The sequence below is a fragment of the Mycolicibacter sp. MU0102 genome, from assembly GCF_963378105.1.
Lineage (GTDB): Bacteria > Actinomycetota > Actinomycetes > Mycobacteriales > Mycobacteriaceae > Mycobacterium > Mycobacterium holstebronense.
Genome location: NZ_OY726398.1, coordinates 2,979,352 through 3,035,210 on the forward strand (window position 1 = coordinate 2,979,352; position 55,859 = coordinate 3,035,210).

Genomic DNA, 55,859 nt, shown 5'->3' on the forward strand with positions numbered 1-55,859 from the left:
CAGCAGTCGGCCTGGACCAGATCGCCGCCGACCACGCCGGCACCCACGCGCTCCGCCTCCACCCACATCCCATCGGCCAGGGCCGCGGCGTCGGCGGCTGACGTGTGGGCCGGGGCGCCGAAGCCGACGACGAACGCGGTGGGGCGTGCGCCCATCGCCTCGATATCGGCGGCGTTCTGGGCGATCGCCTTGCGCCCCACCTGCTGCGGGGTTGACCAATCCAGCCGGAAATGGCGACCTTCCACCAGCATGTCGGTGGACACCAGGGCCCGGCCGTCGGCGCAGCTCACCACCGCCGCATCGTCCCCGGGACCCAACTCGGTGGTGTCGGGCTGACGTCGCCCGGCGACCAGCCGGTCGATCATGGGAAACTCTCCAAGCTGACCCAGCGTGGGCTCGTTACCGCGCACAGCCTGGAGTGTAGGTGTGATCAGAACGGTAGGCGGGGCTTGACCACGGACAACGACGCGGACGGACCGCCGCGACTCGCGCTGATCATCGCGCTGGTGGTCGCCGTCGTCGCGGTAGGCGCGGCGCTGACGGTCGCCGCGCGGCACCATCCCGGCAAGCGGCCCGCCGCGCCGGTCCCGATAGCGACGGTGCCTGCTCCGCACGCCGACAGCGAAGACTGCCGCGCCCTCCTCGATGCCCTACCGGCTCAGTTGGGCGATTATCGGCGCGCCGAGCTCCTGGCACCGGCACCACAGGGCGCGGCGGCCTGGACCGCCGAGGACGGCGAGGCAGTGGTGTTGCGCTGTGGGCTGGACCGGCCGGCCGACTTCGTGGTGGGCTCCCCCCTCCAGGTGGTCAACCACGTGCAGTGGTTCGAAGTCCGCGAAGGCGACCGGGCCACCTGGTATGTGGTCGACCGGAAGGTCTATCTGGCGCTGACGCTGCCGCCGGGCTCGGGTCCCACGCCGATCCAGGAGGTGTCGGATCTGATCGCCGACACCGTTGCCGCCGTCCCGATCCGGCCGGGCCCGCCGCGCTGACCACTCGCCAGCGCTGACCACTCACGCCGAGCGTGTAATCAGGCTGAATATTTGGCTGCTTTTTCGCGCGGAGTGCACGCTCGGCGCCACCGGGCAGGGCAGCTCAGCGGAGCCCCACGCCGCGAGCCAGGGCGGTGTCGACCATCGTCGCCAGCAGCGTCGGGTAGTCCACGCCGCTGGCCGCCCACATCCGCGGGTACATCGAGATCGTGGTGAATCCGGGCATGGTGTTGATCTCGTTGATCACCGGGCCGTTGTCGGTCAGGAAGAAGTCCACCCGGGCCAACCCCTGGCAGTCCAGCGCGGCGAAGGCGCGAATCGCCAACTGCTGCACGGCTTCGGCGACGTCGTCGTCGATCTTGGCGGGCACGTCGAGTTCGGCTGCGTCGTCGAGGTATTTGGTGGCGAAGTCGTAGAACGAATCGTCGCGGTCGGCCACGCCGGCCACCCGGATCTCCCCCACGGTGCTGGCGCCCAGCGAGCCGTCGGGGAATTCGAGCACCCCGCATTCGATTTCACGGCCGACGATCGCGGCCTCGACGATGACCTTCGGGTCGTGCCGGCGTGCCTCGGCGATCGCCGCGGGAAGCTCGTCGTACGAGGTCACCCGGCTGACCCCGATCGAGGACCCGCCGCGCGCGGGTTTGACGAACAGCGGCAGCCCCAGCCGCTCCCGATCGTCGATCGACAACGTCTCCTGGGCGGGCCGCAGTACCGCGTAGGGGCCGATCGGCAGGCCGTCGGCGGCCAGCAGCTTCTTGGTGAACTCCTTGTCCATGCCCGCCGCGCTGGCCAGCACGCCGGCACCGACATAGGGCACCCCGGCCAGCTCGAGCAGTCCCTGTACGGTGCCGTCCTCGCCATAGGGGCCGTGCAGCACCGGAAACACCACGTCGACCGATTCCAGCACCTCCGCGGGCCCGGCGGCGGAGAACGCGACCAGCTGACCGGCTCGCTGCGGGTCGGCCGCCAGCGCCAGTTCGGCGCCGGAGTCGTTGCTGACCGCCGGCAGTTGGCGGTCAGTGATCGCCAACGTGTCGGGGTTGCCGTCGGTGAGCACCCACGCCCCCTCCGGGGTGATGCCTACTGCGACGACCTCGAAGCGCTGCGGATCCAGGTTGCGCAGGATGCTGCCCGCCGAGACGCAGGAGATGGCGTGCTCGCTACTGCGGCCACCGAAGACGACGGCCACGCGGGTGCGTTCGTGGGAATTCACACGCCAGAGGCTACCGGGCGGTTAGCGAAGCTGGACCGCCCCATAAACCGGGGGCGGCTTACTCCGGTTTGGTGCGACGTCCCAGCAGCAACGCCACCGCCTCATTGACCGAGGACCCCTTGTGGCAGACCCGGTGCACGGCATCGGTCAGCGGCATCTCCACGTCGTAGCTCAACGCCAGCGCCAGCACCGACTGACATGACGTCACGCCTTCGACGACATGACCGTCGGAGGTGCTCAACAACCCCGCTGACCCGGGCACCGGGGGCATCTCCTCGCCCCGGCCGAGCCGTTCGCCGAACGAGCGGTTGCGCGAGTGCGGGGATGTGCAGGTGGCCACCAGATCGCCCACCCCGGCCAGGCCGGCCAGGGTGGCGCCCTTGGCACCCAGCGCGACGCCCAGTCGAATGATCTCGGCCAGGCCCCGGGTGATGATCGCCGCCGCTGTGTTCTCACCCAGCCCCACGCCGGCCGCCATGCCACAGGCCAGGGCGATGACGTTCTTGCAGGCACCGCCGATCTCGGTGCCGACGACGTCGGAGTTGGTGTAGGGCCGGAAATAGCCCGTGTTGAGCATCCGCTGCAGCGCCACCGCACGACCGGAGTCGGTGCAGGCGACCACGGTGGCCGCGGGCTGTTCGGCGGCGATCTCCGCCGCCAGGTTGGGGCCGGACACCACCGCGACTTGACCGGGATCGAACCCCGTCACCGCCGCGACCACCTGACTCATCCGCATCAGCGTGCCCAGCTCGATGCCCTTGGCGACGCTGACCAGCGTGGCGCTGTCGGTCAGGTGCGGCGTCCACGCTTGGAGATTCGCCCGCATCGTCTGCGCCGGCACGGCCAGCACCACGGTGGTCAAGCCGTCCAGCGCCTCGGCTGGATCACTGGTGGCGCGCACCGCGTCGGGAACCTCGAAGCCCGGCAGGTAGTCGGGGTTGCGTCGGGTCTCGTTGATCTGCGCGGCGATGTCGGGCCGGCGTGCCCAGAGTCTGACGTCACTGCCGGCGTCGGCGAGCACCTTGGCCAGAGCCGTGCCCCACGCGCCCGCGCCCATCACCGCGACCGTGCCCTCGGTGCCGCCCATCGCACACCACCTCCCTATAGGCGCATCACCTTAGCGGTGATCGCGAGCGCGGCGGAGCCGGGCGAAGCGGGTCACCGCCATCAACCCTGCGGTGATCGCGAGCGCGGCGGAGCCGGGCGAAGCGGGTCACCGCCATCGACCCTGCGGTGATCGCGAGCGCGGCGGAGCCGGGCGAAGCGGGTCACCGCCATCGACCCGGCCCGCGGAACGCCCGGCCCGGCGCTGGCAGGATGTGATGTGTGAACTCCGCACCGGCTGAGGTATCCGGCATCGGCCTGATCATTGCCGTCAAGCGGCTCAGCGTCGCCAAGACCAGACTGGCACCGGCGTTTCCCGCACCGCTGCGCGAAGCCGTGGTGCTGGCCATGCTGGTGGACACCATCAGCGCGGCGTCGGCCGCCCGCGGCCTGGAACACATCACGGTGGTCACCCCCGATGAGGCCGCCGCTGCGGCCGCCGCCGAACTGGGGGCCGAGGTGTTGGAGGACCCGACACCGGACGGTCACGCCGACCCGCTGAACAACGCGCTCGCCGCAGCCGAAGCCTCGGTGACCGAATCCATACCGAACATCGTTGTGTTGCAAGGTGATTTGCCGGCGTTGCAATCCTACGAACTCGATGAGGCGATCGCCGCGGCACGGACGCACCAGCGCAGCTTCGTCGCTGACCGGCATGGAATGGGGACCGCGGCGCTCTTCGCGTTCGGCACCGCCCTGGATCCCCGATTCGGCCGGGATTCCTCGAACCGGCACCGGCAATCAGGAGCGCTGGAACTGACCGGCGCCTGGCCCGGCCTGCGCTGTGACATCGACACACCGGACGATCTGGCGGTGGCGCGACGGCTCGGCGTCGGCACCGCAACGGCCCGCGCGCTTGCTCATGCCAAGTCCGGTGGCAGTAGCACGCGGGATGAGCAATGATTTCGGAGTGGACGAAATCGAGGGCAGCGAACTCACTGAGACGCGTACCGACACGACTGACTGGCGTCCGCACGACGCCGCTCCGACCGCCCCTCCCGCTGCCACCGAGACTCTTCCGGCCGGCGACGACGACGAACTGCCCGCGGACCGCTACCTCAACCGCGAACTGAGCTGGCTGGACTTCAACGCGCGGGTGCTGGCGCTGGCCGCCGACACCTCCTTGCCGCTGTTGGAGCGAGCCAAGTTTCTGGCGATCTTCGCCTCCAATCTCGACGAGTTCTACATGGTCCGAGTCGCCGGCCTCAAACGCCGCGACGAGATGGGCCTGTCGGTGCGCTCGGCCGACGGCCTGACCCCACGTGAGCAACTGCGCCGCATCGGCGAACGGACCCAGCAGATCGCCACCAGCCATGCGCGGGTGTTCCTCGACTCCGTCCGCCCGGCGCTTGCCGCCGAAGGCATCCACGTCGTCACGTGGGCCGATCTCCTGCCGGCCGAGCGCGACCAACTGTCGGTGTACTTCCACGAGCAGGTGTTCCCGGTGCTGACACCGCTGGCGGTCGACCCAGCGCACCCGTTCCCCTTTGTCAGCGGCCTCAGCTTGAACCTGGCCGTGACGGTCAAGCGTCCCGAGGACGGCGGCAGCCATTTCGCGCGGGTCAAGGTCCCCGACAACGTCGACCGTTTCGTCGAACTCGACGCCGACGCCAGCGGCGGCGACGGACGCGGCGAGGTCCGCTTCCTGCCGATGGAGGAACTGATCGCGGCGTTCTTGCCGGTGCTGTTCCCCGGCATGGAGATCGTCGAGCATCACGCGTTCCGCATCACCCGCAACGCCGATTTCGAGGTCGAAGAGGACCGCGACGAAGACCTGTTGCAGGCCTTGGAGCGGGAGCTGGCGCGGCGCCGCTTCGGGTCGCCGGTGCGCCTCGAGGTCGCCGACGACATGACCGAGCACATGCTGGAGCTGCTGTTGCGGGAGCTCGACGTGGACCCCGGTGACGTCATCGAGTTGCCCGGCCTACTGGACCTATCCTCGCTGTGGCAGGTCTACGGCCAGGACCGGCCCGACCTCAAGGACCGCACCTTCGTCCCGGCCACCCACCCGGCGTTCGCCGAACGGGAAACCCCTAAAAGCATTTTCGCCACCCTGCGTGAAGGCGATGTGCTGGTACATCACCCCTACGACTCATTCGCCACCAGCGTGCAGCGGTTCATCGAACAGGCGGCCGCCGACCCGGGCGTGCTGGCGATCAAGCAGACGCTCTACCGCACCTCCGGTGATTCGCCGATCGTCACCGCGCTGATCGACGCCGCCGAGGCCGGCAAGCAGGTGGTCGCACTCGTCGAGATCAAGGCCCGCTTCGACGAGCAGGCCAACATCAAGTGGGCCCGCAAGCTGGAGCAGGCCGGCGTGCACGTGGTGTACGGATTGATCGGACTGAAAACCCACTGCAAGGTCTGCCTCGTCGTGCGCCGCGAGGGCTCCACGATCCGGCGGTACTGCCATATCGGCACCGGCAACTACAACTCCAAGACCGCGCGCCTCTACGAAGATGTGGGACTGCTCACCGCCGACCCGGATATCGGCGCCGACCTGACCGACCTGTTCAATTCGTTGACCGGCTATTCGCGGAAAGTTGCCTACCGCAACCTGTTGGTGGCCCCGCACGGTGTCCGGACCGGGATCATCGAACGCATCGAACGTGAGGTCTTGGCGCACCGCCGCTCCGGTAACGGGCGGATCCGGCTCAAGCTCAACTCACTGGTGGACGAGCAGGTGATCGACGCGCTCTACCGCGCCTCTCGCGCCGGTGTGCAAGTTGAGTTGTTCGTTCGCGGTATCTGCGCACTGCGGCCCGGGGTCGAGGGTTTCTCCGAAAACATCCTCGTCCGATCGATTCTCGGCCGATTCCTGGAGCACTCACGCATCATCCACTTCCGCGCCATCGACGAATACTGGATCGGCAGCGCCGACATGATGCACCGCAATCTGGACCGCCGGGTCGAGGTGATGGTGCAGGTGAAGAACCCGCGGCTGACCACACAACTGGGCGATGTGTTCGACTCCGCAATGGATCCGGCCACCCGCTGCTGGGAGCTCGGGCCCGAGGGCCAGTGGACGGCGGAACCGCAAGCCGGCGCCACCGTGCGCGATCACCAGGCGTCGTTGATGGACCGACACCGCAATCCCTGACCCCGGCCCACCGCCCAAGAAAGCCCGAATTGACCTGCAGGAGTGCAAGGTGCTCAAAACGACAGTGTCGAATGGCTCCGGGACGGTAGACCAGGTCGTCCACGCCGCCGGCGCGGTGCTGTGGCGGACCCGGCGCAATGCCGTTGAGGTGGCGCTCATCCACCGCCCGCGCTACGACGACTGGTCACTGCCAAAGGGCAAGGTCGATCCCGGTGAGACCGAACCGGTGACAGCCGTGCGGGAGATCCTGGAGGAGACCGGACAGCACGCACAGCTGGGCCGCCGGCTGGGGGCGGTCCGCTATCCGGTAACCCAGGGCGTCAAGAAGGTCCGGTACTGGGCTGCACAGGCGCTGGGCGGAGACTTCGTGCCCAACCACGAGGTCGACGATCTGGTCTGGCTACCGGTCGATGCCGCGATGAAGGAACTGCAGTACGACTACGACCGGAAGATACTGCGGCGGTTCGTCAAGCAGCCCGCGGACACCCAAACGGTATTGATCGTGCGGCACGGTACCGCTGGGCGTCGGTCCCGGTTCTCCGGCGATGATCGCCTGCGGCCGCTGGACAAGAAGGGCCGCGCACAAGCCGAGGCGCTCACCGATCAGCTGCTGGCCTTCGGCGCGAGCGCGGTCTACGCGGCCGACCGGGTGCGCTGCGAGCAGACGGTGGAGCCATTGGCCGCCGAACTCGGGGTGGCCGTGCACAAGGAGCCGACGCTGACCGAGGAGTCCTACGCCGAGCAACCGAAGCAGGCCCGTCGCCGGGTGGTGGAGATCGCGGAATTGGGCGGGACACCGGTTATCTGTACCCAAGGCAAGGTGATTCCAGACCTGATCGCCTGGTGGTGTAACCGCGACGGCGTCAGCCCGGACAAGTCGCGCAATCGCAAGGGCAGCACCTGGGTGCTGTCACTGTCGGGTGGCCGGCTGATCGCCGCCGACCACATCGGTAGCCCGCTGGCTACCCAAGCACTGGTATGAACGACCGAGCGCCGCGGGGATAACCCCGCGGCGCTCGGCTATTCGTTGCTACTTGCGACCCTTGCGGGCCGGAGCCTTGGTGGCTTTCTTGGCCGGAGCCTTCTTCGCCACGGCCTTGGTGGCTGCCTTCTTGGCGACAACCTTCTTGGCCGGAGCCTTAGTCGCTGCCTTCTTCGCAACAACCTTCTTAGCCGGAGCCTTGGTCACGGCCTTCTTGGCCGGAGCCTTAGTCGCTGCCTTCTTCGCAACAACCTTCTTAGCCGGAGCCTTGGTCACGGCCTTCTTGGCCGGAGCCTTAGTCGCTGCCTTCTTCGCAACAACCTTCTTAGCCGGAGCCTTGGCCGCAGTCTTCTTGGCGGCGGCCTTGGTGGCCTTCTTGGCCGGAGCCTTCTTGGCCGGCGCGGCAGTGGCGCCAGCGCCGCGCTTGACGGCGAGGCCCTCGGACGGGACCTTCTGCGCGCCAGAAACAATCGCCTTGAACTGCGCACCGGGGCGGAATGCGGGGACGGACGTCGGCTTCACCTTGACCGTTTCACCGGTGCGGGGATTGCGGGCAACGCGCGCAGCGCGACGACGACGCTCGAAAACGCCGAACCCGGTGATGGTGACGCTCTCACCCTTGTGGACGGCGCGCACAATGGCATTGACGAAATGCTCGACGGCCTCGGTCGCCGACCGGCGGTCGGTGTCCAATTCCTTTGTGAGCACCTCGATGAGCTCTGCTTTGTTCATCCAATCCCTCCGAGACCAGTGGCCCTACTTGAGCCGACTAGAGCACACGGTAAACCCTGATACCACTGATATCCAAGAGCCACGCGCAATTTCAGACGAGATTATGGGCGAATTCGGCAATCCGGTTACCGCCCTTGGACGCTGACGCGAGCGTCGAAACCACCGGAATTAAGCTCCGGCGCAGGCCCTCAAGAAGCCGGCAGAGTGCGCGGTTTCCAGCTCGGGCGAGCAGCCTCGAATGAGTCGATCTCCTCGAGTTTCCGCAGCGTAAGGCCTATATCGTCGAGTCCTTCCGACAACCGCCAGGCGGTGTAGTCGTCAATCGTGAACGCCACCACCACCGTTCCGGCGGTGATATTCCGATCTTGAAGATTGACAGTGATTTCCAGCCCCGGGCTCTGCTCGATGACTTTCCACAGCAGTTCCACATCATCTTGAGCCACCTGGGCCGCCAGCAGACCGGCCTTGCCGGCATTGCCGCGGAAGATGTCGGCGAATCGGGAGGAGATCACCACCTTGAACCCGTAGTCGAGCAGGGCCCACACCGCATGTTCCCGCGACGATCCGGTGCCGAAGTCCGGTCCGGCCACCAGGACCGAACCTTGGTCGAAAGGGCTGAGATTCAGCACGAAGGACGGATCGGTACGCCACGTGGCGAACAGGCCGTCCTCAAATCCCGTCCGGGTGATGCGCTTCAAATAGACCGCGGGAATGATTTGGTCGGTGTCGACATTGGACCGCCGCAGCGGGACTCCGATTCCGGTATGAGTGCGGAAAGCTTCCATGACTAGGCTCCTTTTAATACCGTGGCGGTCAGTTCAAGTCGGCGGGGGCCGACAGCGTCCCACGGACGGCAGTGGCGGCGGCGACGACCGGAGACACCAGGTGAGTGCGTCCGCCCTTGCCCTGCCGGCCCTCGAAATTGCGGTTGGACGTCGAAGCGGACCGCTGCCCGGGCTCCAGCTGATCGGGGTTCATCCCCAGGCACATTGAGCAGCCGGGCTGGCGCCACTCCGCACCTGCGGCGGTGAAAACCTCCGCGAGGCCTTCGGCTTCGGCCTGATTGCGCACCCGCATCGAACCCGGCACCACCAGCATCCGTACCCCGTCGGCGACCTGACGCCCGCGGAGCACATCCGCCACCGCACGCAGGTCCTCGATGCGACCGTTGGTGCACGACCCGACGAACACCGTGTCGACCACGATCTCGCGCATCGGCGTGCCCGGCTGAAGGTCCATGTACGCCAACGCCTTCTCCGCGGCCCGCCGCTCGGCCTCGTCGTGGATCGCCTCCGGGTCGGGCACGTCGGCGCCCAGCGGGACGCCTTGGCCGGGGTTGGTGCCCCAGGTCACGAACGGGGTCAGTGCGTCTGCGTCCAAATAGACCTCGGTGTCGAACACCGCACCGGGGTCGGTTCGCAGGCTGCTCCAATAAGCCACGGCGGCATCCCAGTCCGCACCGGTCGGCGCGTGCGGCCGGCCGCGCAGGTACTCGTAGGTGGTCTCATCGGGGGCAACCATGCCGGCTCGGGCACCGGCCTCAATGCTCATGTTGCAGATCGTCATCCGCGCCTCCATCGACAGCGCCTCAATGGCGCTGCCCCGGTATTCGATGACATAACCCTGGCCGCCGCCGGTGCCGATCTGAGCGATCACCGCCAAGATGATGTCCTTGGCCGTCACGCCGTCGGCGAGTTTCCCGTCGACATTGACCGCCATTGTCTTGAACGGCTTCAGCGGAAGTGTCTGGGTGGCCAGCACGTGTTCGACCTCGGAGGTGCCGATACCCATCGCCAGGGCACCGAACGCGCCGTGGGTGGAGGTGTGACTGTCGCCGCAGACCACTGTCGTGCCGGGCTGGGTCAGCCCCAGCTGCGGCCCGATGATGTGCACGATCCCCTGATCGATGTCGCCCATCGGGTGCAATCGGATACCGAACTCGGCGCAGTTGTGCCGCAGCGTCTCGACCTGAGTACGCGACACGGGGTCGGCGATCGGTTTGTCGATGTCGACCGTGGGCACGTTGTGGTCCTCGGTGGCGATGGTCAGATCCGGGCGCCGCACCGGACGACCGGCCAACCGCAGCCCCTCGAAGGCCTGCGGACTGGTGACTTCATGAACCAGGTGCAGGTCGATGTAGATGAGGTCGGGTTCGGTCCCGCCGCCGGATACCACGACGTGGTCTGCCCAGACCTTCTCGGCCAGGGTGCGAGGCTGCTCGGTCTTGAACATCACTGCCATCCCTCAATCCATGTCGTCTCATATTTTGAGACGCTAGTATCTGTATATGGGACAGCATAGCGGCATCGGCGTTCTGGACAAAGCACTGGCGGTACTCCACTCAATCGCCGAATCGCCGTGCGGGCTGGCTGAACTATGCGAGCGGACCGGCCTGCCCCGTGCCACTGCGCACCGGCTGGCCGCAGGCCTGGAGACCCACCGGCTGCTCGGGCGTGACAACGAGGGCCGCTGGCAGATCGGACCCGCGGTCAGCGAACTGGCCGCCCGCGCCGACGATCCACTTCGGGCGGCCAGCGCGGCGGTGCTGCCGCGGCTGCGAGAGATCACCGGCGAGAGCGTGCAGCTGTATCGCCGCGAAGGCTCCGAACGGGTCTGCGTTGCGGCGCTAGAACCTCCTGCGGGGCTGCGAGACACGGTCCCGGTCGGCGCCCGGCTGCCGATGACCGCCGGTTCGGGCGCCAAAGTCTTGCTGGCCTACGCCGATGCAGGCGTGCAAGAGGAAGTGCTGGCGGCGGCCAAGTTCACCAGCCGCACCCTTTCGGAGATGCGCCGCCGAGGCTGGGCGCAAAGCGTCGCCGAGCGCGAGCCCGGCGTGGCCAGCGTGTCAGCGCCAGTACGCGATCACCGCGGCACGGTGGTGGCGGCGATCTCGGTGTCGGGCCCGATCGACCGGATGGGGCGCCGCCCGGGGTCGCGCTGGGCCGCCGACCTGCTCGCGGCGGCCGGCGACCTGACGGCCCGGCTGTAACCCGGGCGCTGGGGTCCTGGTCCGCCTGTCAGACTGCAGAGATGGGAACCAAACAGCGCGCACAGATCGTCATGACAGATGCCGAGGTAGCTGACTTCGTCAACACTCACCGCACCGGAACACTGGCCACCATCGGGCCCGACGGCCAGCCCCACCTGACCGCGATGTGGTACGCGGTGCTTGACGGCGAGATCTGGCTCGAGACCAAGGCCAAGTCCCAGAAGGCGGTCAATCTGCGCCGCGATCCGCGGGTCACCTTCCTTCTGGAAGCCGGCCAGACGTACGACACGCTGCGCGGGGCCGCCTTCGAGGGCGTGGCAGAGATCATCGACGACCCCGAGACCATCTTCCGGGTGGGCGTCAGCGTCTGGGAGCGCTACACCGGCCCCTACACCGACGAGATGAAGCCCGGCGTCGACGCGATGATGAACAACCGGGTGGCTGTGCGCATCGTCACAGGGCGCACCCGCTCCTGGGACCACCGCAAGCTCGGGTTGCCGGCCATGCCGCTGGCCGGCTCCACCGCCCCGAACATCGATTAGGCCTCGGTCGACACAAAAAGGCCCGCACCTTGATGGTGCGGGCCTTTTGCGATGTACCCCCGATGGGATTCGAACCCACGCTACCGCCGTGAGAGGGCGGCGTCCTAGGCCGCTAGACGACGGGGGCTAGAACATTTCCGGGTTGCCAGCATAGCTCAACCCGTACGGCCCGCCTAATCGCTTGCAGCGGACCGCTTTTGCTGGGGTACCAGGACTCGAACCTAGAATGGCTGAACCAGAATCAGCTGTGTTGCCAATTACACCATACCCCATTGGCCGGCCATTACCGCTGGTCAGAGTGCCGGTGGGGCACTGCTGGCCAGCCGTTCTTGGGCCGACGAGCAGACTACCAAACTTCTAGCGCGAAGTTGTCATCGCGCTTCCCCAACGCCGTCTCGGGCGCTCCGCAGCCGGGTCAAGCTGCGGTTTGAGCCCAACAGTTCCAGCGACTCGAACAGCGGCGGGCTGACCAAACCGCCGGAGACCCCGACCCGGATCGGGCCGAACGCCTTGCGCGGTTTGAGCCCCAGATCGTCCAGCAGCGCGGCCTTCAGCGCAGCCTCGATGTTGGCGGTGGTCCACTCCCCCACGCCCTCCAGCGCCGCGATGGCGGCATCCAACACCGGAGCCGCGTCGGGGCCCAGCTCCTTGGCGGCGGCCCGCGGGTCCAGCTCGTAGTGCGCGTCGTTGAAGAACTTCAGCAGCGGCCATGCGTCGCCGAGCACCACGATGCGGGTCTGCACCAGCGCAGCGGCCACCGCGAAGCCGGCGTCGTCCAGGCCGGTGTCATGTCCGTGGGTGTCGAGGAAACTGCGCAACCGTGCGGTGAAGTCGTCCAGCTCGAGCAGCCGGATGTGCTCGGCGTTGAGCGCATCGGCCTTCTTCTGGTCGAACCGGGCCGGGTTGGAGTTGACGTTGACCACGTCGAACGCAGCGACCATCTCGTCGATACTGAACACGTCGCGGTCGTCGGCGATGGACCAGCCCAGCAGCGCCAGATAGTTCAACAGCCCCTCGGGGATGAAGCCTCGGTCGCGATGCGCGAAAAGGTTCGACTGCGGGTCACGCTTGGACAGCTTCTTGGTGCCCTCACCCAAAACGGTTGGCAGGTGGCCGAATTCCGGGATCCGATCGGCCACGCCGATGCGAATCAGCGCCTGATACAGCGCGATCTGGCGCGGCGTGGACGGCAACAGGTCCTCGCCGCGCAGCACGTGAGTGATCTTCATCATGGCGTCGTCGACCGGGTTGACCAACGTATACAGCGGGTCCCCGTTGGCACGTGTCAGCGCGAAATCGGGAACGGTGCCCGCCGGAAAGGATGTCTGCCCGCGCACCAGATCCGCCCAACCCAGCTCGGTATCGGGCATCCGCAGCCGCACGACGGGCTTGCGGCCCTCGGCCAGAAAACCGGCGCGTTGCTCCGCGGTCAGCTCGCGGTCGAAGTTGTCGTAGCCCAGCTTGGGGTTACGCCCGGCGGCAAGGTGACGGGCCTCGACCTCCTCCGGGGTGGAGAACGCTTCGTAAGCCTCTCCCGCCGCCAGCAGCTGCGCCACCACATCACGGTGGATATCGGCGCGCTGCGACTGCCGGTACGGGCCGTAGGGGCCGCCCACCTCGGGACCCTCATCCCAGTCCAGATGCAGCCAGCGCAGCGCGTCCAGCAGCGCCAAGTAGCTTTCCTCGCTGTCGCGTTCGGCGTCAGTGTCCTCCACCCGGAAGACCATGGTTCCGCCGGTGTGGCGGGCGTAAGCCCAGTTGAACAGAGCGGTGCGGATCAACCCGACGTGCGGCGTGCCGGTCGGTGACGGGCAGAACCGGACACGAACACCAGATGTGGTCACGAGTTTCCTTTGCGGATAACCGGATTGGACAGGGTGCCAATGCCTTCAATGGAGACGGACACGGTGTCACCGTGCTCGATGGGGCCGACACCCTCGGGGGTGCCGGTCAGAAGGATGTCGCCGGGCAGCAGCGTCATCACCGCGGAGATCCACTCCACGATGGCGCCGACGTCGTGCATCATCAGCGAAGTCCTGCTGTCCTGCTTCAGCACCCCATTGACCTCGGTGCGAATCGCCAGGTCAGCGGGGTCGACGTCGGTGACGATCCACGGTCCGATCGGGCAGAAGGTGTCATGGCCTTTAGCCCGGGTCCACTGACCGTCGGACTGTTGCTGGTCACGGGCCGACACGTCGTTGCCGATGGTGTAGCCCAGAATGTTGTCCTTGGCCCGTGCGGCCGGAACGTCCTTGCACGGACGCGAGATGACCACAGCCAGCTCGCCTTCGAAGTGCACCGGGGAAGCATTGGCGGGCAGCTGAATCGGCACGTTGGGCCCGATGATGGCGGTATTGGGCTTGAGGAACATCGTCGGGTTGGCCGGTGGGGCGCCGCCCATCTCGGCGATATGGGCCGCATAGTTCTTCCCGATGCAGACCACTTTGCTGGCCAGGATCGGTGCCAGCAGGCGCACGTCGGCCAGCGGCCAGGACCTGCCGGTGAACTCCGGTGTGCCGAACGGGTGCTCGGCGATCTCGCGGGCGGTCATCTCGTGTGGCCGGCCCGGGTCCCCTTCAATACTGACGAAGGCGACACCGTCCGGGCTGGCAATTCGGCCTAGTCGCATTCGAGCAAGCCTAATGGCGATCACAAGCGCGGCGGAGCCGGGCGCAGTGGGTCGCCATCAACCAGCACAGGTCGATCACAAGCGCGGCGGAGCCGGGCGCAGTGGGTCGCCATCAACCAGCACAGGTCGATCACAAGCGCGGCGGAGCCGGGCGCAGTGGGTCGCCATCAACCAACACAGGTCGATCACAAGCGCGGCGGAGCCGGGCGCAGTGGGTCGACATCAATCGGTTCAGGTCGGGTACCTGGTAGGTGGGCCTGTGGAAGCATGGTCGGATGTCCACCGAGCCGATCGGGAAAGCCGCTCGCTGGTCGGTCGTGGTCGTCGCCCTGATGGCCACGCTGTGTTCCTTCGTCTTCATCAACGGCATCGCCTTCGTCATCCCCATGCTGGAGACCAAGAGGGAAACCAACCTGGCAATGGCCGGCCTGCTGGCCTCCATGCCCAGCTTCGGAATGGTGCTGACCCTGTTCGCCTGGGGAGCGCTGTTGGACCGCATCGGCGAGCGGATCGTGTTGAGCGTGGGTTCCGCGTTGACCGCGCTGGCCACGTTCGCAGCGGCATCGATGGAGTCGCTGATCGGGGTCGGCGCTTTCCTCTTTCTCGGAGGTATGGCCGCCGCCAGTGCCAACAGCGCCAGCGGGCGGTTGGTGACCGGCTGGTTCCCTCCTCACCAGCGCGGGCTGGTGATGGGTATCCGCCAGACCGCCCAACCGTTGGGCATCGCGTTGGGGGCCGAGGTGATTCCCGAGCTGGCTGAGCACGGGCTGGCGCGGGCGCTGATGTTCCCGGCAACACTGTGCGCCGTTGCGGCGGTGGCGTGCGCGATCGGTGTCGTCGATCCACCGCGCAGGCCACGGTCGGCGGCTTCGGGCACCGAACTCGCCAGCCCCTACCGCGGTTCAAAGGTGCTGTGGCGCATTCACTTGTCTTCGGCTCTGTTGATGGTTCCGCAGTGCGTGCTCGCCACGTTCATGCTGGTGTGGCTGATCGTGGACACCGACTGGTCGATCGCCGCCGCAGGCGGTCTGGTGACGGTGTCGCAGTTGCTCGGCGCCGCCGGGCGAGTGGCAGCCGGTCGGTGGTCCGACCGTGTGCGCTCGCGGCTGCGGCCGATTCGCAGCCTCGCCGTCGCCGGGGCGCTGGCGATGCTGGCGTTGGGGACCGCCGACCACCTGCACTCCCGTCTCGCCGAAGCGGCGATGGTCATCGCGGCGGTTATTACCGTGCTGGACAACGGATTAGCCTCGACAGCAGTCGCCGAAATCGCCGGTCCGTACTGGAGCGGTCGCGCGCTGGGCATCCAGAACACCACCCAGCGGCTGACGGCCGGCATCGCTCCCCCGCTCTTCGGTGCGCTGATCGGCGCCGCCGGCTACCCCGTGGCCTTCGCGCTGTGCGGACTGTTCCCCCTGGCCGCCCTGCGTCTGGTACCGGTGAGCGCCGAGCCAGAAGGCCGCTCGGTGCTCGAAGCGCTGCGGACCCTACGAGTGCCGCCCGGGCCGCCGCCCGATACGCCAGCGCAACCCTGAGCCAGCAAGCAAGTACCGTCGAAACGATGACGGATACGGATCATGTCCGGCTTCGGACACCAACTGTGGCGGACGGCCAGGCCTTATGGCAGATGGCGGTCGACAGCGCCACTCTCGACGTCAATTCGCCTTACGCCTACCTGCTTTGGTGCCGCGATTTCGCCTCTACCTCGGTAGTTGCCGAGGTCGACGGAGTGCCGGGCGGCTACGTCACCGGCTATCGGCGTCCCGAGCAGCCGCAGACCCTGATGGTCTGGCAGGTGGCAGTCAACGCGGCCCACCGGGGCGCCGGCCTGGCCGGCCGGATGCTCGATCACCTGGCGACCACGCAGGTCACTCAAGGTGTTACGCATCTTGAGACCTCGATCACACCGGACAACGACGCCAGTCGACGGCTCTTTGGCGCCTTCGCCCGCAGATGGGACGCGCCACTGGAGTGTTCCGTCCTGTTCGGAGCGGATTTGTTCGCCGAATCTCATCTGGCAGAAGAACTGTTTCGCATCGGACCGCTTCGGGTACACCCACGTCGCCAGTGAGGGCGTGGCAAGGTTGAGATCACAAAATGGTCTCGGTAAGGTCACGAACGCGCAAACGTGAGCCCCGACAGACCTAGGCCGGGGGCATACGAGCGGGGTGGTGGGTCGAGCCGAGATCACCCGCGGCACGAGTTTGATGTCGACCTGTCGTTCCGTTCCGTTGTATGTGACCGACGGACGGAGGAACTATGACGATTTTCGAAACCCTGGAATCCGAAGTACGAAGTTATTGCCGGTCGTGGCCGGTGACGTTCGACCGGGCCAGCGGCTCCCGGATGTGGGATGTCAATGGCAAGGAATACCTGGACTTCTTTGCCGGCGCAGGGGCGCTCAACTACGGCCACAACCACCCGGATCTGAGGGCGCCGCTGCTGGAATACCTGAGTTCGGATCGCGTGGTGCACAGCCTCGACATGAACACCGTCGCCAAGGGCGAGTTCTTGGAGCGCTTCAACGATGTGATCCTCAAGCCTCGCGAGCTCGACTACAAGGTGCAGTTTCCCGGGCCCACCGGGACCAACGCGGTGGAATCGGCTCTGAAGCTGGTGCGCAAGGTCACCGGCCGCGAGAGCATCATCAGCTTTACCAACGCTTTTCACGGCATGACGCTGGGTTCGCTGAGTGTCACCGGCAACTCGATGAAGCGCGGCGGCGCCGGCATACCGCTGGTGCACGCCACGCCCATGCCCTACGACAACTACCTCGATGGCGTGGTGCCCGACTTCATCTGGTTCGAGCGACTGCTTGATGACAGCGGCAGCGGCCTGAACGAGCCGGCGGGGGTGATCGTCGAGACCGTTCAGGGTGAAGGCGGAATCAATGTGGCCCGCCTGGAATGGCTGCGCGGCCTGTCCGACCTCTGCAAGCGCCACAATCTGCTGCTGATCGTCGATGACGTCCAGATGGGCTGCGGGCGTACCGGGCCGTTCTTCAGCTTCGAGGCGGCCGGCATCGAGCCCGACATCGTCTGCCTGTCCAAGTCGATCAGCGGGTACGGACTCCCGATGGCATTGACGCTGCTCAAGCCGGAGCTCGACGTGTGGGAGCCGGGTGAGCACAACGGCACATTCCGCGGCCAGAACCCCTCGTTCGTGACTGCCGCTGCGGCCCTGAACTTCTGGACCGACAACCGACTGGAGAAGTCGGTACTGCGCAAGGGCGAACTGATCGAACAGGCGCTGACCGAAGTGGTGGACCCGATTCCGGGCGTCACCACCCGGGGCCGCGGCCTGATCCGCGGAGTGGCCTTCGAACGCCCGGAGCTGGCCGGGGCGGTGTGCCGAGAGGCCTTCGAGCGTGGCCTGCTGCTGGAGACCTCTGGCCCCGAAAGCGAGGTCGTAAAACTGATGCCGCCGTTGGTCATTGACGATGACGATCTGGCCGAAGGTCTGATGATCGCCGCCCAGTCGATCGAAGCCGTCGCCGCCCGCGAACTCACCGCAACCACCTCAGGAGTCAGCCGATGATCGTCCGTACCCTCGCCGAGATCAAGGGCACCGACCGCGACGTGCAGTCCAAGACGTGGAACAGCCAGCGACTGTTGCTGGCCCGCGATGGTCAGCGGTTCTCGATGCACGAGACGTGCCTGTACGCCGGTACGGAGACCCCGATGTGGTACGCCAACCACGTTGAGGCGGTCTACTGCGTCGGCGGCGAAGGCGAGCTGATCAACGACGAGACCGGCGAGGTGCACCCGTTGCATGACGGCACGCTGTACCTGCTCGACGGTCACGAGCACCACCGGGTTATCGCCCACACCGACCTGCGCATGGTGTGCGTATTCGACCCGCCGGTCACCGGGCAGGAGGTGCACGACGACACCGGCGCGTACCCCCTGCTCACGGAACAACCACAGGAGACGGCATCGTGACCCCTTCCCTGGCCGAAGCCCTCACCGACCGCTACCCCACGCGCAACAACGTCACGATCGGTATCGAACCCCGGCACGACCCGGTGGTCTGGACTGCAGAGGTCAACGGCGGTCCGTTGAGCTCGGACCGTGTCGCGCAATTCGACGCCGACGGATTTCTGGCCGTCGACACCCTGCTGGACACCGACGTGGTGGCGGACCTGCGTAACGAACTGGATCGCCTGCGGGCCGACGCCGCGCTGGCCGCCGACGAGCGTTCGATCTGCGAGCGCGACAGCGGCCAGATCCGGTCCATCTTCGAAGTACACCGGATCAGCCCGGCGTTCGCCGCGCTGGTCGCCGACCCGCGCCTGGTGGGACCGGCCCGTCAGCTGCTCGGCTCCGACGTCTATGTGCACCAGAGCCGGGTCAACTTCAAACCGGGATTCAATGGGCGAGAGTTCTACTGGCATTCCGATTTTGAGACCTGGCACGCCGAAGACGGCATGCCCACCCCGCGCGCGGTCAGCGTCTCGGTGGCCCTCACCGAGAACCTGGACAGCAACGGATCGCTGATGATCATGCCCGGCTCGCACCGTTGGTTCGTGTCGTGCCCGGGCCAGACCCCGCCGGACCACTACCGCTCGTCGCTCAAGCAGCAGGAGATCGGCACGCCCGACGATGCGAGCCTGACCTGGTTGGCCGATCAGCACGGGATTCGTCAGATCACCGGCCCGGCCGGGTCCGCGGTGTTCTTCGACAGCAACTGCATGCACGGCTCGAGCAGCAACATCACGCCGTATGCGCGCTCGAACGTCTTCATTGTCTACAACAGCGTGGACAACGCCCTGGTGGAGCCGTTCGGCGCCGCCGTTCCGCGACCGACATTCATCGCCAGCCGCGTCTTCGACCCGGTCTAGACCCGGCCGGAAGGGAAAGGGACTGCCGTGGCACGTTTCCTGTCCATCACGCTGACCGGACGTGGGGTGTCTTGCCGGGCTCGACTGCTCGACGATCAGGCGCCCCTGACCTGCGCCGTGGTCTGGGAAGCGTTACCCGTCGCGGGCCAGGCCTTTCACGGCAAGTACGCCCGCAACGAGGTCTACACGCTGTTGCCGCCCTTGGGCACTCCGGGCCGGGAGAACACCACGGTCACGCCGATCCCCGGCGATGTCTGCTTCTTCGACTTCGACGCCGGTGATATCGGCAACCCCGCCTACGGCTATGACGAAAGCGGGCAAGCGAATTCGCCGTTGGGCGCCACCGACCTGGCGATCTTCTACGGCCGAAACAACCTGCTGGTCAACGGCGATGTCGGGTGGGTGCCCGGCAATGTCTTCGCCACGATCGAGGAGGGCCTGACCGAGATGGCCGCTGCTTGCAACGACTTGTGGATGGCCGGCGCGGTCGGCGAACAATTGGCCTTCAAAAGGGCCTAGCACGGGCCTGACCGACCGGTCAGGCCAAGACCCGCTCGGCGAACAGACCGGCCGCCAACACCAGATCGTCGCTGTGCCGGGGCCCGATGATCTGCATGCCGATCGGGAGGCCCTCCGACGTGGCGCCGATCGGGATGCTCAGCGCCGGCTGTTGAGTCATGTTGAACGGGTAGGTGAAAGGCGTCCACTGCGCCCACCACCGCATGTCGGATTCGACCGGTACGTCGTGGCCGGCGGTAAAGGCCGCAATCGGAAGGGTCGGAGTGATCAGCAGGTTGTGCCGTTCGTGGAAGCGCCCCATGGCCACTCCCAGATCCACACTGACTTGGCGGGCGGCCAGATAGTCCACGCCCGACACCGCGGTCCCCCGATCCCACATGTCAGCCAGCCCGGGGTCGACGAGCCCGCGGTCGCTTTCCCGGCCGCGCAGGCTGCCCGCTGCCCCGGTTGCCCACAGCACCTCGAACGCGTCGATGGGATCGGCGAAGCCTGGATCGGCCGCCAAGACGTTCAATCCCGCGTCGGCCAGCGCCTGCACCGCCTCGGCCACCGCGTACTCGATCTGCGGGTCAACGTCGACATAACCCAGAGTCGGCGAATACGCGACATCGAGACCGACCACGTCGCGCCGGACTTCGCCGCGGTAGGTCGTCAAAGTCGCCGGCAACGATGTGGGGTCGCGAAAGTCCGGCAGCGCGATGATGTCCATCAGTACCGCGGCGTCTTCGACGGTCCGGGTTATCGGGCCGGCGTGCGCCAGCGGCCCGAACGGACTGATCGGATACATCGGCACTCGCCCATGAGTGGGTTTGAAGCCGACCACGCCGCAGAAGCTCGCGGGAATCCGGATGCTTCCGCCACCGTCGGTGCCGATAGCCAAGGGCGCCATTCCGGCGGCGACCGCGGCGGCGCTGCCGCCCGAGGAGCCACCCGCGGTGCGGGTGGTGTCGGCGGGGTTGCGGGTGATGCCGGTGCGCGGACTGTCGGTGACGCCTTTCCACGCCAGTTCCGGGGTGGTCGTCTTACCGAGCAGCACCATGCCGTCGTTGCGGATCTTGTCCACCGCCGGGCTGTCGTCGGGCCACGGCCCCACCGCATCGGCAAGCAGCGATCCCCGCAAAGTCGGCCAACCGGCAGTGTGAAAGACGTCCTTGATCGCGATCGGCACCCCGTCGAGCAGGCCCTTGGTGTAGTTGCCGCCCCAGCGGACCTCGGACTTGCGAGCTTGCGACAGCGCAGTCTCTTCGTCGACCAGACAGAAGGCGTTGACCTCGCCGTCGCGTTCACTGATCGCCGCGAGCGCAGCCGCGGTGGCTTCCACCGGGGAAAGCTCGCCGGAGGTATAGGCGGCGACCAGTTGCAGGGCGGTCAGTTCGGTCGGCTCGGTCATCTGCGCCCCCTCAGCCGGTTCCACTGGATGCGTACCGGGTCATCTGCTTGTCGACGACGTTGTGTAGTGGCTGCCCAGCGACATACCGCTTGAAGTTGGCGATGAACTGCTGCTGCAACATATTCCGCCAACCCCGGATGTCACCGCTGTTATGTGGGGTCAGGCTGACGTTCGGTGCGCTCCACAGCGGATGATCGGCCGGGAGCGGCTCTGGGTCGACGACATCGAGAGCCGCGCCGGCAATGACGCCGGCCTGCAGCGCCGCCACCAGAGCGCCGGTGTCCACCAGCTCGCCGCGCCCCACGTTGATCAGTCGCGCCGTCGGCCGCATTGCGTCAAGAAAGCCGACATCGACCATCCCCCGGGTCTGCGATGTCAATGGCGCGGCCAGCACCACATAGTCGGCGTCGGCGACTGCGGCGCGCACGTCGGTGATGATCGAGCCGAAGTCGGGGTCCTCGCGGGCGCGGCGGCCGACGCCGCGTACCGACATGCCCACGGCCCGCAGCAACCGGGCGATGGCCCGCCCGACAGGCCCGGGCCCGACGATCGTGACCGAAGCACCGGCGATCGGCTCGCTGTCGAAGTGCTCCCACCGGTGGAGACGCTGAGCGTCCCCGGAGCGCCGGAAGTCCTTGGCGAAGGCCAGGATCTGTCCCAGCACATACTCGGCAATGGGTGCCTCGAAGATCCCGCGCGAATTGGTGACCACGACATCGCTGTCGATCAGCCCGTCGAACAGCACGGCGTCCACGCCGATCGCTGCGACCTGGACCCAGCGCAACGCCTCGGCGGACGACCACACCGATTCCAGTGCAGGAGAGGAGAAGTCATACAAAAAGAGCACGTCGGCGCCGACAATCCCGTCAGCCAGCCGCGACGACGGAACCATGCGCAGCTCCGCGTCTGCGCTGATCGAATCGAGTTGGGCGGGAACCGACTCACCGTGCTGGACGGTCACCACCGGCCGCGCGTCCACATTGACACCGTAAAAACAGATCGTATGATTGTCAACAATCCAGGGCTGGCCTGGGGGTGGAACGTCGGTATGGGGAAACCCATGGATCTGTCCCAGTTTCCGGAATTGCCGGACTTCGACGGGCCGGTCGATCAGCGCGGTGTCGGCATCATCGCGCCGTTCGATCTGGCTATCGAACGCGAACTGTGGCGTTGGATCCCTGCCGAGGTGACGCTGCACCTGGCCCGCACTCACTACGAACCGGTCCCGGTCAGCCGGGCCATGGCCGAGCTGGTGTCTGACACCCACCACCTGCAGGCGGCGACCCGAGACGTGCTGCACGTCGAACCGGAGGTGGTTGCCTATCTGTGCTCGTCGGGCAGCTTCATCCACGGTGTCGAATATGAGAAGACGCTGGTCTCTGCGATCGAAGCCGCCGGCGCCAAGACGGCGGTCACCACGTCGGGAGCACTGGCCGAAGCGATTATCGCGCTGGATATCTCGCGGATCAGCGTGCTGACCCCCTACGACGAGGAACTAACCGACCTGCTGCGCGTGTTCTTGAATCAACTCGGGGTGTCCGTGCTGCACTCGGATCACCTGGGACTGGGCGGGGGGATCTGGAAAGTCAACTACCGCACCGTGGCCGAACGGATCCTGGCCGCGGATCGCCCGGATTCGCAGGCCATCTTCGTCAGCTGCACCAACCTGCGTACCTACGACATCGTCGCGCCGCTGGAGCAGATGCTGGGCAAACCGATCCTCACGGCCAACCAACTCACGATGTGGGCGTGCCTGGGCCGGATGGAGCTGCCGATGATGGGCCCAGGCCGGTGGCTCCGTGACGTCTTCACCGGAGCCCCGCAATGACCGCCGCGCAACCCACCGTCGGGTTCATCTATCCCGACCACGCCGCCGAGTCCGACTACCCGCGCGCCGCTTCTCTGCTGGACATGCAGCTGCCCGTGGTGCACATCTACGGCACCGACCTACATGCCGTAGCAGAGCTGATGGATCTCGGCAGCCCAGACAAACTCGCCCGCGGGGCCGCGTTGCTGGCGCCGCAGCGGCCCGCCGCGGTGGTCTGGGCGTGCACATCGGGCAGCTTCGTGTTCGGGCCCACGGGCGCGGCCGAGCAGGTCGAACAGCTGGCGGCGGAAGCGGGTGTGCCCGCCTCGAGCACGTCGTTCGCGTTCGTGCATGCGCTGGCCGCGCTCGGCTGCCGCCACGTCGCGGTCGCGGCCAGCTATCCGCGCGAAATCGCCGAGCTGTTTGTGAACTTCGTTGCAGCCCACGGCGTCACGGTCGAATCCATGGGCGATGCCGGCATCCCCACCGCCGCACAGGTGGCTCGGCTGACGCCGAGTCAGGTCCGGGAGTTGGCGCTGCGCCATGATTCCGCCCGCGCAGACGCACTGTTGATTCCCGACACCGCCATGCACACAGTCGATCAGGTCGACGAACTCGAGCAACTGCTCGACAAGCCGGTACTGACAGCCAATGCGGTGACGGTGTGGGAAGGTTTGCGCATCGCCGGGATAACCCGGCGGACCACCGGGCTGGGCGCATTGTTCGAGGATGGGCGATGACAATCTCACATGATCCCGGGTTCGAACCGCTGAGCCGGGCCTCGACGGCCGAGCTGATCGCCGAACGCCTGCGGGAGGCGATCACCCGTGGGCGGCTGTTGCCGGGTCAGCAACTCGGCGAAGCGAGTCTGGCCGCGCAGTTTGCGGTGTCGCGTGGGCCGGTACGTGAGGCGATGCAGCGGCTGGTGGCCGAAGGATTGCTGCGCAGCGAACGCAACCGGGGCATCTTCGTCGTCGAACTCACCGATGACGACGTCCGCGACGTGTATCAGGCCCGCAAGGCCATCGAACGCGCCGCGGTGATCGAAGTGCTCCGCGGTGACCCCCGCGGCGCGGCGGCGCGGTTGCGTGGCCCCGTCGAGGCCCTGCGGGTGGCCGCCGCCCACGGCGACGGCACCGCGGCGGCCGACGCCGACCAAGCGTTCCATGAGGTGCTGGTCGAGTGTGCCGGCAGTCCACGACTGCACCGGGCGATGCGGACCCTGCTTTCGGAAACTCGCATCCTGCTCGGCGAACTCGAAGAGGCCTACCCCGACCTGCGCGAGCAGGTCACCGAACATGTCGTGCTGCGCAAGGCGATCGGTGCCGGAGACGAAGACCTGGCGATCCGACTGATCGATGAGCACATGGACGATGCGGTACGTCGCCTGCTGGCGCGGCGGGCGCAGCTGCTCTTGGCCCCGTCGTAGCCCCTAGCCGATCTGCGCGCCTATCTCGTTGGCCGCCTCGACCAGCACAGCTGCCACCCCTCGGTACTGCGAGCTGCTCAGACGGTGCACGGGCGCTGCGGCATTGAGCGCCAGCAGCACACCCGGTGCACGCGTGGGAATCGGCACCGCGACCGAGGCGACGCCGTCCTCACTGCCCTCCCGATTCACCGCGTAGCCCTGTTGTCGTATCCGGCCGAGCTCACGTTGCAGCTCCGTCCTGGTGGCAACCGAATGTGCCGTCACCCGCTGCAGCTCCTCGTCGGGATACAGGCGGGCGATGTCGGCATCAGATAGGCGCGCCAGTAGCGCCTTGCCGGTCGAGGTGCAGTGTGCCGGCATGGTGCGTCCCAACCGTGAGGCGACCCGCACCGCGGTCTGTCCCTCGGCGGCGGCGATGAAACGTACATTGGCGCCCTCAAGTACGCCCAGATGCACTGACTCGTTGAGCCGTTCGCTCAGGCGCAGCAGTACCGGTTTTGCCGCTCCTTCGATATCGGTGCGGTTGAACACCGAGAACGCCACGCTCATCAGCGCCGGCCCGGGGTGATAGGCCTTGGACGCCGGGTCCTGGCGTACGAAGCCCCGATACTGCAGCATCGCCAACAGACGGTGAGCGGTCGAGGATGCGACGCCCAAGTGATTCGCCGCGTCGGTCAATCGGATCTGCGGCTGCTCCCCCAGCAACAGCAGAAGCTTCAGCGCCCTATCCACCGATCCGATCGGATACTGCGGCACGCCCCGATCCGGGGCCGCGTCTCCGGGTGGCCAAATGGGCTCGTCATTCTGCATAGCAGAGACACTACTCAGCGTTGTTGACCTGCAAACCCCGATGCTGGCAGAGTTTTCTCCACGCCCCAGGGAATTTCTCTGCATACCAGATATTGCGGGCCTTCAAGACTGGAGACGCATCGATGAGTGATCACCGGCATGTCCTCGATGAGGTCAGGCGGGGAATGATCCCAGCGCACATCTACAACGACGCCGAGCTCTTCGAACTCGAGAAGGAGCGGCTCTTCCGTCGCGCCTGGATGTTCGTGGCGCATGAGTCGGAGATCCCCCAAGACGGTGACTACGTCGTGCGACGCCTGCTCAACGACTCCTTCATCATTGCGCGCGACTCCAAGGGCGACGTGCGGGCCATGTTCAACATGTGCCTGCATCGTGGGATGCAGATCTGCCGCGCCGAAATGGGCAATGCCTCCAATTTCCGCTGCCCCTACCACGGCTGGTCGTATCGCAACGACGGGCGCATCACCGGCCTGCCCTTCCACCAAGAGGCCTATGGCGGCGAGGCCGGCTTCTCCAAGCGCGGTCAGACGCTGTTGCCGGCACCAAGCCTGGCCAGTTACAACGGGATGATCTTCATCAGCCTTGATCCCCAGGCGCCCCCGCTCGAAGAGTTTCTCGGCGACTTCAAGTTCTATCTCGACTTCTACACCAAGCAGAGCCGCAGCGGTCTCGAAGTCCGCGGCCCGCAACGATGGCGCATCAAAGCGAACTGGAAGATCGGCGTCGAGAACTTCGCCGGGGACATGTATCACACCCCACATACCCACGCCTCTGTCGTCGATATCGGGCTGTTTCGTGAACCTAAGGCGCAGAAGCGTAAAGACGGTGCGACCTACTGGGCGACCTGCGGCGGCGGTACAACCTACAAGCTGCCGCCCGGCAACTTTGAGGAACGGATGCGCTATGTCGGCTACCCCGACGAGATGGTGGGCCGAATCAAGGACGTGTGGTCCACCGACCATCAGCGCATGGTCGCCGACGACGGCTTCATGATCTCGGCGGCATCGTGCTTTCCCAATATGAGCCTGGTGCACAACTGGCCAAAAATTCAAGACAGCGAAGATGTGTTGCCGTTCATATCGATTCGTACCTGGCAACCGATCAGTGAGAACGAAACCGAGGTGTACTCGTGGTTCGCGGTCGACGCGGCCGCCCCCGAGCAGTTCAAGAAGGACTCCTACAAGGCCTACCTGATGTGCTTTGGCTCCACGGGCATGTTCGAACAGGATGACGTGGAGAACTGGGTGTCGCTGACCAACACCGCTGCCGGTTCCATGGCCCGTCAACTGTTGCTCAACGGACGGATGGGCCTGCTCGCCGACGACACCCCGGTGGTCAACGCGTTACCGCCGGAGCTGTTCCATGGCCCAGGCACCGCTCAAGTCGGCTACAACGAGAACAATCAGCGGGCGATCCTCCGGATGTGGGCCGATCACCTCCAGATGGCTCCGGTAGCGACGGACACCGCGGCGATGGGTACGCAGCGCGACGGAATCACCCCCCTGGTGCAGACCAACGGCACGTCGGCATGCGAGACAGCCTGCGAGGAGGCCCCTGTATGACATCCGCCGAGAAGAGTCAGCGGCCCGGGTTCGCCCGACCGAAAGATGCCAGCGGACCGTGGGAGCTGGCAGTTCTGGGTGATCACGCGCCGAAGACGGTCCGCAGCGGTAAGCCCTTGCCGTTCAACGATGCCCGCCATCTGCAGGCGCATCAGTTCTTGGTCGACGAGGCCTATCTGCTCGACGCACAGCAGTACACCGAATGGCTCGACACCCTCACCGAGGACATCCACTACTTCATGCCTGTGCGGGTGACCACCGCCTCGGGCGCTGGATTCGACACTTCGCCCGGCATGGCCCATTTCGACGAAAACAAATACTCGTTGAACCGGCGCGTCGCGCGCTTTGCGACCGAGCACGCCTGGACCGAAGATCCGCCGTCGCGGCTGCGCCATCACATCACCAACGTCCGCACCTTTGCCTGCGATGATGATCAACACCTGATCGTCGAGTCGGCCGAGCTGCTCTTCCGCAGCCGCGGCGATGTGAACGAGGCGGCGTTCGTCTCCTGCGGCCGTGAAGACCTACTGCGGCGCACTGGTGACCAATGGAAGTTGGCGCGGCGCACTATCTATGTCGATGAGTCGGTCCTGCGTATGCAGAACTTGGCGGTCTTCCTGTGAGCGCACTCGACGACCTCATGGCTAATGCGGTCGGTGACGCGATAACCATCGCCAACGAATTCACCGAAGTGACGCTGCACCGGGTCGACACTCGCAACGGTTCGCGGCTGCTGATCACGTCACCGAAGTCGGGGCAATGGATCAGTCTCGACGCCCTGGAACTTGAAGCATTGACCTGGCAGAACGCCTACACTCTGGCGGCGATGGTCGGCAACATGCATCAACCGCTCCTCTCGGACGACAGCGACCTGCCGTGACGCGATGGCTGGACGGTAAGAGGGCGCTCGTCGTCGGCGCCGGCTCGGGCATCGGCCGAGCAGTCGTCGACGCCTATCTCGACGAGGGCGCCCAGGTCGCGGTGTTGGAACGCGATCAGTCGAAGTGCGCTGCGTTAGCTAGTCAGTTGCCGGGAGTTCCGGTGACACAGGGCGATGCAACGACTGCCGAGGCAAATGAGCGCGCTGTCGCTGCCGCCGTTGCGGCTTTCGGCGGCCTGGACACGCTGGTCAACTGCGTTGGGATCTTCGACTTCTACAAGGGAATCACTGATATCTCGACCGAAGAGCTAGAGCCGGCGTTCGACGAGATGTTCAAGACGAACGTGCTGAGTCAGCTGCAGTCGGTGAAAGCTGCCGTCCCAGCGCTTCAAGCCCAGGAGCGCTCGTCGATCGTCCTGACCGAATCTGCATCGTCGTTCTACCCGGGCCGCGGCGGCGTACTTTACGTCGCGTCGAAGTTCGCCGTGCGCGGCCTGGTCAGCACTCTCGCCTATGAACTCGCGCCGCACATCCGGGTCAATGGCGTTGCGCCGGGCGGAACATTGAACACCGACCTGCGCGGTTTGCAGAACCTGTCGCTGGACCATATCCGCCTGGACGATACCCCCAACCGGGCACGCGATCTCGCGGCACGCACCCCGCTCAATGTGGCGCTCACTCCACAGGACCACGCCTGGAGTTACGTCTTCCTGGCATCAGACCGGTCCCGCGGTATCACGGCCGGGACTACACATCCCGACGGCGGATTCGGAATGACTACCGGGGGTACCGCGTGACCGGCGACGATCTGGCCCCGCTGCGACTCGAGGTTGCGCAGGCCTGCCGAGTCGCTGCAGCCCGGGGCCTGGTGGACGGCATTCTCGGACACATCAGTGCCCGAGTCGACGAACAACACCTACTCGTGCGGTGTCGCAGCGACTCCGACGACGGAGTGGCATTCACTCGTCCCGACGACATTCGGCTCATCCGCTTTGACGGAACACCAGGCATGCCAGGGGAACTGGACGGATATCGGGTCCCCAACGAGCTGCCGATCCACGTCGAAACCCTGCTGGCCCATCCCGAACACCGGGCAGTGGCCCACCTGCATCCCCCGGCCGTCGTCGCCGCCGACCTGGCGGGCATCACGATCGAACCCATCTACGGGGCCTTCGACATCCCCGGCGCATGGCTCGCGCGCCGCGGCGTCCCGGTATACCCGCGGGCGGTGCTGATCCGCACCTCAGAACTCGGCAAAGAGATGGTCGCCGCCATGGCGGACAAGCCGGTGGTGATCTGCCGCGGCCATGGAATCACCAGTGCCGCAGCCACGGCAGCCCAGGCCGTCCTGCAGGCGATCAGCCTGGACCAATTGGCTTCGATGTCACTGCGGGTCCGCGCCGCGGGCGGCACGTTGATGCCGATCGACGAGGAAGATTGGGCAGATCTGCCCGATCTCGGCCCCGCGTTCACCGCGGACGCCGCCTGGCGCTACGAGCTGGCCCGGCTGGAGCAACGATGACTGGTCAGGCGGAGATCAGCGCCGAGATCGGGGCGATCCAGGCCGGTTACCAGCGTGCGGGCCTCGAGGAAAGCCAACCCAGACTCGACTATCCGCCGTACCGCAGCAGCGTGCTTCGGCATCCCAAAAACGCCCTACTCCTGGCAGAACCCGAGGCCGCCGAGCTGCAGGCGCCCTGTTTCGGGCAGGACGACGTCGCCCCGCTCGACGCCGATCTGACGATCCAGCACGCGGGTGCACCGATCGGTGAGCGCACCGTGGTGACCGGGCGGATCGTCGACGGCAACGGCAAGCCGGTGCGCCGCCAACTCGTCGAGATCTGGCAGGCCAACGCCAGCGGGCGCTACATCCATCAGGGGGATCAGCATCCGGCACCGCTGGACCCCAATTTCACCGGAGCGGGGCGTTGCCTCACCGACGACGACGGGTTCTACCGTTTCACAACGATCAAGCCCGGCCCCTACCCCTGGCGCAACCACCACAACGCCTGGCGGCCGGCGCATATCCATTTCTCCTTGTTCGGAACTGATTTCACGCAACGGATGATCACTCAGATGTACTTTCCGGGCGACCCGCTGTGCCCGTTGGACCCGATCTATCAGTCGATCACCGACCAGAAGGCTCGTGGCCGGCTCGTGGCGATCTACGACCACGACACCACCAGCCACGAATGGGCCACCGGCTACCGGTGGGACATCGTGCTCACCGGACCAGCCGCAACGCCATTCGAGGATCACGATGACTGAGCTGACGGCCACCCCCGGGCAGACCATCGGCCCGTTCTTCGGCTATGCGTTGCCATTCGAACGCGGCAACGAGCTCGTACCCCCTGGCTCGGCCGGTGCCGTCGAGTTGCACGGCATCGTCACCGACGGCGCCGGGGAGCCCGTTCCCGACGCGCTGTTGGAGATCTGGCAGGCCGATGCGGGCGGCGCAGTGCCGCGGACCAGTTCGCTTCGCCGCGACGGCGACACCTTCAGCGGGTGGGGACGCGCCGCGACAGATGCAGGCGGCCACTACAGCTTCACGACGGTGAAACCTGGTGCGCTCCATCATGCGGCGCCATTCATCACCGTCGCCGTGTTTGCGCGGGGCCTGCTGAACCGGTTGTTCACCCGTGCCTATCTTCCCGGCGATCGCCTCCATGCAGATCGCTTGCTGAATTCCGTGGCAGCTGACCGTCGACATACCCTCATCGCGGTGCCCGACGAGGGTGGCTTTCGGTTCGATATCAGGCTCCAGGGCGCCGACGAGACGGTATTCCTGCGCTATCGGGGGCAACCATGACCGACTTGTTGTGGCCCGGCGACCACCGGGCCGGGCCGATCTTCAGCGACGCGGCCTACCTGGCTGCGATGCTGCGAGTCGAAAGTGCCTGGCTCGACGCGCTTGTCGACGCCGATATCGCGCCGCAGTCGGCACGGGCCGACCTGACCGTGGCGGTCTCGGCAGCGGACTCCGAAGCGCTGGCCAGGGCCGCCGAAACGACCGGCAACCCGGTGCCGGGCCTGCTCGAATTACTCCGCGAACGCACCGGTGGCGAACCGGCACGCTGGCTGCACCGTGGCCTGACCAGCCAGGACGTCGTCGACACCGCCCTGATGCTCTGCCTGCGAGACGCATTGGATCGCGTTCGTCACGAGCTCAGCACCCAAGTACGCACCCTGGCCGCGCTGGCCGCGACCTACCGTGGCAGCCCCATGCTTGCCCGCACCTTGACGCAACCCGCGTTACCCACCACAGTCGGCATGAAGTTTGCCAACTGGCTGACCGGGATTTTGGACGGCGCCGACTGTGTCGCCACACTGCCGCAGCTTTCGGTGCAGGCCGGCGGCGCCGCGGGAACTATGGCCGCTGCCAGCGAGTTAGCCGGCTCGCCTACCGATGCCACAAGCCTGTCCGGACGATTGGCTGCAGCCCTCGGCCTTGCCGACGGCCCGCCGTGGCACACCACTCGCTCAGTCATCACCCGCGTCGGCGACGCGCTGGTGACATGTTGCGACGCCTGGTCCCACATCGCCAATGACGTTGCGACGAGCAGCAGACCCGAGATCGGTGAACTGGTCGAGGGCCGCGGCGGCGGTTCGTCGACGATGCCGCACAAGAACAATCCGGTGCTGTCCGTACTGATCCGCCGTACTGGACTGGCGGCACCGCCGCTGGCCGCCAGCCTGCACGCCGCGTCGGCAGGCAGCATCGATGAGCGTTCCGACGGCGGCTGGCACGCCGAATGGGCTGCCCTGCGGACCTTGTCCCGCTATACCGTCGTAGCCGCCGCGCAGACAACAGAGCTGCTGACCGGACTGGTCATCGACACTGACCGCGCCGCGACGAATCTCGCCGCCGCCGGCGATCTGCTCGGGGAGCGGCGAGCGATGACCGAACTGACCGGGAAACCAACTCGGGGCGACTACACCGGGGCGACAAGCCATCTCATCGATGCCGTGCTGCAACGCGCGCACCACCACTTGGAGGCAACATGAGCGTGCCGCGGCTGGTCGGCACCGACTTCGGCGGACCGCCGAACGCGGACCTGCTGCTGCTCGGGCCATCGCTCGGGACATCGGCAACCGCCCTGTGGGGCTTGGCCGCTGAACAACTCGCCGAGCGTCTGCGCGTCGTCGCGTGGGACCTTCCCGGCCACGGTCGTAGTCCGGCAGCTTCCTTCCGGATGCCAGACCTGGCGGCAGGCGTGCTGGCCTTGGTGGACGAGATCGCGCCGCGCGCGGCGTTCCATTACGCCGGCAATTCGATCGGTGGTGCGGTCGGCTTGCAGTTGCTACTCGATGCCCCCGAACGGGTGTCGAGTGCCACGCTGCAATGCACTGGCGCCGCCATCGGTCGAGCAGCGGATTGGGCGATACGCGCGGACACCGTGCGCACATCGGGCACCGGCGCGGTCGTCGAGGCTTCCCTACAACGCTGGTTCGCACCCGGCTTCATCGATCGAGCGCCGGGGCTGGTCGCGGCACTGGCGGATGCGCTGCGCGGCACCGACGACGAATCATATGCCCAGGCATGCGAGGCGCTGGCCGACTTCGATGTCACCGCACGACTCGGTCAGATCGCCGCACCGGTGTTGGCCATTGCCGGTTCTCATGATGGCGCTACTCCCCCGGATTTGCTGGGGCGCATCGCTTCCGGTGTCCAACACGGCCGCCTGGTGGTGCTCGACGATGTCGGCCACCTTGCGCCGGTCGAGGCCCCCAAGGCGACGGTGAACCTCATTCTCGCCCATCTGATGGTGCCGGATCCGGTCTACACCGCGGGTATGTCGGTGCGCCGACAGGTCCTGGGCGACGAGCACGTCGACCGCACGATCGCACGCACCACCGACTTCACCGCCGACTTTCAAGACCTGATCACCCGTTACGCGTGGGGCAACATCTGGACCCGAGACGGCCTCGACCGACGCAGTCGCTCGATCGTCACCCTGACCGCCCTGGTGGCTCGGGGCCACCACGAGGAGCTGGCCATGCATCTGCGCGCGGCGCGCCGCAACGGCCTGTCTAACGACGAGATCAAAGAGGTGCTGTTGCAGACCGCCATCTATTGCGGTGTACCCGATGCCAATACCGCGTTCCGCATCGCCGCGCAGGTGCTAGCCGACCACGACGGCTCTGAGGGCGAACGGTGAGCCGGGCCGTTGTCTGTGACACCGCCGCCGAAGCAGTATCCGGAGTCGCCGACGGCGCAACGGTTTTGGTAGGCGGATTTGGCTTGGCCGGCCTTCCCACCGTGCTGATCGATGCACTGATCGCTCAGGGCGCTCACGATCTGACCATCGTTAGCAACAATGCGGGCACAGCTGACACCGGGCTGGCAGCACTGCTGGCCGCCGGGCGGGTCCGCAAACTGATCTGTTCGTTTCCCCGCCAGTCCGATTCCTATGTGTTCGACGGCCTGTATCGCGCCGGCAAGATCGAGCTGGAACTCGTGCCGCAGGGCAACCTCGCCGAACGCATCCGCGCTGCGGGTGCGGGTATCGGAGCCTTCTACTGCCCCACCGGTGTTGGCACCCTGCTCACCGAGGGCAAGGAGATTCGGACCATCGACGGGAGGGACTATGCGCTGGAGTACCCCATCCACGCCGATGTCGCGTTGATCCGCGCCTACGTCGGGGATCGCTCGGGAAATCTGGTGTATCGCAAGACCGCCCGCAACTTCGGCCCGGTGATGGCTACCGCTGCCGAGCTGACGGTCGCCGAAGTGTCCCGTGTCGTCGACACCGGCCAGCTCGATCCCGAAGCGATTGTCACGCCGGGTATCTACGTCGATCGAATCCTGGAGACGAGCTCGTGACGCCGACCCCCGCTCTTCCCGTCGAGCATGTTGACCGCGGTCCCCTGAGCCGCGACGAACTCGCCGCCGTCATCGCCCGGGACATCCCGGCGGGTTCCTATGTCAATCTCGGCATCGGGCAGCCCACGCTGGTCGCCGATCACCTGGCACCCGACGACGCGGTGGTACTGCACACCGAAAACGGCATGCTGGGCATGGGACCCGCCGCACGGGGCGGCGACGTTGATCCTGACCTCACCAATGCCGGCAAGATTGCGGTGACCGAGATGCCCGGGGCCTCCTACTTCCATCACGCCGACTCCTTCGCGATGATGCGCGGCGGACACCTCGACGTATGCGTGCTGGGAGCATTACAGGTCAGCCAGTACGGCGACCTGGCCAACTGGCATACCGGGGAACCGGGCGCGATCCCGGCCGTCGGAGGCGCAATGGACTTGGCGATCGGAGCCAAGAAGGTGTTCGTAATGATGGATCTGTTCACCAAAGACGGTGCTGCCAAACTGGTTCCGTCGTGCACCTACCCGCTGACCGGTCTGCGCTGCGTCAGCAGGGTCTATACCGAGCACGCCATCATCGACATCGACAGGGCCACCGGAACGCTGCGGGCACGCGAAACCTTCGGCACCACCGCCGCTGACCTCGCAGCGAGATTGCCCGTCAGTTTCAGCTAGTCCAGCGCGCTATCGACGATGATGCGGCCCAAGCCAATTGGGCCGCATCACCGCAGCCGCGTCAGAGCAGGCTCAGGATCCGATCACCGGTGGCGACGGTCGACAGCTTCTGCCCACCGCGGGTAGCCAGGTGCTGCTCGACGGCAGCATCGACCCGAGCGGCCGCCTCGTGCTCGCCGATGTGGCCCAGCAGCATGGCCACCGACGTCACCGCCGCAGTCGGGTCGGCAATGCCCTGCCCGGCGATGTCGGGCGCACTGCCGTGCACCGGCTCGAACATCGACGGGTTGACACCGGTGGCGTCGATGTTGCCGCTGGCCGCCAGCCCGATCCCGCCGCAGACAGCACCCGCGAGGTCGGTGATGATGTCGCCGAACAGGTTGTCGCTGACGATCACGTCGAACCGGCCGGGGTCGGTGACCATGTAGATCGTGGCGGCGTCGACGTGGGTATAGGCGGTCTCGACGTCGGGGTAGTCCTTGGCGATCTCGGCCACCGTCCGGGTCCACAGCGATCCCGCGTAGGCCAGGACGTTGTTCTTGTGCACCAGAGTCAGGTGCTTACGCCGGGCGCGGGCCTTCTCGAAGGCGAATCGGACCACCCGGGCCACCCCGAACGCGGTGTTGACGCTGACCTCGGTGGCGACCTCGTGGGGAGTGCCGACCCGCAGTGCGCCGCCGTTGCCGGTGTAAGGCCCCTCGGTGCCTTCGCGCACCACCAGGAAGTCGATCTCCGGCGGATCGGCCAGCGGGCTGGACACTCCCGGGTACAGCCGGCTGGGACGCAGATTGACGTGGTGGTCCAGGGCGAAACGGGCGTGCAGCAGCAGGCCGCGCTCCAGCACACCTGAGGGCACCGACGGGTCACCGATCGCGCCGAGCAGGATCACGTCGTGGCCGCGGATCTCCTCGAGCACCGAGTCCGGCAGAACCTCGCCGGTGGCGTGATAGCGCTTGGCGCCCAGGTCGTATTCGGTCTTCTCGGTGCCCGGGAGCACCGCGTCGAGTACCTTGACGGCCTCGGCGATGACCTCCGGGCCGATCCCGTCGCCGGGAATGACAGCAAGCTTGAGGCTCATGACAGGTCAACCTCTTCAATCTTGTTGGCGCCGACTGCAGCAGTGATCGCCGATTGCACATCGGCGGGCACCTGGCGGTCGACCCGCAGCAGGACGGTCGCCGCAGGACCTTCGGCGTCCTCGGACAGCTGCGCGGCGTGGATGTTGATGCCCGCCGAGCCCAGCAGAGTGCCGATCTTGCCGAGCGCGCCGGGCTGGTCGGAGTAGTTGATGATCAGGTTGACGCCCTGGGCCCGCAGGTCGAAGTGCCGGCCGTTGATCTCGACGATTTTCTCCACCTGCTGGGTGCCGGACAGCGTGCCGGCAACCGTGACGGTGGAGCCGTCGGCGGTGACCGCCTTGAGCTCGACGACGCTGCGGTGGTTGGGGCTTTCGGTGGCGGTGCCGATCTCGGCGTCGACACCGCGTTCGGCGGCCAGGGCCGGCGCGTTGACGAAGGTCACCGGGTCTTCGATGACCGCCGAGAACAGGCCGCGCAACGCCGACAAGCGCAGCACTCCAACGTCTTCGGAGGCCAGCTCACCACGCACCTGTACCGACAGCGACACCGGCAGCCCGTCGGAGAGCGCACCCGCAAGCAGCCCGAGCTTGCGCACCAGGTCCAGCCAGGGAGCGACTTCCTCGCTGACCGCGCCACCGCCGACGTTGACCGCGTCGGGAACGAATTCGCCGGCCAGCGCCAGCTTCACACTCTTGGCGACGTCGGTGCCGGCCCGGTCCTGGGCCTCAGCGGTCGATGCGCCCAGGTGCGGGGTCACCACCACCTGCGGCAGGTCGAACAGCGGCGAGTCGGTGCACGGTTCGGTGGCGAACACGTCCAGCCCGGCGGCCCGGACATGGCCGCTGGTGATCGCCTCGGCCAGTGCCGCCTCGTCGATCAGCCCGCCGCGGGCCGCGTTGACGATGATTACCCCGGGCTTGGTCTTGGCCAGGTTTTCCTTGCCGATCAGACCCGCGGTTTCGGGCGTCTTTGGCAGGTGCACCGAGATGAAGTCGGCACGGCCGAGCAACTCGTCGAGGGTGAGCAGCTCGATGCCGAGCTGGGCGGCGCGGGCCGCCGACACATACGGGTCGTAGGCGACGATGTGGGCGCCGAATGCGGCCAGCCGCGCCGCGACCAGCTGTCCGATGCGTCCGAGCCCGACCACGCCGACAGTGTGGTCGTAGATCTCGGTGCCGGAGAACGACGACCGCTTCCACTGCTTGCCGTGCAGCGAGGCGTCGGCGGCGGGGATCTCGCGGGCGGCGGCGAGCATCAGCGCGATCGCATGCTCGGCGGCGCTGTGGATGTTCGAGGTCGGGGCGTTGACCACCAGCACGCCGCGGGCGGTGGCAGCGTCCACGTCGACGTTGTCCAGGCCGACCCCGGCGCGCGCCACGATCTTGAGCTTGGTGCCGGCCGCGAGGACCTCGGCGTCGACGGTGGTGGCCGAGCGCACCAGCAGCGCGTCGGCTTCCGGTACCGCGGCCAGCAGCTTCTCCCGGTCCGGGCCGTCCACCCAGCGAACCTCGACCTGGTCGCCGAGGGCGGCGACGGTGGATTGGGCGAGTTTGTCAGCGATCAAAACCACGGGCAGAGTCACCCGGACAGCTTAGTGGCTGGTCGCAAGCCCGGCGGAGCCGGGCGCAGCGGGCCGGCCACCATCAGCACAGCGCTGGTCGCAAGCCCGGCGGAGCCGGGCGCAGCGGGCCGGCCACCATCAGCACAGCGCTGGTCGCAAGCCCGGCGGAGCCGGGCGCAGCGGGCCGGCCACCATCAGCACAGCGCTGGTCGCAAGCCCGGCGGAGCCGGGCGCAGCGGGCCGGCCCGTCCCCCGCCCCGAGATTGCACTGAGGCGGGCGCTGCGCCGATTTCACCCGCCTGAGTTCAATCTCGCGACGCGGGGCCCACTTCTTGTCGGACCCCCGGCGGACCCTGGGGTCAAATCGACCCGCAGGAAGGGGCACCTATGTGCTGGAAATGCGATCACCCGGACAGCACCGTCGAGCAGTGGCTGGACTCCATTCGCGCCACGGTGGATAAACACGGTTGGGCGGTGCAATACGTAGAGAGTGATCGGGCACCGTACGCCTACACGGTCGGCCTGCATGAACACGGCCTGCCTGAGCTGCTGGTGACGGGCCTGCCGCCGGATCGGACCGCCCGTTTGCTCCACAGTGTGGCCGCCTACTTGATGACGGGCGGACGGCCGCTGCCCGGCGAATGGATCGAAGTACCCGACGGTCCGCTGCTCGCGGTGGTTGCGGTGGAGCATCCGGACGCGCACATGAACGTGGCAATCGCGTTCTACGGCAGCGGTGTGCGGGCATTGCAGCTGGTCTGGCCAGATGAGCGCGGCCATCGGCCGTGGTGCCCCGAATTCGACAACGGCGGCGTCCGGCAGCCAGTGCTGGGGGTGCGCCCCGATTTGGCCGCATAGCGCGGGTCGCTCCCTACTATCGACGGATGGATGTCACCGTCGTCGGTAGTGGACCCAACGGCCTGGCCGCCGCCGTCATCTGTGCCCGCGCGGGCCTGTCGGTTCAGGTTCTAGAAGCCCAGCCCACGTTCGGCGGCGGCGCGCGCACTGCCGCCGATCTGGAATTCAGTGACGTCACCCATGACATCTGTTCAGCGGTGCACCCGCTCGGACTGGCATCGCCGTTCTTCACCGAGTTCGATCTGGCCGCCCGCGGTGTGCAGCTGACGGCGCCCGAGATCTCCTACGGAAATCCGCTGGATCACCGGCCGGCAGCGATCGCCTACCGGGACCTGGATCGCACCTGCGCAGAGTTGGAGCACGGTTCCTCCTGGCGACGGCTGCTCGGCCCACTGGTCGCCGACAGCCAAGCCGTAGTGAAGTTTCTGCTGGGCGACAAACGGTCCGTCCCGTCCGGGATCGCGACGGTCGCCCGGTTGGGGCTGCGGATGGCCGAGCAGGCCGGCCCAGCTTGGAACGCGACACTGTCCGGCGACGATGCCCGCGCCCTCTACACCGGGGTGGCCGCGCACACGATCTCGCGACTGCCGTCGGTGACGTCGGCCGGCGCGGGCATGATGCTGGCAACGCTTGGCCATACGGTCGGCTGGCCCATCCCGGTCGGCGGCAGCCAGGCGATCACCGATGCACTCATCGCGGACCTGACCGCGCACGGCGGCCAGCTGGCCACCGATAACCCGGTGCGAAAGCCGCCCGGTGGCGTGGTTCTGTTCGACACCGCTCCGACCGAGCTGCTGCCGATCTACGGAGACGCGCTACCGGCCCGGTATGCGAAGGCACTGCGCCGTTACCGGTTCGGCTCTGCGGCCGCCAAGGTCGACTTCGTGCTCGCCGATGAGGTGCCGTGGACCGATCCGCGCCTGGCGCAGGCGCCCACGCTGCATCTCGGAGGTGACCGCAAACAGATGGCCCAGGCCGAAGCCGCGATCGCCGCCGGCCGGCACGCGCCGCAGCCGATGATCTTGGCGGCGCTACCGCATCTGGTCGATCCGTCACGCATCGATGCTGCTGGCCGCCGCCCGATGTGGGCCTATGCCCACGTCCCGGCCGGCTCGACCAGAGATCAGGCCGAGACCGTGACCGCAGGCATCGAGCGATTCGCCCCCGGCTTCCGCGACATCGTGGTCGCGGTCCGATCGGTGCCCGCAGCCCAGCTGGCACACCACAATGCCAACTACGTCGGCGGCGATATCTCCGCCGGAGGCAACAGCGCGTGGCGGGCGCTGGCCGGGCCAACGCCTCGGGTAAACCCTTGGGCCACAGCAATTCCCGGGGTGTACCTGTGCTCGGCAGCCACACCGCCAGGCGCGGGCGTGCACGGAATGGCCGGCTACTACGCCGCGCGTACCGTGCTGCGCCGCGAGTTCGGGATTGACCGGTTGCCGAGCCTGGCACCCTGACGGCCTGCGCCCATTTCGGCGCCAGCGAACGCGTCAGCTTTGCGGAACCGACAGGCCGCACAGATTTTTCCCAGTTAATTAGAGACAGAATGCCAGGTTTGTTGTAGCCTCAGCTAACTTGTGTTGGGCGTTATAGAGACTCCCGATGGTGACACAAGTCACACTTCACCTGAAGGAGAAACCGTGCCAATCACCCTTCGTCCCTTTGCCCTGGCGGGCGCCGCGCTCATCGGCGCCGGCGCAATTGCCGCAACACCCGTGGTCGTCGCCCCGCCCAACTTGCACATGCCGGCCATCGAGCTCACCGCCGACGGTAGCGGCGCGCTCGGTGACGTCCTGAGCCAGATCGACTTCTCCGGCATTTTCAGCGGCCTCGGCAACTGGCTGAGCAACGTCGACTTCGGCGGAGCCCTCAGCGACCTCTTAAACAATATCGACTTCTCCGACATCTTCAGCGGTTTCCTGAGCAACATTGACCTGACCGGCCTCTTCAGCGGTTTCGGGGACCTGCTGGGCAACTTCGACCTGTCGGGCCTCTTCAGCGGCTTCGGGGACCTGCTGGCCAACTTCGACATATCCGGCCTCTTCAGCGGCTTCGGCGACCTGCTGGCCAACTTCGACATATCCGGCCTCTTCAGCGGCTTCGGCGACCTGCTGGCCAACTTCGACATATCCGGCCTCTTCAGCGGCCTCGGCGACCTGCTGGCCAACTTCGACCTGTCGAACCTGTTCGGCAGCTTCGACCTGTCGAACCTGTTCGACAGCTTCGACCTGTCGAACCTGTTCTCGGAACTGGACCTGTCGGCCTGGCTCGACGGCTTGCTCGGCAGCCTGTAAGTACCACAAACGGCGAGTGGCCCCTTCCAAGGAAGGGGCCACTCGTCTTTGGGATCGTCTTGTCCTCGATAGCCGTTGTAGGCCAACGACTATCGAGGAGAAAACAGCACCGCCGCTTAGGCGGTTTCGGTGATCGGCCGGTCCACCCAGCTCATCAGGTCGCGCAGCTTCTTGCCGGTGACCTCGATGGGGTGCTCCGCGTTCTCCTTGCGCAGACGCTCGAGTTCCTTGTTGCCGCCCTCGACGTTAGCCACCAGGCGCTTGACGAAGGTGCCGTCCTGGATGTCGGACAGGATGTCGCGCATCCGCTGCTTGGTGTCGGCGTCGATCACCCGCGGACCCGACAGGTAGCCGCCGAACTCCGCGGTGTCGCTCACCGAGTAGTTCATCCGGGCGATGCCACCCTCATACATCAGGTCGACGATCAGCTTGAGCTCGTGCAGCACCTCGAAGTAGGCCATCTCCGGGGCGTAACCCGCCTCGACCATGACCTCGAAGCCGGCCTTGACCAGTTCTTCGGTGCCACCGCACAACACGGCCTGCTCACCGAACAGGTCGGTCTCGGTCTCTTCCTTGAAGGTGGTCTTGATGACGCCGGCCCGGGTGCCGCCGATGCCCTTGGCGTACGACAAGGCCAATGCCTCACCCTCGCCGTTGGGGTCCTGCGCGATCGCGATCAGCGAGGGCACGCCCTTGCCGTCGACGAACTGCCGGCGCACCAGGTGGCCCGGGCCCTTGGGCGCGACCATCCCGACGGTGATGTCGGCGGCCGGCTTGATCAGGCCGAAGTGGATGTTGAGGCCGTGGCCGAAGAACAGCGCGTTGCCCGCCACCAGGTTCGGCTCGATGTCATTGGTGAAGATCTCGGCCTGGGCGGTGTCGGGGGCCAGCACCATGATCACGTCCGCCCACTTGGCGACCTCGGCGGGGGTGTCGACCTCGAGGCCCTGCTCGGCGACCTTGGCGCGCGACTTCGACCCTTCCTTGAGGCCCACCTTCACCTGCACACCGGAGTCGCGCAGGCTCAGCGAGTGCGCGTGTCCCTGGCTGCCGTAACCGATCACGCCGACCTTGCGGCCCTGGATGATCGACAGGTCAGCGTCGTCGTCGTAGAACATCTCAACTGCCACTGGTTTTCTTCCTTACTATCTTTACTGGCTTTTTCTGGGGGACTATTTGGTCGTGCCGATGCCGCGCGGACCGCGAGACAACGATACGAGACCCGATTGGACGATCTCGCGGATGCCATAGGGCTCCAGCACCCGCAGTAGCGCATCGAACTTGGCCGGCGTGCCGGTGGCCTCGATGATCAACGACTCCGGAGAGACATCGATCACCCTGGCGCGGAACAGGTTCACCGCCTCGACGATCTGTCCACGCGTACTGGCATCGGCGCGGACCTTGATCAGCGCGATCTCGCGGGAGACGGAGTTGTCCTCCTCCTGCTCGACGATCTTGATGACGTTGATCAGCTTGTTGAGCTGCTTGGTGATCTGCTCCAGCGGGGTGTCCTCCACCGAGACCACGATCGTCATCCGCGACATGTTCTTGGTCTCGGTGGCACCGACTGCCAGCGACTCGATGTTGAAGCCGCGGCGGGAGAACAGTGCCGCCACCCGCGCGAGCACACCCGGCTTGTCCTCGACCAGCACCGACAGGGTGTGGGTCTTCCAACCTGTCGCCATCACGCGTGCCCCTCGTTGTTCTCGTCGTCGAACAGCGGCCGGATGCCGCGTGCAGCCTGGATCTCGTCGTTGCTGGTGCCGGCGGCCACCATCGGCCACACCTGCGCGTCCGCGCCGACGATGAAGTCGATCACCACCGGCCGGTCGGTGACCGCCCGCGCCTGATTGATCACGTCTTCGACGTCTTCCTCACGCTCGCAACGCAATCCGACACAGCCCAGCGCTTCGGCCAGCATCACGAAATCGGGGATGCGGTGGGAGTGGGTGGCCAGATCGGTCTGGCTGTAGCGCTCCCCGTAGAACAGGGTCTGCCACTGCCGCACCATGCCCAAGTTGCCGTTGTTGATCAACGCAACCTTGATCGGGATGCCCTCGATCGCGCAGGTGGCCAACTCCTGGTTGGTCATCTGGAAGCAGCCGTCGCCGTCGATCGCCCACACCTCGGCGTCCGGGCGGCCCATCTTGGCGCCCATGGCCGCCGGGATCGAGAAGCCCATGGTGCCCAGGCCGCCGGAGTTCAGCCAGGTGCGCGGCTTCTCGTACTTCACGAACTGCGCGGCCCACATCTGGTGCTGGCCGACGCCGGCAACATAGAGCGCGTCGGGTCCGGCGATGCGGCCCAGCGTCTCGATGACCAACTCCGGCGACAGGCTGCCGTCGCTCTGCGGCCCGTAGCTCAGCGGGTAGGTGGAACGCAGGCCGTCGAGGTAGGTCCACCAGTCGGTCAGGTCCAACGCGAGCTTCTCGTGGCGAAGCACCTCGAGCAGCTCGGTGATGACGGCCTTGACGTCACCGACGATCGGGACGTCGGCGTGCCGGTTCTTGCCGATCTCGGCGGGGTCGATGTCGGCGTGAATCACCTTGGCATCCGGGGCGAACGAATCCAGCTGGCCGGTAACCCGGTCGTCGAATCGGGCGCCCAGGGTGATCAGCAGATCCGAGCGCTGCAGCCCGGCCACCGCCGCGACCGTGCCGTGCATACCGGGCATGCCCAGGTGCTGGCGGTGGCTGTCCGGGAACGCGCCGCGGGCCATCAAGGTGGTGACCACCGGGATGCCGGTCAGCTCGGCCAGCTCGGCCAGTTCCTCGCAGGCATCCCCGCGGATCACGCCGCCACCGACATAGAGCACCGGCCGGCTCGCGGCCGCGATCAGTTTGGCGGCCTCGCGGACCTGCCGGCTGTGCGGCTTGGTGGTGGGCTTGTAGCCGGGCAGGTCCAGCCGCGGCGGCCACGCGAACGTGCACTGGCCCTGCAGCACATCCTTGGGGATGTCAACGAGAACTGCTCCGGGCCGTCCGCTTGCCGCGATGTGGAATGCCTCGGCCAGCGCGCGCGGGATGTCGTCACCGCTACGCACCAGGAAGTTGTGCTTGGTGATCGGCATGGTGATGCCGGAGATGTCGGCTTCCTGGAAGGCATCCGTGCCGATCAGCTGACGGCCGACCTGACCGGTGATCGCGACCACCGGGATGGAGTCCATCTGCGCGTCGGCCAGTGGGGTGACCAGGTTGGTGGCCCCCGGCCCCGAGGTAGCCATGCACACCCCGACCCGTCCGGTGGCGTGCGCATAGCCGCTGGCCGCGTGCCCGGCGCCCTGCTCGTGGCGGACCAGCACGTGACGCAGCTTCTTCGAGTCGAACAGCGGGTCGTAGACCGGCAGCACCGCGCCGCCGGGGATGCCGAAGATCACGTCAACGTCGAGCTCTTCCAGCGAACGGATCACCGATTGGGCACCGGTCATCTGCTCCGGCGGGACCCGCTTGGCGGGTGATTTGGCCTTGTCTGAAGCTGCGTCCGGGGCCTTATCAACGGACTTAGCCCCGTTGGCGGCTTGCGACGGTGCCGACCGCTCCGGCGGTCGCGTGGTGGGTGCGCTCACGGTTTCCTCTTTGTCTTCGACGACTGTGTCTTTGGAGACTGCTGGCAACAAAAAACCCCCGCCAGCTCAGCTGCTGCACGAGGGTTGCGCGTCGGTGTTGGAAGTTCAGGCAACAACCAACGCGCAGTGGGCTACTACGAGCATGCCGTTGTCCATAGCACACGACGGTAGCCGCTGGACCGACCCAGCGTCAAATGAGCGAGCACTCAGTTCAGGTGGTCGACCAGCGATCCCTGCTCGCCGAACAGTTCCGCTTCCCAGTGCTCCAGCAGCGCGGCGTTGTCCTGGTCGTCGGGATGGAAGCCCGGCCGCAGGTACTCCCCCAGCCGGCGGAAGACCGCGCGGGTCAAGAACGGCGAGTGCCGCAGGGCCGCAAAGCTGCGGACGAGTCGCACCGGGTGATAGGCGGCCCGGTCGGCGAAAAGCGAGATGAGGGTGTTCGTCACGACGGCGAGGGGAAAACTGAAGCGGATGATCCGCATCGTCCGGATGCGCCGGGTCTCATCGCCCCCGACCGCGCGATAGACGTCGAAGGCCACCGAGCGGTGCTCGGACTCCTCGATAGCATGCCACAGCAGCATGGACCGCACTTCGGTCGTGCCGAGCAGGGCCTGGGCCCGCTCGTCACTCAGCAGGGTCTCGGCGAAGACGGCGGTGAAATGTTCGAGTGCGGCGGTGATGGCCAGGCAGGTCAGCGGGGAGAACCGTCGTTCGATGATCGCCTGGCGGCGGTTCACCAGCCGGTCGATCCGGCGCGTCGGGTAACCCATCTCGTGCAGGCGCTCATTGAGTGCACGGTGCTCGCGCCCGTGGGTGACCTCCTGGCCGATGAATCCCTTCACCTGATCTTTGAGGTCGGGGTCGGTGATCTGGTCGGCGTAGCGACGCACCGAACGAATGAAGAAGTCCTCGCCCTCCGGGAACACCGCCGACAGGTGCGCGATCATGTGGCTCATCACCAGGTCACCCTGAACGAAATGGCGGTCCAGGGCTGCCACCGGATAGTTGAACCGGATGCGACGCGGCTGTACCGCCGGGTGGCGGTTCTCGTTGGCGGTCATGACTCTCTCTCGGGTTGGGGGCCTGCAAAGCCGGTCGCCAGTGGCCGAACCAGCATCTTGAAAGTTTCGAGAATGTCGTTGGTGGCCACCGGTTCGTGGCCCTCGATCGACCGCGACATCGCCAGGCCGTTCATCAGTACGAAAGCCATCTGCAAGCCGATGCGCGACCGTGGGGCACCGACATCGGCGGGGTCGGCCGGGCCGAGCAGTTGGTCGTAGACCCGCTCGCAGGCTTCGGCGAACTGCCGATCGGTTTCGATGACCGCCGGCGCCAGCTCCCGGTCGGTGCGCGCCGCCACCCACAGCTCGTGCGTTGCAGTGAAGGTCGGACCGGAAAACATCGACCACAGCAGGTCGAAGGCCTCATCGATCTTGTCGGCGGACGGGTCCAGCCCCGCCATCAACACCTCGAACTCTTCGATGCGGCGGTTCAGCGAGAACTCGATGGCGGCGGTCAGCAGGCCGACCTTGGTCGGGAAATGTCCCTGCAGCGCCCCCACCGAGACACCGGCACGGCGGGCTACCTCGGTCGTGGTGGTTCCCTTGAAACCAACCTCTACCAGCGCGTCGAGCGTCGCGTTGAGCAGCGCATGCCGGGTTTCGGCAGTGCGCTCCGCCTGGGTTCGGCGGGGTTTGGTCGGCGGCACGCGTCCATCATTCAACACATAAAATAAGTAGTCAATATTTATTTTTACCGGGGCGCTGCCTGCCACCCGACGGGTCGCATGACGCCGGCGGTGACATCATGCGGGGGTGGCCTCTCCTCCCCCCGATCCCGCACCGCTGGTGATCCGCATCTCGCCGATGGCCCACTTCGCCGTCGGCTTCCTGGCCCTCGGCCTGCTGATCCCCGTGTTGACCTGGCCAGTCACCGCGCCCCTGTTGGCGCTGCCGATCCTGCTCTCTGTGCTGATCGCTCGGTGGCGAACTGTGGCCGACGCTCAGCAGATCACCGTGCGGACCCTGACCGGCCGCCGCTCGATGGGTTGGGATGCCATCGACGGATTGGGATTCACCCGGGGATCGTGGGCACGGGCCCACCTGCGCGACGGCGAGATTGTGCGGTTGCCCGCGGTAAGTTTCGCCACCCTGCCGCTGCTGACCGAGGCCAGCGGCGGGCGGGTGCCCAACCCGTATCGCTGAATCAGCAGCAAGGGGACGGCGACGCGCCAGCGCAGTGCTAACCCAGCGGGTTGGCTCCGTTGAGGAACACCCACATCGCGATGCCCCCGGCGATTCCGAGCACCAGGGCCGCGATCGATCCGATGAAGGGCCGCCGCGCCCAGCCGCGGTCGCCGTCGAGGCCGTACCGCCCGGGGCCGACCAGCACGATCGCCACTGCCACCACGATCAGGATGACGTGGTATTCGTGGCCGTCGGGCAGGAAAAGGTCGAACCGGCCCTGGTTATGCGATGCGACGCCGGTGAGCACGCCGTTGATGAAGTACGCCAGCGCGCCGGCGGCGGCCAGCGGGGTGAACAGCCCGAGCACCAGCAGCAGGCCGGCGGCGATCTGCCCGCCCCCTGCCGCGTAGGTCAGGATGTCGGCGTGTTGGTAGCCGGCCGCGGCGATGGAACTCTTGAAATCGGCCAGCCCTTGACCGCCCCACCACCCGAACAGCTGACGCAGCCCGTGGGCCACCAACAGCACACCGAGACCCAACCGCAGAACCAGCAGACCGAGATCCTGGGTACCGCGCCGGTCCACCGCCCGGAACGGCTCGTCGGCGTCGGTGTCGCCGCCGATGGCAACTCCGACGCGGCCGGGGTTGGGCTGCGGCTCGGCGTAGGGCAACGGGTGGTAGCCGGTGCCTACCGGGCGAACACCGGTGGGGTCGTAAGCCGGAATGGCCGCGGTCTCGAAATCACCGGTATAAGTCGGTGATGGCATGTCGTCCTCCGGATCTACCAGACGTGCCGACTTGGGACGTCCTTTTCCTGCGTCGGCAGTCTCACCCGGCCGACGCCAGTGTGAGCCCTCGCCATGACTGGTCACCCTGCCAGCGTAAGTGCAACCCCGGCGGGATTGGGGATTTGAACGGCTTCGTTAGCGAATCGAATCCGGCCCGGTGCAGCACTGCGGCGGGCGTCGTGGCGAAACCCAACCCGGTGTCCGTAACCTGACGGGCATGCGGATGCGCGGGGTGGTTCACCGGGTGCCTGTCGTACTGTGCGCGACACTCCTGGTTCTGACAGGCTGCGCACACTTCGACGACGCTCAGTCTCAACCGTTCACCACCGTGCCGCGGCGCGGGATGGCGCCGCCGACGACTCCCCCGCCGCCACCACCGCTGCCCGCCAACCCATTCCCGAAACAGTGCCCGGCACCCGGTGTGATGCAGGGCTGCCTCGAGAGCACCAGCGGCCTGATCATGCACGGCGACAGCAAATCGGCCTTGGTCGCCGAACGGACCACCGGCGCGGTCAAAGAAGTCTCACTGTCCGCCGAACCCAAGGTGAAGACCGTCATCGGCGTCGACCCGGCCGGCGACGGCGGCCTGATGGACATCGTGCTGTCCCCTACCTATACGCAGGACCGGTTGATGTATGCCTACATCAGCACGCCCACCGACAACCGAGTGATCCGCATCGCCGACGGCGACGTCCCGAAGGACATCCTGACCGGGATCCCCAAGGGCGCGACGGGCAATACCGGTGCGCTGATCTTCACCAGTCCGACCACCCTGGTGGTGTTGACCGGCGACGCGGGCAATCCCGCCGCGGCCGCCGATCCCGGTTCGACCGCCGGCAAGGTGTTGCGCATCGAGCAACCCACCACCATCGGCCAGGCCGCGCCCACCACCGCACTGAGCGGCATGGGCGCCGGCGGCGGGTTGTGCATCGACCACGTCGACGGCTCGCTCTACGTCACCGACCGAACGCCGAGCGGCGACCGGTTGCAGCGCATCACCAAGGATTCCCGGGTGTCCACCGTGTGGACGTGGCCGGACAAGCCCGGCGTCGCCGGTTGCGCCGCGATGGATGGCATCGTGCTGGTCAACCTGGTCAACACCAAGCAGACGGTGGCTGTGCGACTGGCCGCCGGCACCGGATCGGTCACCAGCGAACCCGAGGTCATGCGCCAAGACACCCACGGCCACGTCTGGGCGGTCAAGATGTCGCCGGACGGCAACGTCTGGGGCGCGACGGTGAACAAGACCGCCGGGGATGCCGAGAAGCTTGACGACGTGGTCTTCCCGCTGTTCCCGTCTGGCGGCGGGTTCCCGCGCGCCAACGACGACAAGGACTAGGCGCCCGTCGGGCACGCTCTGTGCCACACCTCCGCGTCCGCGAGGCCCCGATCAGTATCAGCTTCGCGCTGCCCGCGGCGTCGATTCATCCGCGGCCGCAAGACTCCCAGACACCACTTTGGTCCACTCGGAGCCGCCGCCCTTCCGCCTGGCGCAACTAAGTTTCTGAGAATTCTCTGTCAATCATTTTTCTCGAACATAAATAACCCCAGGTCACAGAGGGAGCATTTGGGATGACCTTGGGATTTGTTAGCAGTCAGTTCATTTGCACATAAGCTACTTTCAAGTAGCCTTTCGTTGCCGTGGCAGCCGTCACGCTTACGTAACTAGGAGACCAATGCAACACTTTGCCCCCGCTCCGTGGGTCGCAGCAGGCGTCGCGCTCATCGGCGCCGGCGCCGTCGCCGCCACCCCGGTCACCGTTCCGCTGCCCGGCCTGACCGCTACGCACTCCGCTGTGGCACTGACCGCTGACTTCGACCCGTTCGGCGCGTGGCAGGACGTCTTCGCCACCGCCAAGGACAACGCCAGCACGCTGTGGGACCACATGTCCGCGGTGCCGGGCGTCGCCGCCCAACAGCTGATCGCCGACCTCATGAATGGCACGTCGATCGACCCGCAAGCGGTCTTTGAGGCGATCGTGCAGCCCAACATGGCGACCGACCTGCCGATGTCCCCGCTGCTGCTGAGCAACGACGCGCTGCAGGCACTGGTCACGCTGGTGATGCCCCAGTACATGCCCGAGGACTTCCCGCTCACCACCGACGAGCTCACGCCGATTCTCTCCTTCCTGGCGTCACCCCTCAGCGGGGTGTTGATCGGCGCGATCGGCCCGTCGATCGCGCCGCTGGTGGCGCTGGGCAACAGCGTCAGCGAGATCAGCACCACGCTGTCCGGCGACGACCCGGACTGGACCGCGGCACTGCAGGACGTGGCCAACATCCCTGCCAACATGGTCGGCGGGCTCCTCAACGGGGCCACCCTCAACCTGGATGCGCTACTGCCCAGCCTGACCGAGGCCGGCCTGCTGCCCGCGGACCTGGACGTCACCGCGCTCAGCTACACCTTCGGCGGGCTGCTGTCGCCCGGTGTCACCGGTACCGACGTCGAGGGCTTCATCAACGAGATCTCCGACGGCAGTTCGCCCGGTATCGGCGGCTCGATCATCAACGGCCTCGGACTGACCACCGGTCTCATGGGCTTCCCGCTGGAGATTGAGGGTCAAGGCGTCGGACTGCTGGGCGCGTTCCAAAGCCTGCAGGAGATCATCGCCATGACGCTCGGCTGGGACGGCGTGGGCAGCCCCTTGGGCGACGAGGCCGACACCATCGCCTCGCTGGTGACCGACATCTTCGGCATCAGCGTGTAAATCCGGTCAACACAGAAGTGGCCCCCTGCACCGCGAAGGGGGCCACTTTTGCGTTGCGCGGTCAGTGCAGCGGATGGGCAAGCAGCAACTCGCAGTTGCGGTCCGCCACGGCGCCCAGACGGGCATCCTTGCGGTGCAGGTCGTTGTACGACAGCTCGCGATACAGGCTGGCCAGACCGGTGGGACTCAGATCGCTGGGATCCGCGGTGAACGGCGCCTGGGCCTCGACCAACGGGGTGAACAGACTCAGCGTGCCGTCGTGATTGTCGGTGACTTCGATGATCCTGGCCAGCTGCGGGTAGTCGATGTGGCTGGCCGTGTTGATCTCCCAGAAGCTCTGCTTCGGGGTGGGGCCCTTGTGCGGGATCATCTCGTTGGTGTGAGTGTGCCCATTCACCCACGCGATCACGTTCGGCCGCTCCAGCAGTGCCGCGACGAGCGATGCGCCCGTATAGAGCTTCTCGCCGGGATGATTCGGATCCGGTAGGCCGATGTTCATGGTCCGCGAGGTGTGGTGGCTGAACAGAATCACCAGCTGGTCTGGGTGCGCGTCGATCTGTTCGAGAACGAACCGCAACTGACTCTCGTTGATCGAGCCGGCCGACAGGCCAAGATCGTTGGTGGTGTTCATCGCGATACCGAGCACCCCGGTTGCCACCTGGAAGGTGTACCAGGTGGGCCCATCTGGATCGGTAAATCCATGCCCGACCGGTCCGGGACCGGTGATGGCGGGCTCGAAGTGCCGACGAACGTACTGGCTCAACGTGAATGGCATGCGTCGTTGATCCACCGTTGCAGGCAGGAACGGGCCGCCGGACTTGAGCTGCAGCAGGATCGGGACGAGCTGCGAGGGATCGGCGCACAGCGCCTTGGCGATGGCGATCGCCGAGGGATCGCTATGCGGCAGATCGAATTTGATCGGCGAGGTGTACATCCAGTCCAGCAGACCGTTGGGAACGGTGCCGAGCAGCTGTTCATCGTGGTTGCCCACCACCGAGTACCAGGGCATGCGCAGGCCCGGGCTGACATGCCCGGAAATCGCAGCAGAGAGAAAACCCGGAATCTGCTGAAATCCCTTGCCCTTGTAGCTATCCCAATAGGGCGACTCGGCCAGCCAGTAATCCGACGAGCCGTGCGCCTGCACCCCTTCATAGCGATCCGGTGCACCGGTGTTGGGGAAGATCGACCCGCCCGACATCACCGTCAGAAACCAGTCGAGTTCGATCAGCTCTTTGTTGTCGGTGTTGTCCCCGGTGGAGACCAAGCAATCGAATGGTCGGCCGGTGAACGGCCCGCCGGGAAGCGCGTTGAGCTGCTTCACCAGCGAGACCGCACCCTGGGTGGTCAAGGTCTCGTGCGGCCGGTAAGCCGAGGAGATGAACGGGTGGACGAACTCGAACCGAGCCGGACTCTGCGCGTCGGTGAGGTGTAGATCGGTGACCTGGACGAACGCCGTCAACGCGGTGCGGGCCATCTCGCGCGCGGAGCCCGCGGTGGCCAGCTCTTGGCGGATGTACAACGGCCACCCGCTGCCGGCGACCAGCGGCCGATAGCCACCCGCTTGGGCCATGCCCGGCGTGCTGACCACATCCAAGGTGGTGCCGGTCGGATTCGACGCCAGCAGCGCCGCCGGTTCGGCATGCGCCACGCGGGAGCCCAAACCAGCGGCAGCGCCGACGGCAGCGGCCACTCCGGCCTGGAGGAAACTGCGACGGGACAGGCTCACTACACCGGCACCGGATTCATCGGCGGTCGCGACACGATAGAGCGCATGACGCGAGACGCTATGAAATCACCTAGAAAACAGCCACGGGAGTAATGGTTTTGTCTCAGGTTTGAGGCCCGCTCGGCCCCTTCCCGTTTCCAACCGGTGATTAACTACCGGCAGGTCCAGCCGGCGTCGGCCTGACCTCCGTCGGCTCACACCGGACGTGGATTCAACTCGGCCCGCGGGCCACGGAACGGTCTTCAACGCAACACTTCGGTCCACTATCGAGGTTCGACGTTCCATTTCACGCTACTAAGTTTCTAAGAATTCTCTGTCAATCATCCGGTTGAGGTCGCGATACACCGGGATTGTCCAGGCAAAACACGGGGCGACCTCGGATTTTGTTAGCGGCCAGTTCGCTTGCGCCTAACCTACTTTCAAGTAACCTTTCGTTGCCGTGGCAGTCGTCACGCTTACGTAACTAGGAGACCAATGCAACACCGTGCCCCCGCCCCCTGGGTCGCTGCAAGCGTCGCGCTCATCGGAGCCGGTGCAGTGGCCGCCACGACGGCCGTCGCTCCCCTGCCCGCCCGGCCGGCCCCGCACACCCATGCGGTGCAGCTGACGGCCAGCTGGGACGCCGTCTTGCAGACCGCCGAGGCCAACGCCACCGACATCTGGAACCACTTCTCCGCGGCGCCGTTCGCGGGCCTGCAGCAGCAGCTGGCCAACCAGATCGGCTACATCCAGGGCCTGGCCGACGGCTCGCTGACCTTCGCCGACGTCAGCACGGACATTCAGAATCACCTGACGGCCCTGTTCGGCGCACCGGCGACCGATGACACCGCAGCCGTCCCCGGCGCCCTGTTCGGACCGTTCCTTCCCGAGGGCGGTGCCACCGACACGCTGTACCAATCGCTGGATGACGTCGTCAAGGCCACCGACGGGCTGCTCGCCGGCATCATCGATCACAGCACCCTGTTCGGGATGCTCACAGATGCGACCGTCTTGCCGGGCATCGTCGAATCCCTCGGTCTGGACGAGAGTGCGGTGCCCCTGGTTGCGGCGGTGTTGAACTTCGCCGGTTCCCCGCTGAGCGGTGTTTTGATCGGGCAGATCAGCACCATGCTCAGCCCGGTGCTGCAGGTCAACGAGGACCTCACCAACATCTCCGCGGCGCTGACCGGTGGTGACCCGGACTGGGACGCCGCACTGCAGAATCTGACCGACATGCCGGCCAACATCGTCAATGCCTATCTCAACGGCTACGGCGAGGTCGACCTGATGCCGATCCTGGACCAGTTGGGGATCACCCTGCCCGCCCTGACCCTGCTCGACTTGCCCACATACATCACCGAGCTGAATCTGAACGTGGGCGGACTGCTCAGCTCGGGTGGCTCGATCTTCGACGTCATCGGTATGGGCGCCGGAACCGATGCGCTGGGCGAACCGATGGACCTCTTCAGCCTGCCGGGAGTCGCGGTCGGCCCGATCGCATCCATGGTGGAGTTCTCCCAGTCCATCGCGATGGCCCTCGGCTGGGACGGCAGCAGCGACATCCTGGACGGCCTGCTCTAAATCGCTCCACCTCTAGATTGCTCAACCGCACCGTGTGGCCCCCTCGGGGGTCACACGGTGCGGCTTTTTGGACCCGTGGTGGCTTTTCGTGACCGCTCGACGGCCTGTTCGACACCAGTTAGATCGCGCCATCGGGTCAGCACCAACCCGATCGGTTCTCACAGAAGTATTACTGACTCCGCCCGGACGCCTTAAATATCGGGCTTACCTTGGGTTTCAACGGGTCGAAAGCAGTGACTTACGCAGAACGTCACCGCAGCCGCATACTCGCCCGACGAGCGAAAAGGATGACCACGCAATGTTGATCGACTTTCGGTGGCTGCAGTTCATCTTCGACCACCGCGACCACCAGGGCTCGCGCCACCTTCCGCTGACTCGCCGCGCTACCGCCGGCTGAGGCAGCCAGGGACTACCCGCCGCAGGCGGCCAGCACCAATTCCCGCACCCGGGCGGCGTCGGCCTGACCCTTGGTGGCTTTCATGACCGCACCGACGATGGCGCCGGCGGCCTGCACCTTGCCACCCCGAATCTTCTCGGCCACATCGGGATTGGCAGCTAGGGCTTCGTCGATCGCCGCTTGGATAACCGAGTCGTCACGCACCACGACGAGGCCCCGGTCGGCCATCACCTGGGCGGGCTCCCCCTCGCCGGCGAGCACCCCTTCGACCACCTGCCGGGCCAGCTTGTTGGACAGCTCGCCCGATTCCACCAGAGCCACCACGGCAGCCACCTGCTCGGGCGTGATCGCCAGGGCATCGAGTTCGACACCGGCCTCGTTGGCCTTCTGCACCAGGAAGTTTCCCCACCAGGCCCGGGCCGCCTCGCTGGATGCTCCGGCCGACACGGTGGCGGACACCAACTCGACCGCTCCCGCGTTGACCAGGTCGCGCATCACCTCATCGGAGACGCCCCACTCGTCCTGAATCTTCTTGCGCGACAGCCACGGCAGCTCCGGGATGGTGCCGCGCAGCTGATCGACCCATTCCGCGCTCGGCGCCACCGGCTCCAGGTCCGGCTCGGGAAAGTAGCGGTAGTCCTCCGCGGTCTCTTTGGCTCGCCCCGGGCTGGTGTAGCCGGCTTCGTGGAAGTGCCGGGTCTCCTGAACGACGGTGCCGCCGCCGGTCAGCACCGCGCCTTGGCGTCGCATCTCGTAGCTCACCGCCACCTCGACACTCTTGAGCGAGTTAACGTTCTTGGTCTCGGTTCGGGTGCCGAATTCGGCTGCCCCGGTGGGCTTCAGCGACACGTTGGCGTCGCAGCGCATCGAACCCTGGTCCATCCGCACGTCCGAAACGTCCAAGGCCCGCAGCAGATCCCGCAGCGCCGTCACATAAGCCCGAGCGATCTGCGGTGCACGTTCAGCTGCCCCGGTGATCGGTTTGGTGACGATCTCGATCAGCGGCACGCCCGCCCGGTTGTAGTCGACCAGGGATTCGCTGGCGCCCTCGATGCGACCGGTGTCGCTGCCCACGTGGGTGAGCTTGCCGGTGTCCTCCTCCATGTGGGCGCGCTCGATGTCCACCCGCCATACCGACCCGTCTTCCAGCGGCACGTCCAGGTAACCGTTGAATGCGATCGGCTCGTCGTACTGGGAGATCTGGTAGTTCTTCGGCTGGTCGGGATAGAAGTAGTTCTTCCGGGCGAACCGGCACCAGGAGGCTATCTCGCAGTTCAGCGCCAGCCCGATCCGGATCGCCGATTCGACCGCGGCGGCATTGAGCACCGGCAGCGAACCGGGCAGTCCCAGACACACCGGGCACACCTGGGTGTTGGGTTCGGCACCGAACTCGGTCGAGCATCCGCAGAACATCTTGGTGGCCGTAGACAGCTCGACGTGCACTTCCAGGCCCAGCACGGGGTCGAAGCGGGCGATGACGTCGTCGTAATCGAGCAGTTCAGCGACAGCAGCGGTCATGGCGCAAAGTCTAGGTGACCCCCTCAACCAGACTTGGTCACACCGGCCAGTCCTCCATCCGGTAGGCGGCGTCGAAGAACATCCATTCATACCGGGCGGCGGTGTGGAAATGCCGGCGCATCAGCTCCCACTCCGCTGCCGGCAGATGTGTACCGATGCGGTCGGTGACGGCGAGCACCGCCTCGACCACCGCCTGATACTCCTGGCCCGCGTAGGTATCGATCCAGCGCTGGAACAGCGGCTCCGGTGAGCCGTGGCGCTGCAGGTGCTCGCCCACCCGGGCGTAGACCCAGTAGCAGGGCAGCACGGCGGCGACGGCCTCGGCGTAGGAACCGGATGCGGTGACCGCCAGCAGATAGCTGGTGTAGGCCTGGGTCGTCGGGGCGATCGGCAATGCGGCGGCAGCTTCGACGTCGAGCCCCAGATCCGCCAGCAGGCCGGCATGCAGCTCGGCCTCGGCGGTGATCGCCGCGCCGGCGTGCTCGGCGAACATCGTCAGCTCCGACTCGATCGGCGCCTTGGCCGCGCAGATCGCCAGTGCCCGCGCATAGCCGCGCAGGTAGTGCGCGTCCTGTACCAGGTAGTAGCGAAACTGGTTGCGCCCCAAGGTTCCCTTGGTCAACCCGGTGACGAACGGGTGCTCGCAGATCTGCCGGTAGATGCCGTCGATATGCGCCCACAACCGCTCACGGTTCCGCTCGGTCATACCTCACGGTAGGTGACACCGCCCTAGACTGTGCCCCATGCCCGACCGCAACGTACTGGGCGGCCCGCTGGAGCCGTGCGGCAGCGACCCGATCACCGGCTTCTACCGCGACGGCTGTTGCTCGTCAGGGCCCGAGGACATCGGGCTGCACACGATTTGCGCCGTCGTCACCGGCGAATTCCTGGAACACCAGCGCTCGATCGGCAACGACCTGTCCACGCCGATGCCGGCCTACCGGTTCCCTGGGCTGGTTCCAGGCGATCGCTGGTGCGTCACCGCGCTGAACTGGTTGCGCGCCCACCGCGACGGCTGCGCCGCACCCGTGGTGCTGGCCGCCACCCATGAACGCACCCTGGAAGTGGTCGCGCTGGAGGTACTGGCCGACTACGCCGTCGACGTGCCCGACGACCCGAGTGACCTGTGACCGATGATCGCCGACCGCCCTAACTACTGCTGCTGCTGGCGCCGCTTGACGTACAAGACGAATTCCTCGACCAACACACCGTCTTCGGGACAGTCGGCAATCACCGACCCTGCCAGCAGTCGCCCGGTCTGATCCTCCGGCAGACCGCTGGTCGCCAAGATGTGATCGACCGCGTGCCGGACTCCCGCCAGATTCGGCTGGTCGTTGATCAATGCGCAGACATCGCCACCGTGGTCGGTGACGTAATCGCCGATCAGGTCACCGCTGGCGTGGGCCGGTATCGACAGCACCAGCCCCATCGGCAGACCGCACAGCACCGCCGCAGACAACGCCATCTTCCCCATACCCCACCCCCAGCCTTTAGCCAATCAGGCAACACGAAGCACAACTTCACCATTGTGAGGCCATTTCGCCACGTTGTCACGCCACACGCGGGTCAGCCGAAGAACGCCGCCGCATCGTCGTAGCGGCT

At 66.4% G+C, this 55,859-nt stretch carries 58 protein-coding genes and 2 tRNA genes (2 of these 60 only partly in view); 34 read left to right on the top strand and 26 right to left on the bottom strand.

Features of this window, described 5'->3' with window-relative positions; all coding sequences use genetic code 11:
- Positions 1–410, bottom strand: the start of a protein-coding gene (locus RCP37_RS13975) for a thiamine-phosphate kinase (RefSeq protein ID WP_308483673.1). The gene continues 568 nt to the left of window position 1, outside the view; the window shows 410 of its 978 coding nt (coding positions 1–410); the start codon lies at positions 408–410; its stop codon lies beyond the left edge, outside the window.
- 39 nt (positions 411–449) lie between these two features.
- Between RCP37_RS13975 and RCP37_RS13980 the strand changes: the two genes are divergently transcribed.
- Positions 450–992: a DUF3515 domain-containing protein gene (locus tag RCP37_RS13980; RefSeq protein WP_308483674.1), complete on the top strand. Its 543-nt coding sequence runs from the start codon at positions 450–452 to the stop codon at positions 990–992.
- Between the two features lie 103 nt (positions 993–1,095).
- On the opposite strand, the gene RCP37_RS13985 is transcribed toward RCP37_RS13980, so the two are convergent.
- Entirely contained in the window at positions 1,096–2,208 is a 1,113-nt protein-coding gene (locus RCP37_RS13985; RefSeq protein WP_308483675.1) for a D-alanine--D-alanine ligase family protein, read from the bottom strand.
- 58 nt (positions 2,209–2,266) lie between these two features.
- Positions 2,267–3,295 (bottom strand): NAD(P)H-dependent glycerol-3-phosphate dehydrogenase, encoded by a 1,029-nt coding sequence (locus RCP37_RS13990; RefSeq protein WP_308483676.1) that lies wholly within the window; start codon positions 3,293–3,295, stop codon positions 2,267–2,269.
- Positions 3,296–3,534: 239 nt separating this feature from the next.
- On the opposite strand from RCP37_RS13990, the gene cofC reads away from it, so the two are divergent.
- The 3 genes from cofC to mutT1 are packed head-to-tail and all read left to right on the top strand — an operon-like array spanning position 3,535 to position 7,394.
- The gene (gene cofC, locus RCP37_RS13995) at positions 3,535–4,215 is read left to right on the top strand and encodes a 2-phospho-L-lactate guanylyltransferase (RefSeq protein WP_308483677.1); all 681 of its coding nucleotides are present in this window, start codon (positions 3,535–3,537) and stop codon (positions 4,213–4,215) included.
- Positions 4,205–6,412, top strand: a complete 2,208-nt coding sequence (locus tag RCP37_RS14000; RefSeq protein WP_308483678.1) for an RNA degradosome polyphosphate kinase — start codon at positions 4,205–4,207, stop codon at positions 6,410–6,412. The genes cofC and RCP37_RS14000 overlap by 11 nt, the downstream gene beginning before the upstream one ends.
- A gap of 49 nt (positions 6,413–6,461) precedes the next feature.
- Positions 6,462–7,394: an 8-oxo-(d)GTP phosphatase MutT1 gene (mutT1, locus tag RCP37_RS14005; protein ID WP_308483679.1), complete on the top strand. Its 933-nt coding sequence runs from the start codon at positions 6,462–6,464 to the stop codon at positions 7,392–7,394.
- Between the two features lie 48 nt (positions 7,395–7,442).
- On the opposite strand, the gene RCP37_RS14010 is transcribed toward mutT1, so the two are convergent.
- The 3 genes from RCP37_RS14010 to leuC form a co-directional block, all read right to left on the bottom strand.
- Entirely contained in the window at positions 7,443–8,126 is a 684-nt protein-coding gene (locus RCP37_RS14010; RefSeq protein WP_308483680.1) for an HU family DNA-binding protein, read from the bottom strand.
- A 188-nt stretch (positions 8,127–8,314) separates the two neighbouring features.
- Entirely contained in the window at positions 8,315–8,911 is a 597-nt protein-coding gene (gene leuD, locus RCP37_RS14015) for a 3-isopropylmalate dehydratase small subunit (protein WP_308483681.1), read from the bottom strand.
- Positions 8,912–8,939: 28 nt separating this feature from the next.
- Positions 8,940–10,358 carry a 3-isopropylmalate dehydratase large subunit gene (leuC, locus tag RCP37_RS14020; protein ID WP_373693187.1) on the bottom strand — a complete coding sequence of 473 codons (1,419 nt, stop codon included), beginning with the start codon at positions 10,356–10,358 and terminating at the stop codon, positions 8,940–8,942.
- A 55-nt stretch (positions 10,359–10,413) separates the two neighbouring features.
- On the opposite strand from leuC, the gene RCP37_RS14025 reads away from it, so the two are divergent.
- Both RCP37_RS14025 and RCP37_RS14030 read left to right on the top strand, forming a co-directional pair.
- The gene (locus RCP37_RS14025) at positions 10,414–11,115 is read left to right on the top strand and encodes an IclR family transcriptional regulator (RefSeq protein ID WP_308483683.1); all 702 of its coding nucleotides are present in this window, start codon (positions 10,414–10,416) and stop codon (positions 11,113–11,115) included.
- 41 nt (positions 11,116–11,156) lie between these two features.
- Complete coding sequence (locus RCP37_RS14030) at positions 11,157–11,657, top strand: pyridoxamine 5'-phosphate oxidase family protein (RefSeq protein ID WP_308483684.1); 501 nt, start codon at positions 11,157–11,159, stop codon at positions 11,655–11,657.
- Positions 11,658–11,711: 54 nt separating this feature from the next.
- Here RCP37_RS14030 and RCP37_RS14035 read toward each other — a convergent pair.
- The 4 genes from RCP37_RS14035 to RCP37_RS14050 form a co-directional block, all read right to left on the bottom strand.
- Positions 11,712–11,784: transfer RNA gene (locus RCP37_RS14035), tRNA-Glu, on the bottom strand.
- A 73-nt stretch (positions 11,785–11,857) separates the two neighbouring features.
- Positions 11,858–11,929: transfer RNA gene (locus RCP37_RS14040), tRNA-Gln, on the bottom strand.
- A 99-nt stretch (positions 11,930–12,028) separates the two neighbouring features.
- Positions 12,029–13,501: a glutamate--tRNA ligase gene (gene gltX / locus RCP37_RS14045; RefSeq protein WP_308483685.1), complete on the bottom strand. Its 1,473-nt coding sequence runs from the start codon at positions 13,499–13,501 to the stop codon at positions 12,029–12,031.
- On the bottom strand, positions 13,498–14,286 hold the full coding sequence (locus RCP37_RS14050) for a fumarylacetoacetate hydrolase family protein (protein WP_308483686.1): 789 nt from the start codon (positions 14,284–14,286) through the stop codon (positions 13,498–13,500). The genes gltX and RCP37_RS14050 overlap by 4 nt, the downstream gene beginning before the upstream one ends.
- Positions 14,287–14,561: 275 nt before the next feature.
- Between RCP37_RS14050 and RCP37_RS14055 the strand changes: the two genes are divergently transcribed.
- The 6 genes from RCP37_RS14055 to RCP37_RS14080 all read left to right on the top strand — a co-directional run bounded on the left by RCP37_RS14055 (position 14,562) and on the right by RCP37_RS14080 (position 19,642).
- On the top strand, positions 14,562–15,818 hold the full coding sequence (locus RCP37_RS14055; RefSeq protein WP_308483687.1) for an MFS transporter: 1,257 nt from the start codon (positions 14,562–14,564) through the stop codon (positions 15,816–15,818).
- Positions 15,819–15,844: 26 nt separating this feature from the next.
- Positions 15,845–16,354: a diaminobutyrate acetyltransferase gene (gene ectA / locus RCP37_RS14060; RefSeq protein WP_308483688.1), complete on the top strand. Its 510-nt coding sequence runs from the start codon at positions 15,845–15,847 to the stop codon at positions 16,352–16,354.
- A 188-nt stretch (positions 16,355–16,542) separates the two neighbouring features.
- Positions 16,543–17,820: a diaminobutyrate--2-oxoglutarate transaminase gene (gene ectB, locus RCP37_RS14065; protein WP_308483689.1), complete on the top strand. Its 1,278-nt coding sequence runs from the start codon at positions 16,543–16,545 to the stop codon at positions 17,818–17,820.
- Positions 17,817–18,224: an ectoine synthase gene (locus RCP37_RS14070; RefSeq protein ID WP_308483690.1), complete on the top strand. Its 408-nt coding sequence runs from the start codon at positions 17,817–17,819 to the stop codon at positions 18,222–18,224. The genes ectB and RCP37_RS14070 overlap by 4 nt, the downstream gene beginning before the upstream one ends.
- Before the next feature lie 8 nt (positions 18,225–18,232).
- A complete protein-coding gene (gene thpD / locus RCP37_RS14075; protein WP_373693188.1) occupies positions 18,233–19,123 on the top strand; it encodes an ectoine hydroxylase in 891 nt (296 codons plus the stop codon).
- A 27-nt stretch (positions 19,124–19,150) separates the two neighbouring features.
- The gene (locus tag RCP37_RS14080; protein ID WP_224971897.1) at positions 19,151–19,642 is read left to right on the top strand and encodes a DUF3830 family protein; all 492 of its coding nucleotides are present in this window, start codon (positions 19,151–19,153) and stop codon (positions 19,640–19,642) included.
- Positions 19,643–19,661: 19 nt separating this feature from the next.
- On the opposite strand, the gene RCP37_RS14085 is transcribed toward RCP37_RS14080, so the two are convergent.
- Both RCP37_RS14085 and RCP37_RS14090 read right to left on the bottom strand, forming a co-directional pair.
- The gene (locus tag RCP37_RS14085; RefSeq protein WP_224971898.1) at positions 19,662–21,032 is read right to left on the bottom strand and encodes an amidase; all 1,371 of its coding nucleotides are present in this window, start codon (positions 21,030–21,032) and stop codon (positions 19,662–19,664) included.
- 10 nt (positions 21,033–21,042) lie between these two features.
- Positions 21,043–22,011, bottom strand: coding sequence for a D-2-hydroxyacid dehydrogenase (locus tag RCP37_RS14090; RefSeq protein WP_308483692.1), 969 nt, complete (start codon positions 22,009–22,011; stop codon positions 21,043–21,045).
- Between the two features lie 81 nt (positions 22,012–22,092).
- Between RCP37_RS14090 and RCP37_RS14095 the strand changes: the two genes are divergently transcribed.
- From RCP37_RS14095 to RCP37_RS14105, 3 genes are read left to right on the top strand one after another with little or no spacing between them, the layout of a single operon-like run.
- A complete protein-coding gene (locus RCP37_RS14095; RefSeq protein WP_308483693.1) occupies positions 22,093–22,860 on the top strand; it encodes a maleate cis-trans isomerase family protein in 768 nt (255 codons plus the stop codon).
- The gene (locus RCP37_RS14100) at positions 22,857–23,579 is read left to right on the top strand and encodes a maleate cis-trans isomerase family protein (protein ID WP_308483694.1); all 723 of its coding nucleotides are present in this window, start codon (positions 22,857–22,859) and stop codon (positions 23,577–23,579) included. Before RCP37_RS14095 ends, RCP37_RS14100 begins: the two co-directional genes overlap by 4 nt.
- A complete protein-coding gene (locus tag RCP37_RS14105; RefSeq protein ID WP_064889133.1) occupies positions 23,576–24,268 on the top strand; it encodes a GntR family transcriptional regulator in 693 nt (230 codons plus the stop codon). Before RCP37_RS14100 ends, RCP37_RS14105 begins: the two co-directional genes overlap by 4 nt.
- A 3-nt stretch (positions 24,269–24,271) precedes the next feature.
- Here RCP37_RS14105 and RCP37_RS14110 read toward each other — a convergent pair whose 3' ends face one another.
- Positions 24,272–25,078, bottom strand: coding sequence for an IclR family transcriptional regulator (locus RCP37_RS14110; RefSeq protein WP_308483695.1), 807 nt, complete (start codon positions 25,076–25,078; stop codon positions 24,272–24,274).
- A 122-nt stretch (positions 25,079–25,200) separates the two neighbouring features.
- Here RCP37_RS14110 and RCP37_RS14115 point away from each other — a divergent pair, with 122 nt between their 5' ends.
- The 11 genes from RCP37_RS14115 to RCP37_RS14165 are packed head-to-tail and all read left to right on the top strand — an operon-like array spanning position 25,201 to position 34,015.
- Positions 25,201–26,640: an aromatic ring-hydroxylating oxygenase subunit alpha gene (locus tag RCP37_RS14115; protein WP_308487091.1), complete on the top strand. Its 1,440-nt coding sequence runs from the start codon at positions 25,201–25,203 to the stop codon at positions 26,638–26,640.
- Entirely contained in the window at positions 26,637–27,263 is a 627-nt protein-coding gene (locus RCP37_RS14120; RefSeq protein WP_308483696.1) for a 3-phenylpropionate/cinnamic acid dioxygenase subunit beta, read from the top strand. The genes RCP37_RS14115 and RCP37_RS14120 overlap by 4 nt, the downstream gene beginning before the upstream one ends.
- A gap of 17 nt (positions 27,264–27,280) precedes the next feature.
- Entirely contained in the window at positions 27,281–27,520 is a 240-nt protein-coding gene (locus RCP37_RS14125; RefSeq protein WP_046284700.1) for a hypothetical protein, read from the top strand.
- Positions 27,517–28,317: a 3-(cis-5,6-dihydroxycyclohexa-1,3-dien-1-yl)propanoate dehydrogenase gene (hcaB, locus tag RCP37_RS14130; protein WP_308483697.1), complete on the top strand. Its 801-nt coding sequence runs from the start codon at positions 27,517–27,519 to the stop codon at positions 28,315–28,317. The genes RCP37_RS14125 and hcaB overlap by 4 nt, the downstream gene beginning before the upstream one ends.
- Positions 28,314–29,042 (top strand): 3,4-dihydroxyphthalate decarboxylase, encoded by a 729-nt coding sequence (gene phtC / locus RCP37_RS14135; protein WP_308483698.1) that lies wholly within the window; start codon positions 28,314–28,316, stop codon positions 29,040–29,042. Before hcaB ends, phtC begins: the two co-directional genes overlap by 4 nt.
- On the top strand, positions 29,039–29,788 hold the full coding sequence (gene pcaH, locus RCP37_RS14140) for a protocatechuate 3,4-dioxygenase subunit beta (RefSeq protein WP_308483699.1): 750 nt from the start codon (positions 29,039–29,041) through the stop codon (positions 29,786–29,788). The genes phtC and pcaH overlap by 4 nt, the downstream gene beginning before the upstream one ends.
- Entirely contained in the window at positions 29,781–30,329 is a 549-nt protein-coding gene (gene pcaG / locus RCP37_RS14145) for a protocatechuate 3,4-dioxygenase subunit alpha (protein ID WP_308483700.1), read from the top strand. Before pcaH ends, pcaG begins: the two co-directional genes overlap by 8 nt.
- The gene (pcaB, locus tag RCP37_RS14150) at positions 30,326–31,525 is read left to right on the top strand and encodes a 3-carboxy-cis,cis-muconate cycloisomerase (RefSeq protein WP_308483701.1); all 1,200 of its coding nucleotides are present in this window, start codon (positions 30,326–30,328) and stop codon (positions 31,523–31,525) included. The genes pcaG and pcaB overlap by 4 nt, the downstream gene beginning before the upstream one ends.
- Positions 31,522–32,679: a bifunctional 3-oxoadipate enol-lactonase/4-carboxymuconolactone decarboxylase PcaDC gene (pcaDC, locus tag RCP37_RS14155; protein ID WP_308483702.1), complete on the top strand. Its 1,158-nt coding sequence runs from the start codon at positions 31,522–31,524 to the stop codon at positions 32,677–32,679. The genes pcaB and pcaDC overlap by 4 nt, the downstream gene beginning before the upstream one ends.
- Entirely contained in the window at positions 32,676–33,344 is a 669-nt protein-coding gene (locus RCP37_RS14160; RefSeq protein WP_308483703.1) for a 3-oxoacid CoA-transferase subunit A, read from the top strand. The genes pcaDC and RCP37_RS14160 overlap by 4 nt, the downstream gene beginning before the upstream one ends.
- Positions 33,341–34,015, top strand: a complete 675-nt coding sequence (locus RCP37_RS14165) for a 3-oxoacid CoA-transferase subunit B (RefSeq protein ID WP_308483704.1) — start codon at positions 33,341–33,343, stop codon at positions 34,013–34,015. Before RCP37_RS14160 ends, RCP37_RS14165 begins: the two co-directional genes overlap by 4 nt.
- Before the next feature lie 61 nt (positions 34,016–34,076).
- Here RCP37_RS14165 and RCP37_RS14170 read toward each other — a convergent pair whose 3' ends face one another.
- The gene (locus RCP37_RS14170) at positions 34,077–35,093 is read right to left on the bottom strand and encodes a 3-isopropylmalate dehydrogenase (RefSeq protein WP_065039038.1); all 1,017 of its coding nucleotides are present in this window, start codon (positions 35,091–35,093) and stop codon (positions 34,077–34,079) included.
- Positions 35,090–36,676 (bottom strand): phosphoglycerate dehydrogenase, encoded by a 1,587-nt coding sequence (gene serA, locus RCP37_RS14175; RefSeq protein ID WP_308483705.1) that lies wholly within the window; start codon positions 36,674–36,676, stop codon positions 35,090–35,092. The genes RCP37_RS14170 and serA overlap by 4 nt, the downstream gene beginning before the upstream one ends.
- 366 nt (positions 36,677–37,042) lie before the next feature.
- Here serA and RCP37_RS14180 point away from each other — a divergent pair, with 366 nt between their 5' ends.
- The 3 genes from RCP37_RS14180 to RCP37_RS14190 all read left to right on the top strand — a co-directional run bounded on the left by RCP37_RS14180 (position 37,043) and on the right by RCP37_RS14190 (position 39,810).
- On the top strand, positions 37,043–37,513 hold the full coding sequence (locus RCP37_RS14180) for a DUF4262 domain-containing protein (protein WP_308483706.1): 471 nt from the start codon (positions 37,043–37,045) through the stop codon (positions 37,511–37,513).
- A gap of 26 nt (positions 37,514–37,539) precedes the next feature.
- Positions 37,540–38,973: a phytoene desaturase family protein gene (locus RCP37_RS14185; RefSeq protein WP_308483707.1), complete on the top strand. Its 1,434-nt coding sequence runs from the start codon at positions 37,540–37,542 to the stop codon at positions 38,971–38,973.
- Positions 38,974–39,096: 123 nt separating this feature from the next.
- Complete coding sequence (locus RCP37_RS14190; RefSeq protein ID WP_308483708.1) at positions 39,097–39,810, top strand: hypothetical protein; 714 nt, start codon at positions 39,097–39,099, stop codon at positions 39,808–39,810.
- Between the two features lie 116 nt (positions 39,811–39,926).
- Here RCP37_RS14190 and ilvC read toward each other — a convergent pair whose 3' ends face one another.
- From ilvC to RCP37_RS14215, 5 genes are all read right to left on the bottom strand, one after another.
- The gene (gene ilvC, locus RCP37_RS14195) at positions 39,927–40,928 is read right to left on the bottom strand and encodes a ketol-acid reductoisomerase (RefSeq protein WP_308487092.1); all 1,002 of its coding nucleotides are present in this window, start codon (positions 40,926–40,928) and stop codon (positions 39,927–39,929) included.
- Positions 40,929–40,982: 54 nt separating this feature from the next.
- Positions 40,983–41,495 carry an acetolactate synthase small subunit gene (gene ilvN / locus RCP37_RS14200; RefSeq protein ID WP_046284693.1) on the bottom strand — a complete coding sequence of 171 codons (513 nt, stop codon included), beginning with the start codon at positions 41,493–41,495 and terminating at the stop codon, positions 40,983–40,985.
- Positions 41,495–43,375: an acetolactate synthase large subunit gene (locus tag RCP37_RS14205; protein ID WP_308483709.1), complete on the bottom strand. Its 1,881-nt coding sequence runs from the start codon at positions 43,373–43,375 to the stop codon at positions 41,495–41,497. The genes ilvN and RCP37_RS14205 overlap by 1 nt, the downstream gene beginning before the upstream one ends.
- A gap of 206 nt (positions 43,376–43,581) precedes the next feature.
- Entirely contained in the window at positions 43,582–44,436 is an 855-nt protein-coding gene (locus RCP37_RS14210; RefSeq protein ID WP_308483710.1) for a metal-dependent hydrolase, read from the bottom strand.
- Positions 44,433–45,149: a TetR/AcrR family transcriptional regulator gene (locus RCP37_RS14215; RefSeq protein WP_308483711.1), complete on the bottom strand. Its 717-nt coding sequence runs from the start codon at positions 45,147–45,149 to the stop codon at positions 44,433–44,435. The genes RCP37_RS14210 and RCP37_RS14215 overlap by 4 nt, the downstream gene beginning before the upstream one ends.
- Before the next feature lie 91 nt (positions 45,150–45,240).
- Here RCP37_RS14215 and RCP37_RS14220 point away from each other — a divergent pair, with 91 nt between their 5' ends.
- A complete protein-coding gene (locus RCP37_RS14220; RefSeq protein ID WP_308487093.1) occupies positions 45,241–45,579 on the top strand; it encodes a PH domain-containing protein in 339 nt (112 codons plus the stop codon).
- Positions 45,580–45,616: 37 nt separating this feature from the next.
- On the opposite strand, the gene RCP37_RS14225 is transcribed toward RCP37_RS14220, so the two are convergent.
- Positions 45,617–46,432, bottom strand: a complete 816-nt coding sequence (locus RCP37_RS14225; protein ID WP_308483712.1) for a DoxX family membrane protein — start codon at positions 46,430–46,432, stop codon at positions 45,617–45,619.
- 133 nt (positions 46,433–46,565) lie between these two features.
- Between RCP37_RS14225 and RCP37_RS14230 the strand changes: the two genes are divergently transcribed.
- Together RCP37_RS14230 and gjpA (RCP37_RS14235) are read left to right on the top strand one after the other, a co-directional pair.
- Entirely contained in the window at positions 46,566–47,687 is a 1,122-nt protein-coding gene (locus RCP37_RS14230) for a PQQ-dependent sugar dehydrogenase (protein WP_308483713.1), read from the top strand.
- A gap of 337 nt (positions 47,688–48,024) precedes the next feature.
- Positions 48,025–49,056 (top strand): outer membrane porin GjpA, encoded by a 1,032-nt coding sequence (gene gjpA, locus RCP37_RS14235; RefSeq protein WP_308483714.1) that lies wholly within the window; start codon positions 48,025–48,027, stop codon positions 49,054–49,056.
- A gap of 61 nt (positions 49,057–49,117) precedes the next feature.
- Here gjpA (RCP37_RS14235) and RCP37_RS14240 read toward each other — a convergent pair whose 3' ends face one another.
- On the bottom strand, positions 49,118–50,782 hold the full coding sequence (locus tag RCP37_RS14240) for a TIGR03767 family metallophosphoesterase (protein ID WP_308483715.1): 1,665 nt from the start codon (positions 50,780–50,782) through the stop codon (positions 49,118–49,120).
- A 474-nt stretch (positions 50,783–51,256) separates the two neighbouring features.
- On the opposite strand from RCP37_RS14240, the gene gjpA (RCP37_RS14245) reads away from it, so the two are divergent.
- Positions 51,257–52,342 carry an outer membrane porin GjpA gene (gjpA, locus tag RCP37_RS14245; RefSeq protein ID WP_308483716.1) on the top strand — a complete coding sequence of 362 codons (1,086 nt, stop codon included), beginning with the start codon at positions 51,257–51,259 and terminating at the stop codon, positions 52,340–52,342.
- Positions 52,343–52,751: 409 nt separating this feature from the next.
- On the opposite strand, the gene gatB is transcribed toward gjpA (RCP37_RS14245), so the two are convergent.
- Together gatB and tenA are read right to left on the bottom strand one after the other, a co-directional pair.
- Positions 52,752–54,257, bottom strand: coding sequence for an Asp-tRNA(Asn)/Glu-tRNA(Gln) amidotransferase subunit GatB (gene gatB, locus RCP37_RS14250; RefSeq protein ID WP_308483717.1), 1,506 nt, complete (start codon positions 54,255–54,257; stop codon positions 52,752–52,754).
- Positions 54,258–54,294: 37 nt separating this feature from the next.
- Entirely contained in the window at positions 54,295–54,963 is a 669-nt protein-coding gene (gene tenA / locus RCP37_RS14255; RefSeq protein ID WP_308483718.1) for a thiaminase II, read from the bottom strand.
- 37 nt (positions 54,964–55,000) lie between these two features.
- Here tenA and RCP37_RS14260 point away from each other — a divergent pair, with 37 nt between their 5' ends.
- Complete coding sequence (locus tag RCP37_RS14260; RefSeq protein WP_064889119.1) at positions 55,001–55,387, top strand: DUF2237 family protein; 387 nt, start codon at positions 55,001–55,003, stop codon at positions 55,385–55,387.
- Between the two features lie 23 nt (positions 55,388–55,410).
- On the opposite strand, the gene RCP37_RS14265 is transcribed toward RCP37_RS14260, so the two are convergent.
- Entirely contained in the window at positions 55,411–55,731 is a 321-nt protein-coding gene (locus tag RCP37_RS14265) for a hypothetical protein (protein ID WP_308483719.1), read from the bottom strand.
- Positions 55,732–55,823: 92 nt separating this feature from the next.
- Positions 55,824–55,859, bottom strand: the end of a protein-coding gene (locus tag RCP37_RS14270; protein ID WP_308483720.1) for an ATP-dependent 6-phosphofructokinase. 996 nt of this gene lie beyond the right edge of the window; only the last 36 of its 1,032 coding nucleotides appear in the window; the start codon falls outside the window, past its right edge — the gene reads right to left on this strand; the stop codon is at positions 55,824–55,826.

Excerpts from the sequence above, each read along its gene's own strand:
- RCP37_RS14085 (WP_224971898.1), bottom strand. The coding sequence starts at position 21,032 with ATGACCGAGCCGACCGAACTGACCGCCCTGCAACTGGTCGCCGCCTAT.
- RCP37_RS14070 (WP_308483690.1), top strand. The coding sequence starts at position 17,817 with ATGATCGTCCGTACCCTCGCCGAGATCAAGGGCACCGACCGCGACGTG.
- pcaB (WP_308483701.1), top strand. The coding sequence starts at position 30,326 with ATGACCGACTTGTTGTGGCCCGGCGACCACCGGGCCGGGCCGATCTTC.
- RCP37_RS14125 (WP_046284700.1), top strand. The coding sequence starts at position 27,281 with ATGGCTAATGCGGTCGGTGACGCGATAACCATCGCCAACGAATTCACC.
- RCP37_RS14210 (WP_308483710.1), bottom strand. The coding sequence starts at position 44,436 with ATGACCGCCAACGAGAACCGCCACCCGGCGGTACAGCCGCGTCGCATC.
- ilvN (WP_046284693.1), bottom strand. The coding sequence starts at position 41,495 with ATGGCGACAGGTTGGAAGACCCACACCCTGTCGGTGCTGGTCGAGGAC.
- RCP37_RS14105 (WP_064889133.1), top strand. The coding sequence starts at position 23,576 with ATGACAATCTCACATGATCCCGGGTTCGAACCGCTGAGCCGGGCCTCG.
- RCP37_RS14010 (WP_308483680.1), bottom strand. The coding sequence starts at position 8,126 with ATGAACAAAGCAGAGCTCATCGAGGTGCTCACAAAGGAATTGGACACC.
- RCP37_RS14265 (WP_308483719.1), bottom strand. The coding sequence starts at position 55,731 with ATGGGGAAGATGGCGTTGTCTGCGGCGGTGCTGTGCGGTCTGCCGATG.
- leuD (WP_308483681.1), bottom strand. The coding sequence starts at position 8,911 with ATGGAAGCTTTCCGCACTCATACCGGAATCGGAGTCCCGCTGCGGCGG.
- RCP37_RS14030 (WP_308483684.1), top strand. The coding sequence starts at position 11,157 with ATGGGAACCAAACAGCGCGCACAGATCGTCATGACAGATGCCGAGGTA.
- RCP37_RS14180 (WP_308483706.1), top strand. The coding sequence starts at position 37,043 with ATGTGCTGGAAATGCGATCACCCGGACAGCACCGTCGAGCAGTGGCTG.
- leuC (WP_373693187.1), bottom strand. The coding sequence starts at position 10,358 with ATGTTCAAGACCGAGCAGCCTCGCACCCTGGCCGAGAAGGTCTGGGCA.
- RCP37_RS14230 (WP_308483713.1), top strand. The coding sequence starts at position 46,566 with ATGCGGATGCGCGGGGTGGTTCACCGGGTGCCTGTCGTACTGTGCGCG.
- RCP37_RS14000 (WP_308483678.1), top strand. The coding sequence starts at position 4,205 with ATGAGCAATGATTTCGGAGTGGACGAAATCGAGGGCAGCGAACTCACT.
- ilvC (WP_308487092.1), bottom strand. The coding sequence starts at position 40,928 with ATGTTCTACGACGACGACGCTGACCTGTCGATCATCCAGGGCCGCAAG.
- gjpA (WP_308483714.1), top strand. The coding sequence starts at position 48,025 with ATGCAACACTTTGCCCCCGCTCCGTGGGTCGCAGCAGGCGTCGCGCTC.
- gatB (WP_308483717.1), bottom strand. The coding sequence starts at position 54,257 with ATGACCGCTGCTGTCGCTGAACTGCTCGATTACGACGACGTCATCGCC.
- RCP37_RS14185 (WP_308483707.1), top strand. The coding sequence starts at position 37,540 with ATGGATGTCACCGTCGTCGGTAGTGGACCCAACGGCCTGGCCGCCGCC.
- RCP37_RS13990 (WP_308483676.1), bottom strand. The coding sequence starts at position 3,295 with ATGGGCGGCACCGAGGGCACGGTCGCGGTGATGGGCGCGGGCGCGTGG.
- ectB (WP_308483689.1), top strand. The coding sequence starts at position 16,543 with ATGACGATTTTCGAAACCCTGGAATCCGAAGTACGAAGTTATTGCCGG.
- RCP37_RS14050 (WP_308483686.1), bottom strand. The coding sequence starts at position 14,286 with ATGCGACTAGGCCGAATTGCCAGCCCGGACGGTGTCGCCTTCGTCAGT.
- pcaDC (WP_308483702.1), top strand. The coding sequence starts at position 31,522 with ATGAGCGTGCCGCGGCTGGTCGGCACCGACTTCGGCGGACCGCCGAAC.
- RCP37_RS14170 (WP_065039038.1), bottom strand. The coding sequence starts at position 35,093 with ATGAGCCTCAAGCTTGCTGTCATTCCCGGCGACGGGATCGGCCCGGAG.
- RCP37_RS14110 (WP_308483695.1), bottom strand. The coding sequence starts at position 25,078 with ATGCAGAATGACGAGCCCATTTGGCCACCCGGAGACGCGGCCCCGGAT.
- tenA (WP_308483718.1), bottom strand. The coding sequence starts at position 54,963 with ATGACCGAGCGGAACCGTGAGCGGTTGTGGGCGCATATCGACGGCATC.
- pcaH (WP_308483699.1), top strand. The coding sequence starts at position 29,039 with ATGACTGGTCAGGCGGAGATCAGCGCCGAGATCGGGGCGATCCAGGCC.
- gjpA (WP_308483716.1), top strand. The coding sequence starts at position 51,257 with ATGCAACACCGTGCCCCCGCCCCCTGGGTCGCTGCAAGCGTCGCGCTC.
- RCP37_RS14115 (WP_308487091.1), top strand. The coding sequence starts at position 25,201 with ATGAGTGATCACCGGCATGTCCTCGATGAGGTCAGGCGGGGAATGATC.
- RCP37_RS14100 (WP_308483694.1), top strand. The coding sequence starts at position 22,857 with ATGACCGCCGCGCAACCCACCGTCGGGTTCATCTATCCCGACCACGCC.
- RCP37_RS14260 (WP_064889119.1), top strand. The coding sequence starts at position 55,001 with ATGCCCGACCGCAACGTACTGGGCGGCCCGCTGGAGCCGTGCGGCAGC.
- RCP37_RS14055 (WP_308483687.1), top strand. The coding sequence starts at position 14,562 with ATGTCCACCGAGCCGATCGGGAAAGCCGCTCGCTGGTCGGTCGTGGTC.
- RCP37_RS14120 (WP_308483696.1), top strand. The coding sequence starts at position 26,637 with ATGACATCCGCCGAGAAGAGTCAGCGGCCCGGGTTCGCCCGACCGAAA.
- ectA (WP_308483688.1), top strand. The coding sequence starts at position 15,845 with ATGACGGATACGGATCATGTCCGGCTTCGGACACCAACTGTGGCGGAC.
- RCP37_RS14095 (WP_308483693.1), top strand. The coding sequence starts at position 22,093 with ATGGATCTGTCCCAGTTTCCGGAATTGCCGGACTTCGACGGGCCGGTC.
- pcaG (WP_308483700.1), top strand. The coding sequence starts at position 29,781 with ATGACTGAGCTGACGGCCACCCCCGGGCAGACCATCGGCCCGTTCTTC.
- RCP37_RS14220 (WP_308487093.1), top strand. The coding sequence starts at position 45,241 with ATGGCCCACTTCGCCGTCGGCTTCCTGGCCCTCGGCCTGCTGATCCCC.
- RCP37_RS14025 (WP_308483683.1), top strand. The coding sequence starts at position 10,414 with ATGGGACAGCATAGCGGCATCGGCGTTCTGGACAAAGCACTGGCGGTA.